36 protein-coding genes and 2 pseudogenes (1 of these 38 only partly in view) are annotated in these 43,063 nt (G+C 69.2%); 26 read left to right on the top strand and 12 right to left on the bottom strand.

What is annotated here, in order from left to right:
* A protein-coding gene (locus ACFYXH_RS38490; RefSeq protein ID WP_389573407.1) for an acyl-CoA dehydrogenase family protein crosses the window boundary here: on the top strand, window positions 1-415 show its final stretch. Its footprint begins 776 nt before the window's first position; the window shows 415 of its 1,191 coding nt (coding positions 777-1,191); the start codon falls outside the window, past its left edge; its stop codon occupies window positions 413-415.
* 58 nt (window positions 416-473) lie between these two features.
* Here the strand turns inward: ACFYXH_RS38490 and ACFYXH_RS38495 are convergent, their stop codons facing one another.
* Complete coding sequence (locus ACFYXH_RS38495) at window positions 474-914, bottom strand: cell division protein SepF (RefSeq protein ID WP_389573410.1); 441 nt, start codon at window positions 912-914, stop codon at window positions 474-476.
* 287 nt (window positions 915-1,201) lie between these two features.
* On the opposite strand from ACFYXH_RS38495, the gene ACFYXH_RS38500 reads away from it, so the two are divergent.
* On the top strand, window positions 1,202-2,428 hold the full coding sequence (locus tag ACFYXH_RS38500; protein ID WP_389573412.1) for a DUF5685 family protein: 1,227 nt from the start codon (window positions 1,202-1,204) through the stop codon (window positions 2,426-2,428).
* A gap of 34 nt (window positions 2,429-2,462) precedes the next feature.
* Here ACFYXH_RS38500 and ACFYXH_RS38505 read toward each other — a convergent pair whose 3' ends face one another.
* Both ACFYXH_RS38505 and ACFYXH_RS38510 read right to left on the bottom strand, forming a co-directional pair.
* Window positions 2,463-3,404 (bottom strand): ABC transporter substrate-binding protein, encoded by a 942-nt coding sequence (locus tag ACFYXH_RS38505; RefSeq protein ID WP_389573415.1) that lies wholly within the window; start codon window positions 3,402-3,404, stop codon window positions 2,463-2,465.
* Window positions 3,401-3,898 (bottom strand): GNAT family N-acetyltransferase, encoded by a 498-nt coding sequence (locus tag ACFYXH_RS38510; protein WP_362689614.1) that lies wholly within the window; start codon window positions 3,896-3,898, stop codon window positions 3,401-3,403. Before ACFYXH_RS38510 ends, ACFYXH_RS38505 begins: the two co-directional genes overlap by 4 nt.
* 424 nt (window positions 3,899-4,322) lie before the next feature.
* On the opposite strand from ACFYXH_RS38510, the gene ACFYXH_RS38515 reads away from it, so the two are divergent.
* The 10 genes from ACFYXH_RS38515 (at window position 4,323) to ACFYXH_RS38560 (ending at window position 14,635) form a co-directional block, all read left to right on the top strand.
* Window positions 4,323-5,186 carry an amino acid ABC transporter permease gene (locus ACFYXH_RS38515; RefSeq protein ID WP_389573418.1) on the top strand — a complete coding sequence of 288 codons (864 nt, stop codon included), beginning with the start codon at window positions 4,323-4,325 and terminating at the stop codon, window positions 5,184-5,186.
* Window positions 5,183-6,952 (top strand): FAD/NAD(P)-binding protein, encoded by a 1,770-nt coding sequence (locus tag ACFYXH_RS38520; RefSeq protein ID WP_389573420.1) that lies wholly within the window; start codon window positions 5,183-5,185, stop codon window positions 6,950-6,952. The genes ACFYXH_RS38515 and ACFYXH_RS38520 overlap by 4 nt, the downstream gene beginning before the upstream one ends.
* 81 nt (window positions 6,953-7,033) lie before the next feature.
* On the top strand, window positions 7,034-7,927 hold the full coding sequence (locus ACFYXH_RS38525; RefSeq protein WP_389573423.1) for an amino acid ABC transporter permease: 894 nt from the start codon (window positions 7,034-7,036) through the stop codon (window positions 7,925-7,927).
* Window positions 7,924-8,685 (top strand): amino acid ABC transporter ATP-binding protein, encoded by a 762-nt coding sequence (locus ACFYXH_RS38530; RefSeq protein WP_389573426.1) that lies wholly within the window; start codon window positions 7,924-7,926, stop codon window positions 8,683-8,685. The genes ACFYXH_RS38525 and ACFYXH_RS38530 overlap by 4 nt, the downstream gene beginning before the upstream one ends.
* A gap of 28 nt (window positions 8,686-8,713) precedes the next feature.
* On the top strand, window positions 8,714-9,691 hold the full coding sequence (locus tag ACFYXH_RS38535; protein WP_389573429.1) for an ABC transporter substrate-binding protein: 978 nt from the start codon (window positions 8,714-8,716) through the stop codon (window positions 9,689-9,691).
* Between the two features lie 32 nt (window positions 9,692-9,723).
* Window positions 9,724-10,776: an LLM class flavin-dependent oxidoreductase gene (locus ACFYXH_RS38540; RefSeq protein WP_389573431.1), complete on the top strand. Its 1,053-nt coding sequence runs from the start codon at window positions 9,724-9,726 to the stop codon at window positions 10,774-10,776.
* Complete coding sequence (locus ACFYXH_RS38545) at window positions 10,773-12,074, top strand: NtaA/DmoA family FMN-dependent monooxygenase (RefSeq protein WP_389573433.1); 1,302 nt, start codon at window positions 10,773-10,775, stop codon at window positions 12,072-12,074. Before ACFYXH_RS38540 ends, ACFYXH_RS38545 begins: the two co-directional genes overlap by 4 nt.
* 4 nt (window positions 12,075-12,078) lie before the next feature.
* Complete coding sequence (locus ACFYXH_RS38550) at window positions 12,079-12,882, top strand: DUF1684 domain-containing protein (protein ID WP_389573436.1); 804 nt, start codon at window positions 12,079-12,081, stop codon at window positions 12,880-12,882.
* Between the two features lie 244 nt (window positions 12,883-13,126).
* Window positions 13,127-14,026, top strand: coding sequence for a S1 family peptidase (locus ACFYXH_RS38555; RefSeq protein ID WP_389573439.1), 900 nt, complete (start codon window positions 13,127-13,129; stop codon window positions 14,024-14,026).
* Between the two features lie 129 nt (window positions 14,027-14,155).
* Window positions 14,156-14,635, top strand: coding sequence for a hypothetical protein (locus ACFYXH_RS38560; RefSeq protein WP_362689640.1), 480 nt, complete (start codon window positions 14,156-14,158; stop codon window positions 14,633-14,635).
* A gap of 7 nt (window positions 14,636-14,642) precedes the next feature.
* Here the strand turns inward: ACFYXH_RS38560 and ACFYXH_RS38565 are convergent, their stop codons facing one another.
* Complete coding sequence (locus tag ACFYXH_RS38565) at window positions 14,643-15,545, bottom strand: DUF4231 domain-containing protein (protein WP_389573507.1); 903 nt, start codon at window positions 15,543-15,545, stop codon at window positions 14,643-14,645.
* 244 nt (window positions 15,546-15,789) lie between these two features.
* On the opposite strand from ACFYXH_RS38565, the gene fxsA reads away from it, so the two are divergent.
* The 4 genes from fxsA to fxsT all read left to right on the top strand — a co-directional run bounded on the left by fxsA (window position 15,790) and on the right by fxsT (window position 23,942).
* Window positions 15,790-15,954, top strand: coding sequence for an FxSxx-COOH cyclophane-containing RiPP peptide (gene fxsA, locus ACFYXH_RS38570; protein WP_327322663.1), 165 nt, complete (start codon window positions 15,790-15,792; stop codon window positions 15,952-15,954).
* A gap of 9 nt (window positions 15,955-15,963) precedes the next feature.
* Window positions 15,964-18,171 carry a radical SAM/SPASM protein FxsBH, inactivated beta-hydroxylase extension form gene (gene fxsBH / locus ACFYXH_RS38575; RefSeq protein ID WP_389573443.1) on the top strand — a complete coding sequence of 736 codons (2,208 nt, stop codon included), beginning with the start codon at window positions 15,964-15,966 and terminating at the stop codon, window positions 18,169-18,171.
* A gap of 511 nt (window positions 18,172-18,682) precedes the next feature.
* Complete coding sequence (locus tag ACFYXH_RS38580; RefSeq protein WP_362689647.1) at window positions 18,683-20,017, top strand: TIR-like protein FxsC; 1,335 nt, start codon at window positions 18,683-18,685, stop codon at window positions 20,015-20,017.
* The gene (gene fxsT, locus ACFYXH_RS38585; RefSeq protein ID WP_389573445.1) at window positions 20,001-23,942 is read left to right on the top strand and encodes an FxSxx-COOH system tetratricopeptide repeat protein; all 3,942 of its coding nucleotides are present in this window, start codon (window positions 20,001-20,003) and stop codon (window positions 23,940-23,942) included. Before ACFYXH_RS38580 ends, fxsT begins: the two co-directional genes overlap by 17 nt.
* Before the next feature lie 78 nt (window positions 23,943-24,020).
* Here the strand turns inward: fxsT and ACFYXH_RS38590 are convergent, their stop codons facing one another.
* Window positions 24,021-24,875 carry an alpha/beta fold hydrolase gene (locus tag ACFYXH_RS38590; RefSeq protein WP_389573447.1) on the bottom strand — a complete coding sequence of 285 codons (855 nt, stop codon included), beginning with the start codon at window positions 24,873-24,875 and terminating at the stop codon, window positions 24,021-24,023.
* A 187-nt stretch (window positions 24,876-25,062) separates the two neighbouring features.
* Here ACFYXH_RS38590 and ACFYXH_RS38595 point away from each other — a divergent pair, with 187 nt between their 5' ends.
* Window positions 25,063-25,902 (top strand): slipin family protein, encoded by an 840-nt coding sequence (locus tag ACFYXH_RS38595; protein ID WP_389573450.1) that lies wholly within the window; start codon window positions 25,063-25,065, stop codon window positions 25,900-25,902.
* A gap of 222 nt (window positions 25,903-26,124) precedes the next feature.
* On the top strand, window positions 26,125-27,210 hold the full coding sequence (locus ACFYXH_RS38600; protein WP_389573510.1) for a S1 family peptidase: 1,086 nt from the start codon (window positions 26,125-26,127) through the stop codon (window positions 27,208-27,210).
* Window positions 27,211-27,342: 132 nt separating this feature from the next.
* Here the strand turns inward: ACFYXH_RS38600 and ACFYXH_RS38605 are convergent.
* Window positions 27,343-28,430 (bottom strand): annotated as a pseudogene (locus ACFYXH_RS38605) (DUF3533 domain-containing protein).
* Window positions 28,431-28,572: 142 nt separating this feature from the next.
* Here ACFYXH_RS38605 and ACFYXH_RS38610 point away from each other — a divergent pair.
* The 3 genes from ACFYXH_RS38610 (at window position 28,573) to ACFYXH_RS38620 (ending at window position 34,110) form a co-directional block, all read left to right on the top strand.
* Window positions 28,573-32,085, top strand: a complete 3,513-nt coding sequence (locus ACFYXH_RS38610) for a DNA polymerase III subunit alpha (RefSeq protein ID WP_389573453.1) — start codon at window positions 28,573-28,575, stop codon at window positions 32,083-32,085.
* On the top strand, window positions 32,082-33,089 hold the full coding sequence (locus tag ACFYXH_RS38615) for a hypothetical protein (RefSeq protein ID WP_389573455.1): 1,008 nt from the start codon (window positions 32,082-32,084) through the stop codon (window positions 33,087-33,089). Before ACFYXH_RS38610 ends, ACFYXH_RS38615 begins: the two co-directional genes overlap by 4 nt.
* A 130-nt stretch (window positions 33,090-33,219) precedes the next feature.
* Window positions 33,220-34,110, top strand: a complete 891-nt coding sequence (locus tag ACFYXH_RS38620) for a lipase family alpha/beta hydrolase (protein WP_389573458.1) — start codon at window positions 33,220-33,222, stop codon at window positions 34,108-34,110.
* Window positions 34,111-34,198: 88 nt separating this feature from the next.
* Here ACFYXH_RS38620 and ACFYXH_RS38625 read toward each other — a convergent pair whose 3' ends face one another.
* Entirely contained in the window at window positions 34,199-35,224 is a 1,026-nt protein-coding gene (locus ACFYXH_RS38625; RefSeq protein ID WP_389573461.1) for a lytic polysaccharide monooxygenase, read from the bottom strand.
* Window positions 35,225-35,510: 286 nt separating this feature from the next.
* On the opposite strand from ACFYXH_RS38625, the gene ACFYXH_RS38630 reads away from it, so the two are divergent.
* The 3 genes from ACFYXH_RS38630 to ACFYXH_RS38640 all read left to right on the top strand — a co-directional run bounded on the left by ACFYXH_RS38630 (window position 35,511) and on the right by ACFYXH_RS38640 (window position 37,673).
* Window positions 35,511-35,897 carry a phosphotransferase gene (locus tag ACFYXH_RS38630; protein ID WP_389573465.1) on the top strand — a complete coding sequence of 129 codons (387 nt, stop codon included), beginning with the start codon at window positions 35,511-35,513 and terminating at the stop codon, window positions 35,895-35,897.
* A 508-nt stretch (window positions 35,898-36,405) separates the two neighbouring features.
* Window positions 36,406-36,954 carry an SMI1/KNR4 family protein gene (locus tag ACFYXH_RS38635; protein ID WP_389573467.1) on the top strand — a complete coding sequence of 183 codons (549 nt, stop codon included), beginning with the start codon at window positions 36,406-36,408 and terminating at the stop codon, window positions 36,952-36,954.
* A 458-nt stretch (window positions 36,955-37,412) separates the two neighbouring features.
* Window positions 37,413-37,673 carry a hypothetical protein gene (locus ACFYXH_RS38640; protein ID WP_389573469.1) on the top strand — a complete coding sequence of 87 codons (261 nt, stop codon included), beginning with the start codon at window positions 37,413-37,415 and terminating at the stop codon, window positions 37,671-37,673.
* A gap of 54 nt (window positions 37,674-37,727) precedes the next feature.
* On the opposite strand, the pseudogene ACFYXH_RS38645 reads toward ACFYXH_RS38640, so the two are convergent.
* Together ACFYXH_RS38645 and ACFYXH_RS38650 are read right to left on the bottom strand one after the other, a co-directional pair.
* Window positions 37,728-37,913 (bottom strand): annotated as a pseudogene (locus ACFYXH_RS38645) (MBL fold metallo-hydrolase); the annotation flags it as partial.
* A gap of 58 nt (window positions 37,914-37,971) precedes the next feature.
* On the bottom strand, window positions 37,972-38,469 hold the full coding sequence (locus ACFYXH_RS38650) for a hypothetical protein (protein WP_389573472.1): 498 nt from the start codon (window positions 38,467-38,469) through the stop codon (window positions 37,972-37,974).
* A gap of 149 nt (window positions 38,470-38,618) precedes the next feature.
* On the opposite strand from ACFYXH_RS38650, the gene ACFYXH_RS38655 reads away from it, so the two are divergent.
* The gene (locus tag ACFYXH_RS38655) at window positions 38,619-38,897 is read left to right on the top strand and encodes a hypothetical protein (RefSeq protein WP_389573474.1); all 279 of its coding nucleotides are present in this window, start codon (window positions 38,619-38,621) and stop codon (window positions 38,895-38,897) included.
* Between the two features lie 304 nt (window positions 38,898-39,201).
* Here ACFYXH_RS38655 and ACFYXH_RS38660 read toward each other — a convergent pair whose 3' ends face one another.
* Window positions 39,202-40,473 carry a heparan-alpha-glucosaminide N-acetyltransferase domain-containing protein gene (locus ACFYXH_RS38660; RefSeq protein ID WP_389573476.1) on the bottom strand — a complete coding sequence of 424 codons (1,272 nt, stop codon included), beginning with the start codon at window positions 40,471-40,473 and terminating at the stop codon, window positions 39,202-39,204.
* Window positions 40,474-40,716: 243 nt separating this feature from the next.
* Here ACFYXH_RS38660 and ACFYXH_RS38665 point away from each other — a divergent pair, with 243 nt between their 5' ends.
* Window positions 40,717-41,616, top strand: coding sequence for an aminoglycoside phosphotransferase family protein (locus ACFYXH_RS38665; RefSeq protein WP_389573479.1), 900 nt, complete (start codon window positions 40,717-40,719; stop codon window positions 41,614-41,616).
* Window positions 41,617-41,697: 81 nt separating this feature from the next.
* Here the strand turns inward: ACFYXH_RS38665 and ACFYXH_RS38670 are convergent, their stop codons facing one another.
* On the bottom strand, window positions 41,698-42,168 hold the full coding sequence (locus tag ACFYXH_RS38670) for a hypothetical protein (RefSeq protein WP_389573481.1): 471 nt from the start codon (window positions 42,166-42,168) through the stop codon (window positions 41,698-41,700).
* 46 nt (window positions 42,169-42,214) lie between these two features.
* On the bottom strand, window positions 42,215-42,898 hold the full coding sequence (locus ACFYXH_RS38675) for a response regulator (protein ID WP_389573482.1): 684 nt from the start codon (window positions 42,896-42,898) through the stop codon (window positions 42,215-42,217).
* Between the last annotated feature and the right edge of the window lie 165 nt (window positions 42,899-43,063).

Below are 43,063 nucleotides of genomic sequence, written 5' to 3' on the forward strand. Positions count from 1 at the left end.
CTGGGGCTCGATGGGCGCCGCCCGGTCCAGCTTCGAGGCGGCTGTTGAGTACGCGAAGACACGCGAGCAGTTCGGCAGGCCGATCGGCGGCTTCCAGCTCACCCAGGCCAAGCTCGCCGACATGGCCGTCGAACTGCACAAGGGGATCCTGCTCGCGCACCATCTGGGCCGCCGCATGGACGCCGGGAAGCTCCGCCCCGAACAGGTCAGCTTCGGGAAACTCAACAATGTGCGGGAGGCGATCGAGATCTGCCGCACCTCGCGCACCATCCTCGGTGCGAACGGGATTTCGCTGGAGTACCCCGTGATGCGTCATGCGACAAACCTCGAGTCGGTGCTCACCTACGAGGGCACCGTCGAGATGCACCAGCTGGTGCTGGGCAAGGCACTCACCGGCCTGGACGCCTTCCGGTAGGCCGGCAGACTGTCGTCCTCGAACGCCGGACAGGCTCGCGAGCCGGCGAGCACCTTGCTCAGCTCTGGTTGAAGAAACCGTCCTGAGTGGAACGGCCGGCGGCCTCCCCGCTGACCACCTGAGTGTCGGCGGGGCTCAGCAGGAAGACCCGGGTGGCGACGCGCTCGATAGAGCCGCGCAGGCCGAAGGTCAGTCCCGCGGCGAAGTCCACCACCCGCTTTGCGTCGCTGGGCTCCATGGATGTCAGGTTCACGATGACCGGGACGCCGTCCCGGAACAGCTCACCGATGGCACGGGCGTCCCGGAAGCTGTCCGGGGAGACCGTCGCGATCCGGCGGCCCTGCTCCTGGGCGGACTCGGAAGCCACGCGCACCCGGGGGTCGGTGACCCACGCGTCGCCCGTCTCCGCGCCCTCGGCGTACTCGTCGTCGTCGTAGTAACGCTCGTCACTGTCCTCGACGAGTCCCAGCCAGGCGCTCGCCTTGCGCACCGAACCCATGACGCCTCCTTCCGCTCCAGTCCGCTCACTGCGGTCTTGTATCGTTCCGCATCCCTATGGTCGTCCATAGTGCGGATCGCGCGCCAAGTAGATAGTCGCCGCGCAGGTGATTCGTGACGGTACTGGTGCAGAAGATATGGCGATTCGTCAAGATTCGTCGTGCGTACGGGGCGTGGCGGACTCAAAATATGAAAGTCGGGCCGGACGGGTGATGGTGGAGCGTACGGGTGAACGGGTGGCTCGATACGATGCCTCCCGCACTGTTGAACGACTCTCGGGGGACCGTCGTGTTCGGAATCGTCAGGCCATGCACTCACCGGCTCACGGACGGCCTCAAGGCCGAGTGGATGGCCCATCTCTGCGGGCTCTGCCTGGCACTTCGCTCCGACCACGGCCAGTTCGCCAGGGTCGTCACCAACTACGACGGCCTGATCGTCTCGGTTCTGACGGAGGCTCAGACGGAACGCACCCCCGCCGCACGGCGCATCGCGGGCCCCTGCCCGCTGCGCGCCATGCGTACCGCACCCGTTGCCCGGGGCGAGGGCGCGCGCCTGGCGGCGGCCGTCTCGCTGGTGCTGGCGTCGGCGAAGGTACGGGACCACGTGGCCGACCGGGACGGGGTGTTGGCCCGCAAGCCGGTGGCCGCCGCGGCGCGCCGGGTCGCCGCGGGCTGGGACCGGGCCGGGGCGCGCACCGGCGCCGAGCTCGGCTTCGACACGGCGGTGCTGCTCGACGCCATCGACCGGCAGACCGGGATCGAGTCGCTGGCCGGTCCTGGCACCCCGTTGCTGACCGTCACCGAGCCGACCGAGACGGCGACCGCGGCAGCCTTCGCACACACCGCCGTACTCGCCGGAAGGCCGGAGAACGTGGCGCCGCTCGCCGAGGCCGGCAAGCTCTTCGGACGGCTGGCACATCTGCTGGATGCCGTGGAGGACAGGGAAGCTGACGCAGCGTCGGGTGCCTGGAACCCGCTGACCGCGACCGGCACCTCACTGGCCGAGGCACGCCGGCTCGCCGACGACGCGGTGCACGGGGTGCGCCTCGCACTGCGCGACGCACGCTTCACCGACGACAGGCTGGTGCATGTGCTGCTCGCCCACGAGCTGCGTACCTCGGTGAACCGTGCGTTCCGCACGACGACCTGCTCGCACCAGGGGTACGGCGCGCCACAGCCGCCCCAGCACGGAAATCCGCACCAGGGCGGCGGCTACGGCCCTTACGGCTCGAACAACCCCTACGGCGGTGGCAACCCGGGAGTGCCCGGTGGGCCCGGCGGCCCCGGTGGGCTGCCTCCGCAGTTCGGCGGTGAACCGCCGAAGCCCAAGAAGCGCGGCTTCCTGGCCGGCTGCGCCGTATTCACCGGGCTGTTCTGCACCTGCCAGATCTGCTGTGCCAAGGAGTACGAGGGCCCCTGGTCCCGCAAGAAGCGCGAGGGCTGCTGCCGCGACTGTGACTGCTCCAACTGTGATTGTCCCGGCTGCGACTGCTGTTGCCCCTGCGACGGCTGCTGACGGACCGTCGGATCATTTCGGTTCCGCCGTCGGATCACTTCAGCTCCGGCGGCGAGATCTGCGACTTCTCGATCGCCGACTCCGTGGTGCCCCACTTCTTCAGGATCCGGTCGTACGTCCCGTCCGTCTTGAGTTTGTTCACCGCGGCCCGGAAGGCGGGCGCCAGCGGTGTGCCTTTCTTGAAGGCGAAGCCGACGTCGAGCCGCTTGAACTCATTGAGGAACTTGGTGCCCTGCTGCTGGGTGACGGCGTAGCGCAGCCCGTTGATGGTGCTCATCACCACATCGCTGCGGCCCTGCTGCAGCGAGATCCAGATCGCGCCCGACTCGCTGTACGTCTGGACCTTGTACGGCTTCTTGCCCGCCTCGGAGCAGCGGCCCTTGTTCTTCTCCAGGGACGCCTCGAACGTGGTGCCCGCGCCGGTCGCGACATTCAGACCGCAGAGATCGGTGAAGTCCGAGATCTTCGTCAGTTTGCTGTTCTCGAGCGCGGCGAAGCCCTGGCCGTCATTGATGTACGTGACGAAGTCGATGGTCCTGCGTCGCTCGTCCGTCACCCCGAAATTGCCGGTGCCCAGGTCGTACTTGCCGCTGCTCAGCGCCGGCAGGATCGCCTCGAAGCTCGCCACCTCGCGCTTCAGCTTCAGTCCCAGCACCTTGGCGGCGGCCTCCGCGAAGTCGATGTCCTGGCCCGCGACGGTCTTGCCGTCCTCCAGGTAGACGGCGCCCGGCGGATTGCCGACGGAGGTGGCGATGGTGAGGGTGCCCCGGCTGCGTACGTCCGCGGGCAGCAGCTTCGCGATCGCCTCGTCCTTCGGCACCGACGACACCACATCGTCGGTCGGGATCCGGCCGGGTTTGCCACTTGGCTGGGCACCGACGCCGGCGGTCGCCGGGTCGCCCGAGCCGCAGGCGGTGACTGTGAGCGCGGCGGCGGTGATCAGCGCGAAGACGGCGGCGTGGCGTTTCCTGCTCATGATGCGGGGGTCTCCAGGTGCTTCTCGAACGGCAGCGGGCCGATCGACTCCGGATCTGCGGACAGATCGAAGAGCGGGCGGTATCCGGCGGCCAGATAGAGGCCCTTGGCCTCGGGCTGGCGCGGACCGGTGGTCAGATGGATCCGGGAGTAGCCGCGCTCGGCTGCCTCCCGTTCGAGTACGCGCAGCACGCGCCGGGCCAGGCCGCGGCGGCGGTGCGCGGAGTGCGTCCAGATCCTCTTGAGTTCGGCCGTGGTGGTGTCGTAGCGGCGGTACGCGCCACCGGCCACCGGCCGGCCCTGCTCCAGGAGCAGCAGAAACGCACCGCCCGGCGGAGCGAACTCCTCGGACGGGTAGCGCTCCAGATCGAAGGCGGAGCCGTACCGGCTGATGTACTCGTGCGCCAGTTCCTCGAGGAGTGGACGGGCGAGCGGGTCGTCGACCGTGGTCCGGCGTACGGACAGCGCGGAACCACGGCTCGGGGTGAAGGTCATGTGTGCCCTACTTCGAGCAGGCAGAAGGAACAAGAGTGGGCGAGGGGGAGTGATGCGCGGCGTTATGTGGGTGAAGGCGCGACATGCGAGAAATGCGAGAAATGCAAGAAGACGGCGCGAAGGCGCGAGCGCGGGCGCGAGAAAGGCAGCGGGGTCAGCTCAACAGGAAGAGGACCACACGCGACCGAAGTCGATGTGGGAGCGCGTGACCAGCCACTGCTGCGAATGCATGGCCCAAGTGGAACAGGCATCCGTTTCTGCGTCAACTGTCCTGAGACAGACGGCTCACAGTACGGACAGGCTTGACATCGGGCCGTGCGCACCCCCTAGTCTCAGCAACGGATCGTGCTGAGGGGCTCGGTCCGCGTTGTGTTTCTGGTGAAGGCATTCCCGTGTTCGATCTCTGCATCCACGGAGCCTTCGCATGGCTGTGCCTACAGACACCCTCCCCGAATCTCCCGCGGCTCCGCCCTCCAAGACCGACACCGTGCAGCCGCGCATCGTGCCCGTACGCCGAACCGGCCAGTGGGCGGCCGCAGTTGTCGTCCTGCTGCTGCTCGCGGGCGCCGTCAGTTCCGTCGTACGCAATGACGCCTTCCAGTGGGACGTGGTCGGCGACTACTTCACCTCGACGTCCGTACTGCGCGGCCTCGGCCTCACTCTCTGGCTGACCGGTGTCGTCATGGTGCTGGGCTTCGCGCTCGGCACGCTGCTCGCCGTGATGCGGCTGTCCGCCAATCCCGTGCTGCGCAACGTCAGTTGGGGATACATCTGGCTGCTGCGTTCGACGCCGATCCTGGTGCAGCTGCTGTTCTGGTTCAACATCGGTGCGCTCTACCCGCAGGTCCTCGGCGTCAGGACGGTCAATCTGCTCAGCCCGGTCACCATCGCGATCATCGGGCTCACCCTCCATGAGGCCGCGTACGCCGCCGAAGTGGTACGCGGCGGCATCCTGTCCGTCGAACGCGGACAGATCGAGGCCGCCGAATCGCTCGGCCTCGGACGGTGGCGCCGGCTGCGCCGGATCGTTCTGCCGCAGGCGATGCGCTCCATCGTGCCGCCGGCCGGGAACATGCTCATCGGCACCCTCAAAGGCACCTCGATCGTCAGCGTGATCGCCGTGCAGGACCTGCTCTACTCGGTGCAGCTCGTCTACCACCGCACCTACCAGGTCGTACCGCTGCTGCTCGTCGCCACCCTCTGGTACGTCGTGGTGACCTCACTCCTCAGCGTCGGTCAGCACTATGTCGAGAAGTACTACGCGCGCGGCACGGCAGGTGCGCGATGACGTCCATCGTCGTGATCGGAGCCGGTCCGCGGGGGACCGGTTTCCTGGAGCGGCTGGCCGCCAACGCCCCTGAGCTGTACGCCGGTCTTCCGCTGGACATCCATCTGGTGGACCCGCATCCGCCGGGCGGCGGCCGGATCTGGCGGCACGAGCAGTCCCCGCTCCTGTGGATGAACTCCATGGCCGAGGACGTCACCATGTTCACCGACGACACCGTGACGCTGGACGGGCCCGTACTGCCGGGCCCCACGCTCGCGGAGTGGGCAGGTCTCGACGGCCCGACCTTTCCCAGCAGGCAGCAGCAGGGCGCGTATCTGCGCTGGGTGTACGAGGAGGCGGTGGCCGCCCTGCCGCCGGCCGTCGCCGTGCACGAGCACCGGGCGCGGGCGCTGCGCGTCAGCGGTCCGCGTGAAGGGCGCCAGCGGGTCTGGCTCGAAGGGCGCAGAGAGCCGCTCATCGCCGATCTCGTGGTGCTTACCCTGGGCCACCTCGACGCCGAACTCGGCGACGAACAGAAGGAGTTGGCGGACTTCGCGCGCCGCCGCGGGCTGCTCCACCTGCCGCCGGACTTCACCGCCGACAGCGATCTCGAAGGCCTCCCGGCGGGCGAGCCGGTCATCGTCCGCGGCTTCGGGCTCGCCTTTGTCGATCTGATGGTGCTGCTCACCGAGGGCCGTGGCGGACGGTACGCGAACGGCGAGTACGTGCCGTCGGGCCAGGAGCCCGTCCTGTACGTCGGATCACGGCGCGGTGTGCCGTACCACTCCAAGATCGGCTACGGCTGGGAGGGTGAACCTCCGCCGCTGCCACGCTTCTTCGGCCCCGCCGAGGTGGACGCGCTGCTGAGCCGGCCCGGCCCCGTCGACTATCAGCGCGACCTGTGGCCGCTCATCGACAAAGAGCTGGGCTTCGCCCACTACCACCGTCTCTTCGCCGCCCACCCCGAGCGAACCTCGGTCAACTGGCCCGACTTCGAGGAGAAGTACGCCGCCGCCGCACCGGGCAGTCCCGAACTGCACACCCTGGTCGCCGCCTCCGTCCCCGACCCCGCCGACCGCCTCGACCTCGAGGCGCTCGACCATCCGCTGGACGGGCTGCGCTTCGGCTCGTACGACGCACTCCAGGACGGGCTGCGCAGCTACATCACCGCAGACCTCGACCGCCGCCACGACCGCGCCCACAGCGAAGACCTCGCGGTCTTCCTCGGACTGCTCTCCGTCTACGGGCAGCTGATCCGCCTCGGCGACATCGGCGGCCGATGGCACGGCTTCTTCAGCTATCTCGCCTCCGGCCCGCCCGGGCCCCGGCTGCGCCAGCTCCTCGCGCTCTCCCGCGCCGGTGTCGTCCGCTTCCTCGGCGCGGGCATCACCGTCGAGGCCGACGAGGAACGGGCGGTCTTCCGGGCAGGCGGCGCCGGCGTGCCCGGGGAGTGGATCGAGGCGCGGGCGCTGGTCGAGGCCCGGCTGCCCGAGCCCTCGCTGGAACGCACCCGTAGCCCGCTGCTGCGCTCCCTGTACGCGGACGGTGCCGACGCGACCCCCACCGGTCTTCTGTCGGTGGACCCCGAGGACGGCCGGGTGCTGGAGCGAGGCGGCCGGCCGCATCCGCGCCGCTTCGCGCTCGGCCCGCACACCACCGCGCGGGCGGGCGGGGCCTTCACCCGGCCGCGCACGGGCGGCGCGGCGTTCCGGCAGAACGACGCCACCGCGCGTACCGCGCTCGCCCTACTGCGTGATCTCGCCTGTCGCGAGCGCCTGAGCGCCTGAGCGCCTGAGCGCCTGAGGGCCTGAGGGCCTGAGGGCCTGAGCGCTACCCCCCTTTCTCGTACGTACGAACGTGAGGACCCCATGTCGCTGACCAGCGATCCACCTGTCGACAAAGCGCCACCACCCACCGTCGCGGAACCCGAGGACTACGGTGCGCTGAAGGTGGTGCCCGTGCGCCATCCCTGGCGCTGGGCGGCCGTCGCGGCCACCGCGATCCTGCTTGTGCAGTTTCTGCACGGGCTGGCCACCAACCCCGGCTGGGAGTGGGAGGTTTTCGCGGAGTTCTTCACGGCCGAAGTGATCCTCAAGGCCGTCTGGATCACCCTCCAGCTCACCTTCTACGGCACGGCGATCGGCTTCGCCCTCGGCATCGTCCTGGCCTTCATGCGACTGTCGGCGAGCCCCTTCCTCAAGTCGGTGGCCTTCACCTACATCTGGGCGTTCCGCTCCATCCCGCTCATCGTGCAGCTGCTGTTCTGGTTCAACCTCGCCTACCTCTACAAGGAGCTGCAGTTCGGCATCCCCTTCGGGCCCGGCTTCTTCTCCTTCGACACGATGGGCCTGGTCGGCGCGATGAGCGCGGCCGTGCTCGGGCTCGCCCTGCACCAGGCGGCGTACGCGGCGGAGATCGTCCGCGGCGGCGTACTGGCCGTGGACAGCGGTCAGCTGGAGGCGGCGGCCGCGCTCGGCATTCCCAGGCTGCGCCAGTTGCGCCGCATCGTGCTGCCCCAGGCGATGCGCTCGATCCTCCCCAACGCCGCCAACGAGATCGTCTCCCTCTTCAAGGGCACCTCGATCGTCTCCGTCATGGCGATCGGCGAGCTCTTCTACCAGGTCCAGGTCATCTACGGCCGCAACGGCCGGGTCGTGCCGCTGCTGATGGTCGCCACCGCCTGGTACATCCTCCTGACCACCGCGCTCTCCGTCCTCCAGCACTACGTGGAACGCCACTTCGCAAAGGGGGCCACGCGATGAGCGCGATGGTCGACGTACGGTCCGTGCACAAGAGTTTCGGCGCGCTGGAGGTGCTGCGCGGAGTCGATCTCGAGGTGCGCACGGGGGAGGTCGCCGTCGTACTCGGGCCCTCGGGCTCGGGCAAGTCCACGCTGCTGCGCACCATCAACCATCTGGAGAAGGTGGACAGCGGCTGGATCAGCGTCGACGGCTCGATCGTCGGCTACCGGCGCTCCGGCGACAAGCTGTACGAGCTGCGCGAGCGCGAGGTACTCAAGCAGCGCACCCAGATCGGCTTCGTCTTCCAGAACTTCAACCTTTTCCCGCACCTCACCGTGGTCGAGAACATCATCGAGGCGCCGGTCTCCGCGCTGAAGCGGCCCCGCAAGGAAGCCATCGCGACCGCGGAGAGGCTCCTCGCCAGGGTGGGACTCGAGGACAAGGCGTCCGCCTACCCCAAGCAGCTCTCCGGCGGGCAGCAGCAGCGCGTCGCCATCGCCCGCGCGCTGGCCCTGGAGCCGAAACTGCTGCTCTTCGACGAGCCGACGTCCGCCCTCGACCCCGAGCTGGTCGGCGAAGTCCTCGACGTCATCAAGGACTTGGCGCACCAGGGCACCACGATGATCGTCGTCACCCACGAGATCGGCTTCGCCCGTGAGGTCGCCGACACCGTGATCTTCATGGACGACGGCCGGATCGTCGAGCAGGGCGCCCCCGCCGACGTACTCGACAACCCCCAGCACGAGCGCACCCGCGCATTCCTTTCCAAGGTCCTGTGAACCACCCATGTCTGCAAGGAGTTTCCACGTGAACACCCGCCGCGCTTTCGCCACCGCCGTCGCCGCGATCGCCGCCTCCGGTCTGCTCGCCGCCTGCGGAGGCACCAGCGACGCAGCGACCGACGTGGTGAAGCCCCAGGGCCAGAAGGGCGCGGGCATCAATATCTCGCCCGACCAGCACCGCATCCGCGGCAAGAAGGTCGACGCCGTCGCCGCCAAGGTGCCCGATGCGATCCGCAAGCGCGGCACGCTACGCATCGGCGCCAGCGCCGACGCCTCGCCACCGCTCGGCTTCTACGCGACCGACGACAAGACGCGGATCGGCGCCGAGATCGACATCGCCACTCTGATCGTCGACACTCTCGGCCTGAAGCCGCAGTTCGAAGAGGTCTCCTGGGAGAACCTCTTCGTCGGCCTGGACAGCTCCAAGTTCGACGGCGTCCTCTCCAATGTCACCGTCACCGAGGAGCGCAAGGAGAAGTACGACTTCGCGACCTACCGGCTCGACAACCTGGCCTTCGAGGCGAAGAAGGGCACCGGCTGGCGGGTGAAGGGGCCGAAGGACGTGGCGGGGAAGACCATCTCCGTCTCCTCCGGCACCAACCAGGAGAAGATCCTCGTCGACTGGAGCGAGCAGAACGTCAAGGCAGGCCTCAAGCCCGTCGACATCAAGTACTTCCAGAAGGACACCGACTACTACCTCGCCCTCCAGTCGGGCCGCATCGACGCCTATCTCGGGCCGAACCCGTCGGCCGCGTACCACGTGGCCTCGGCCGGACAGACCCAGATCATCGGCACCCTGTCGGGAGGCGGCTCGCAGGTCCAGGGCAAGATCGCGGCCACCACGAAGAAGGACAGCGGTCTGGCCGCGGCGTACGCCGCGGCCATCGACCACATCATCGAGGACGGGTCGTACGCCAAGGTCCTGAAGCGCTGGGGGCTCTCGAGCGAGGCCGTCGCGAAGTCGGAGATCAATCCGCCGGGTCTGCCCAAGACCAAGAAGTGACCAGCGCCGGCTCCAGAGAGGCATTCATCGCCATGTCCCCCACCAGGCCCCTCCATCTGGCCGTCGCCCTCGACGGCCCGGCCCGGTACGACGCCGAGTACTACGTCGCGCTCGCCCGGCTCGCCGAGCAGGGCGCCCTCGACTTCGTCAGCCTCGGCGACTCCTTCGCCCGGCCGGGGCTCGACGCCCTCGCGGTGCTGTCGAGGGTCGCGCCCACCACCGAACGGATCGGTCTCGTACCGACCGTGACCACCACGCACACCGAGCCCTTCCATGTGTCCACGGCCGTGGCCACCCTCGACTGGGTGAGCCGCGGCCGCGCGGGCTGGCAGGTCGATGTGTCGACCACCGAGGCCGAGGCCCGGCTCTTCGGCCGTCGTCCGGCCGCGCCCGGCGACGCGCTGTGGCGGGAGGCCGGCGAGGTCGCCGATGTCGCCGCCCGGCTGTGGGACAGCTGGGAGGACGACGCGGAGATCCGCGACATATCGACAGGGCGCTTCATCGACCGCGACAAGCTCCACCGTGTCGACTTCCAAGGCGGCACGTTCAGTGTGCGCGGCCCCTCGATCGTGCCGAGGCCGCCGCAGGGCCGTCCCGTCACCGTCGCGGACGGCACGGGGGAGTCGGGCCGGGACGCGGCCGCCCGGCACGCCGATGTCGTTCTCGTACGGGCGGGCGCACCCGAACAGGCCGCCGCGCTCCGCGATGACATACGCCGACGCGCCGAGGCGCAGGGCCGTGACCCGGACACGCTGCGCGTCCTGGTCTCGCTCGTCGTCGACCTGGGCGAGAGCGAGCCCGGACTGGACAGTGACCCTCGGCTCGCGGGCGGTCCGCACTACAGCGGCGGCCCGGTCGACCTCGCCGAGCTGATCACCCAGTGGCACGCGGAGGTGGCGGTGGACGGCTTCCATCTGGCGCCCATCGCACCCCACCGGGACCTGGAGCGGATCGTCAACGGCACGGTCGCGCTGCTCCAGCACCGCAGTCTGTTCCGCACCTTCTATCCGGGCGGCACGCTCCGTGAGCATCTCGGTCTCGCCCGCCCGGCCAACCAGTACGCCCTCTCGGGGGGAACCTCATGACCGCCGAACGCAAACAGATGCATCTCGCCGCCCACTTCCCGGGCGTCAACAGCACCACCGTCTGGGCCGACCCGCGCTCGAAGAGCCAGATCGACTTCTCCTCCTTCGAGCATCTCGCCCGCACCGCCGAGCGCGGACTCTTCGATTTCTTCTTCCTCGCCGAGGGGCTGCGGCTGCGCGAGCACAAGGGCGAGATCCACGATCTGGACGTGGTCGGCCGACCCGAGTCCCTCACGGTGCTCAATGCCCTGGCGGCCGTCACCGAACGGCTCGGCCTCGCCGCCACCGTCAACGCCACCTTCAACGAGCCGTACGAACTGGCTCGCCGACTCGCCTCCCTGGACCATCTCAGCGGCGGCCGGGCCGCCTGGAACGTTGTCACCTCCTCCGACGCCTTCACCGGGGAGAACTTCCGCCGCGGCGGCTATCTCGACCGGGCCGACCGCTACCCCCGCGCCGCCGAGTTCGTCTCCGTCGCCCGTACGCTCTGGGACTCCTGGACGCCTGACGGGACGCCTCGTCCCTTCGCGCACTCAGGTCAACACTTCGTGATCGAGGGCGAGTTCACCGTTCCCCGGTCACCGCAGGGCCACCCCGTGGTCATCCAGGCGGGCGACTCCGACGAGGGCCGGGAGTTCGCCGCATCCACCGCGGACGTGATCTTCACCCGGCACGGCACGCTGGAGGCGGGCCGCGCCTTCTACGCCGACGTCAAGGCCCGGCTCGCCGCGTACGGACGGGAGCCCGGCGACCTCAAGATCATGCCCGGGGTCAGCTTCGTCCTCGGCGACACGGACGCCGAGGCGCAGGAGCGGGCCGCGGAGATCCGCCACCGGCAGGTCTCGCCGCAGAACGCGATCCTCGCCCTTGAGCTGGTCTGGGGCCGCGACCTCTCCTCGTACGACCCCGAAGGGCCGCTCCCCGACATCGATCCCGATCCGGACTCCGTCCTCGTCCAGGGCCGGGTCAAGGCCGGCGACCCGTTCGCGATCGCCGCCAAGTGGCGTGCGCTGTCGGAGGCCAAGGGCCTGTCCATACGGCAGACCGTCATCGAGACGACCAGCCGGCAGTCCTTCATCGGCACCGCGAGGAGCGTCGCCGCCGCGCTGGAGGAGTTCGTGTCGAAGGACGCGGCCGACGGCTTCATCCTCGTCCCCCATCTCACCCCCGACGGTCTCGACGACTTCGTCGGCCAGGTGGTACCGCTCCTCCAGGAGCGCGGGGTCTTCCGTGCGGAGTACACCGGCTCGACGCTGCGATCGCACCTCGGGCTCGCCGAGCCGGTGTGGAAAGGTTGATCGGATGAGCAAGGACGCACACGCAGCCAAGGACCAGCGGAACTGGCAGAACTGGCACGAACAGCGTGCCGCCACGGTCGCGGCCCCGTACGGACCGCTCTCGCTCACCGGTACCTACTGGCTCTCCGACTACCCGGAAGGTCGAATTCCGGCCGTCCCCGGGAGCTGGCTGGAGGACGGTGACGCGGTGGTGCTGACGGCCTCGGCCGAGGACGGTCTCACCGTGGACGACAAGCCCCTCACCGGCCCCGTCCGCCTCACCGCGGACCACGGACCGATCCCCGGATCCCGGGTCGCGCACGGCGAGCGGCGACTGGTCGTACTGCGCCGCGAAGGTCTGTGGGCGGTACGGGACTTCGACCCGGACTCACCGGCGCGGCACGCCTTCCAGGGCATCGAGGCGACGGCGTACGACGCCCGCTGGGCGCTGCCGGGACGCTTCCATCCGTACAAGGAACACCGCAGCGTACGGGTCGAGAACGCCGACGGGCGTGAGCGCGGCCTCGGCCTCGGCGGCGAGATCGCCTTCGAGCTCGACGGCGAGGAGCGCACGCTGCAGGTCGCGGTCGAGCCGGACGGCTCGCTCTGGGCGGTCTTCGCCGATGCGACCAGCGGAAACAGCAGTTACCGTTTCCGCTTTCTGCGGCCCTCCGCGCCGGCCACCGACGGCACGGTGACCGTCGACTTCAACCGGTCCCTGCTGCCGCCGTGCGCCTTCGCGGACCACTTCATCTGCCCCTTCCCGCCCCCCGGGAACACCCTCGATACCGCCGTCCCGGCGGGCGAACGGAACCTTCGGAGTCACTGACCCGTCCTACGGGTCGGACAAGTACGGCACAGCCCCGGTGGCCAACGAGCCACCGGGGCCGTCCGGCATGGGGGCGCGGAGAGGCCGAAAGGCGCCCTTGCGCGGGAAGTTGACGCACCGAATACTCCCGAACAGCGCTTGTCAGGAGCACAGTCTGTCCGAAAACCGAACATGCTCCCTGGCTGCGCCTCACGGGCCCGGAACCCCACAAAGGGCCCCCGATTCCCCTCGGGAGGAACGACAAGTGAGGATCAAGCGCACCATCCCCCGCAGTGGCACGGCGAGACGCATGCGTCTGCTCGCCGTCACCACTGGCCTGATCGCCGCCGCAGCGCTGGCCGTCCCCGCCGCCAGCGCCAACCCTGCACAGACCTTCAGCGCCAACCAACTCACCGCCGCGAGCGACGCCGTACTCGACGCGGATGTGGCAGGCACCGCCTGGCTCATCGACAAGGCGACCAACACCCTGGTCGTCACGGCCGACAGCACCGTCTCGAAGGCCGAAATAACAAAGATCAAGCAGGAAGCCGGGGCCAACGCAGGCGCGATACGCATCGAGCGCACCGCCGGCACGTTCTCCAAGCTCATCTCCGGCGGCGACGCCATCTATGCCACCAGCTGGCGCTGCTCGCTCGGCTTCAACGTCCGCAGCGGCAGCACCTACTACTTCCTGACCGCAGGCCACTGCACCGACGGCAACCCGCCCTGGTACACCAACTCCTCGCACTCCACGAGCATCGGTCCCACGGCCGGATCCAGCTTCCCGGGCAACGACTACGGCATCGTGAGGTACTCCAACACCTCGATCGCCCACCCGGGCACCGTCGGCAGCCAGGACATCACCAGCGCGGCCAACGCCACCGTCGGCATGTCCGTCTGTCGCCGCGGTTCCACCACGGGCACCCACTGCGGCAGCGTCACCGGCCTCAACGCCACGGTCAACTACGGCGGCGGTGACATCGTCTACGGCATGATCCGCACCAACGTCTGCGCCGAACCCGGAGACAGCGGCGGCTCGCTCTACTCCGGCAGCCGGGCCATCGGCCTGACCTCCGGCGGCAGCGGCAACTGCACCTCCGGCGGTACGACATTCTTCCAGCCGGTCACCGAGGCGCTGAGCGCCTACGGAGTCAGTGTCTACTGACGCACCACCACCGCAACCGACAGCAGTCGAGCCCCCGTCCAATATCAGCGGACGGGGGCTCGACGTCGCTCTCCCTTTTGAGAGGATGTCAGAGCGGTCGGGCACCGGAACAACGGGGGTTGCGGATCAGTGAAACGCATTGGAGTGACCGGCCACAGAGGCATCCCGCCCGAGGCGCACGCCCATATCCGCGCCGGGATGCGCGCCGAGTTCTGCGGTCACGAGGGCTCGATGGAAGCACTCTCCAGTCTCGCGGCGGGCGCTGACCAGCTCTTCGCGGACATCGCTCTGGAGTACGGCGCGGAACTGACCGTGGTGATCCCCAGTGGCGACTACGAAGCCGGTTTCACGGCCCCGGACGAGCTCGCCAGGTACCAGGACCTCAGGGGCAGGGCGAGCCGGGAGGTCCAGCTGTCCTTCCCGCACTCCACGGACGAGGCCTACTACGCGGCCGGCGCCTATATCGCCGACAACTGCGACCGTTTGCTGGCGGTCTGGGACGGCCGCCCGGCCCGCGGTCTCGGCGGCACGGGCGACATCGTCCGCTACGCCCGACACCTCGGCAAGCCCGTGACGGTCATCTGGCGCGAGGGCGTCGAGCGCTACTGACCATCCCTCAACTACGGTGCCTCACAAGCCAGTCGGTGTGCTGGGGCGAGACGATGCGCTCGGTCTCGTAGACCGCCGACGGCCACTCCACATCGCTGACCGAGGTCTCCATCGCCGTATGCATCGCCGCCAGGTCCTCCTCGACCAACGAGTGGGCAGCGATGAGGGGTTGATGGCGCCGGATCTCGCTCCAGGCCAGACAGGCGGCGGCTGCCGCCGACAACAGGCCCATCACATCGACGGATTCGGCGATCGAGAAGGTCTTCAGCAGCGCGAAGAAGAGTGCGAGCAGGGTGAGCAGCCCGATTGACGCGGACCAGAGCGCGGTGGCGCGGCGGGAGTTCTCCGTGCTCCGGTGGTACCAGTTGCGCTGCTCGATCAGCCGGTCCCTGACATAGGTCTCCTTGCGGATGCTGAACGTCTTCGCGTGCAGCCGCCGCATGGGTGTGGTGATCAGGTCCGCGGCGGCCACCTCGGCATCGCCGTGGCGCGGGTCCTGCCAGCCGACTTTGGCCAGCTCCCGCAGCCCTTCCTCCAGGCGCACGGCGAACAGCTCGTCCGCATCGGTGGAGTGGGAGTCGAAGGGCGCTCCATGGACGGCGTACCGCCAGCACATCGACTTGATGAACTCCGCTGCGGAGCGGTTGAGTTGCCAGTGCGACTTTGCTCTGCGCCGGGAGGTGCGATAGCCCAGCGCGAGCACCCCTGTATAGGCCAACGTGCTGAGTGCGCCCGCGAGTTGGAAAGTGTCACCGAGCTTCAGTGAGGACGGCAGCGTGGCCAGGGCGGCGCCCAGGACCAGGAGCAGCAGCTGGGAGCGGGTGGAGCCGACGGCCTCGCGCTGGTGCGAGATCGCGACGCTGTCCGTGCGATGGAAGAGAACCGGCAGATCAGTGTTACGAAAGACCATGCTGTGCAGTGGGCCGGAAAATTCGGTCATGCGCACTCCCGTCTGCAGTTTTGTCTTCACTCTTTAGGCGGAATGGCTTGTTCCGTACTGTCCTGCGAGAATGCGCCACAACTCTTTTGTTCCGTCTCCATGTGCTGAGTTGCTGCGAGTGGCCATGAGAGTAAAGTCGTGCCGCCGGCATCGCAACGGTGCGTGGTATCTGTGCTGGACACAACGCTGGACACAACATCAAGGACGGCCCCTCATGAAGTTTCAGACCTCAGCGTCCTTCGCCGCTGCGAAGAAGAATCGCGTCCCGTTGGCTCAGATCGATCTCCGTGGCGCCGTTGCCGCCAGGAAGCTCGCCCGGGTGCTCCCCGTCTCGGTCGACGTCACTCGGCGTGCGTCCACGTTCAACTCGGCGCTCTAGACTGGCGGAATGACTGGACCCCTGGTCCCATTCCGCGAGATCGTATTGAAGGTCCACAGCAGATGTGATCTTGCATGTGACCACTGTTATATCTACGAACACGCTGATCAGAGCTGGCGCACTCGCCCGAAGGCAATCTCTGACGAAGCGATTTCCTGGACAGCTCTGCGACTGGCCGAGCATGCCAAGAGTCATGCCCTGCCCTCCGTGTCAGTGATCCTGCACGGAGGGGAGCCTCTTCTGGCAGGGCCCGCACGGCTGCGACACATCTGCGAGGAGCTCACCAAGGCCCTCGACGGAATCGCCGAACTCGATCTTCGTATCCATACGAACGGCCTCCAGCTCAGCCCCCGCTACCTCGACCTCTTCAGCGAGTACGACGTCAAGGTCGGGATCTCCCTCGACGGCGACCGGAGTGCGAACGACCGCCATCGCCGCTTCGCGGACGGCCGCACCAGCCACCCCCTGGTCCTCAAAGCCGTCGACCTGCTCCGCCAGGAGCGCTACCGCCACCTCTATCTCGGTCTCCTCTGCACCATTGACGTGGCCAACGATCCGATCGCGGTGTACAACGCGCTCACCGAGCTGGAACCGCCGCGTATCGACTTTCTGCTGCCGCACGCCACCTGGGACGCCCCGCCGGCCCGCCCGGACGGTTCGGCCACCGCCTACGCCGACTGGCTCCTGGCCGTCTTCGACCGCTGGGACGAGCAGGGCCGCAGTATTCCGGTACGGCTCTTCGAATCGGTGCTCTCCACCCTCGACGGCGGCCCCAGCCTCACCGAATCCCTCGGCCTCGCGCCCACCGACCTCGTCGTCGTCGAGACCGACGGCACCCTGGAGCAGGTCGACTCCCTCAAGAGCGCCTACGAGGGCGCCGCAGCCACCGGATTCGATGTGTATGCCCACCCTTTCGACGAGGTCGCGGCCCACCCCGGAATCAGAGCACGCCAGCAGGGACTCGCCGGAGTGAGCGAGACCTGCCACCAGTGCCCGGTCGTACGGTCATGCGGCGGCGGGCTCTACACCCACCGCTACAGCTCCCGGAACGACTTCGACAACACCTCCGTGTACTGCGGCGATCTCGAGGCGCTGATCCGCGGTGTCGAACAGCGCACCGCCGCCGCGACCGTGTCCGCCGCGGTCACGGACCCCGGCGTACTCATGGCCGAGCACCAGGACGTGACCCGCACCCTGCTCGCCGACGTCCACCTGGAGCTCGACGGACAGGGCGGCGAGGCCTGGGACGAGGCCTGGGAGTTGGCGTCCGCCCTGGAGGGGCGCTCCGACGCGCTCGACGTGGTGCTCGGCCATCCCTACACCTACACCTGGCTGCAGGATTGTCTGGCCGCCCTGCGCGAGGAGCGGCCGGAGGCGGCCGGGCTCGCGCTCCGGCTGCCGTCCTACCTCGCCGCCGCGGTCGTACGAGCCGGGCTCGAGGTACCCGTCCGGGCGCCGTACCGGAACGGCAGGCTCTGGCTCCCCACGCTCGGCGAGCTGCGGCTGACGGGCCTCGGGGAGCACGGCGAGGCCGAGGTGCGCGCGGCCGAGAAGGGGTTCCTGGTACACGTGGACGGCCGCGAGCCGTGGCACGTACGCGCCGACGAGGACAGCGGCGACTGGCGGCCCGTGCGCAGGCTCGGCGGCGACGGGGTGCCCGCGCTGCGCCTCGACGACATCGACCCGTACCGGGACTGCTTCGGCTTACCCGTGCGGGAGCGGCTCGGCTCCCGTGAGGCGGACGGCTGGAGCGGGCGGCTGGCCGAGGCCTGGCAGCTGCTGCGGCAGACCGTACCCGCACAGGCCGCGGAGGCCGCCGACTGTCTGACGACCCTGACACCGCTGGTCTCGGGTGAGGCGTCGGTGCGCCGGCACGGCTATGGAGCGCTCGGGATCGCGGTGCCCGGCACGCCCGAGGAGCTGGCAACCGCGCTGCTGCGCGGTTTCAGGCGGGCCAAACTGCAGGCACTGGTCGAGGTCACCGATCTCTACGCGCAGGACGGCTGGTGGACCCATCGGGCGCCCTGGCGGGAGACGCCGATGCCCCTCTCCGAGCTGCTGGCCGGAGCGTACGAACGTGTGGGCCTCGCGGCCTTCGAACCGGCCGGAGCCGAGCAGGCCAGGCCCGCGCTGGAAACCCTGGCGCGCGCGGCCGAACTGACCGTCAGCGGCCGGCGCCTGCTGGACGAGTTGTGGAAAGAGTCGGACTGTGGCTGAGCCCGGGCGGACACGCCGGCCGGCCGTCACCCCGATGCCGTGATGACACCCGAGCAGGCGGCGGCCTTCCGGGCGGACCTGCCGGCCATCGACGTCGCCGGATCCGCAGCCGTCGGATGGGCCGGTTGGCCGAGTCCGTGCGGAGCGCCGAAGGGCCGGGTGGATTTCGCCGCCGCACTGCATTCCATCTCGCCGAATACCGGACCGGAGCACGTCCGCGCACCTACCGTTGTGTGGTGCAGCGACCGGGTGGGGACAATCAATGGGCCGAGCGCAAGGCCGTCTTCTTCTGGAAAAGGGGGCAGAAGGGACAACTGGGAGGAAGGCCCGCAAGGTTGTTCCCGATCAGGGAACGGGTCGGGCCGTGCGGAGAGCTGGATGACCGAAAAGCGGTGTTGATTGACCGAACATCGGGGGGATGGAGAGTGACCGGCTCCGGAATGATTAATTCGCTCGCAGCCTTAGGCGCTTGTGGGTCTGGGTGTGGGCGTTCACACAGGACGGGGGTCGTGTGTCAGATTCAGCGCAACGAGCGGCGGATCACCGGCCGTACTTCTTCTTGAGCTATGCACACACACCGCGGTACGGGGCCGGCGGCCCGGACCCCGATATGTGGGTCGAACGGCTTTTCCGTGATCTGTGCGGCCATGTGATGGCCATGACCGATCTGCCGGCCGGTGCGCCCGCCGGGTTCATGGACCGGGAAATCCGCTCGGGGGAGGGCTGGTCGGAGCGGCTGGGCGAAGTGCTGGCCACCTGCCGGGTGTTCGTCCCGCTCTTCTCACCGCGGTACTTCGCCAGCGAGATGTGCGGCAAGGAGTGGTACGCCTTCGCCCAGCGGGCCATCTACCACCATGCGAAGAGCAACCGGCCGGCGGAGGCGATCGTGCCCGCGCTGTGGGTGCCGATGCCGCCGGAGCAACTCCCGGGTCCCGCGGAGCGGTTGCAGTTCAACCACCGCGCCTTCGGCGACCGGTATGTCACCGACGGGCTCTACGGGCTGATCAAGTTACGGATATTCGCCGAGGAGTACGAGGCCGCCGTCTATGAACTCGCCAAACGCATCGTCAGCGTGGCGGACACTACGCGCGTCGGTTCCGGCAGCCCGGTCGACTACCGGCAGGCGCCCAGCGCCTTCGGCAAGCCCACCGGCGGCCCCCGCCCGATGCATGTGACCGTTGCCGCGCCCACCCGCCACGATCTGCCCGAGGGACGCGCCCCCGACTACTACGGCAAGCAGTCCCAGGAGTGGAATCCCTACCACCCGGACTCCGCACGCCCGTTGGCGTACATCGCCCAGGACCTGGTCCGCTCCCTCAACTACCAGGCGACCGTCTCCTCCTTCGACCACGAGACGCCGCCCGACATCAGCCAGCCACCCACCCGGCCCGAGATACTTCTGGTCGACCGCTGGGCCCTGGAGGACGACGAGCGGCGCGAACGGCTCGCCGCCTTCGACGCGGAGCCGCGCCCCTGGGTGAGCGTCGTCGTTCCCTGGAACCGCGACGACCCGCAGAGCCGGACATCGGAGGCCGAACTGGTCGAGAAGCTGGAACGGACCATGCCGCACCAGATGCGCCAGGGCCGGACCGCCTGCCGGGCGGCCGCCAAGGGCGTGCTCAGCATGGAGGCCTTCGGCCAGCTCCTGCCCCAGGTGGTGGAGGCGGCAGCCCAGGAGTATCTGCGGCACGCCGAGGTCTTCCCGCCGGTGCCACCGGCCGGCGCCGGTGCGCGTGAACGGCCCCGGCTGCGCGGCCCGATGGCCGAGTACGGCACCACCCACTACGTCCCGCACACGCATGACATCGCCCCTGATGCGGAGGACACGGATGACAGGCAGTCGTGACGGACGCATCGTCACCTTCTATTCGTACAAGGGAGGTACGGGCCGAACGATGGCCCTGGCCAACACCGCCTGGATTCTCGCCGCGAACGGCAAGCGGGTCCTGGCGGTCGACTGGGACCTGGAAGCGCCCGGCCTGCACCGCTTCTTCCACCCCTTCCTCGACCCCTCCACGCTCGGTGCCACCACCGGAGTCATCGATCTGATCACCGAGTACGCCTGGGCCGCGACCAGCCCCGAGCCGCGCCGCGACGACTGGCATCTCGACTACGCGCGCATACAGCCGCACGCCGTCTCCCTCACTCCCGAGAGCCTGGGCTGGGAGTTCCCGGACGGCGGCACGCTCGACTTCGTCTCCGCCGGCAAGCAGAACCGCGAGTACTCCGCGACCGTCTCCACCTTCGACTGGGACAACTTCTACGACCGGCTCGGCGGCGGCCACTTCTTCGACGCGCTGCGCGAGGACATGAAGGCCAACTACGACTACGTCCTCATCGACAGCCGTACCGGCCTCAGCGATATCGCCGACATCTGCACCGTCCATCTGCCCGATGTCCTGGTCGACTGCTTCACCCTCAGCGACCAGTCCATCGACGGTGCCGCCTCGGTGGCCCGGCAGATCGACGAGCGGTACGGCGGCCGCGGCATCAAGATCTTCCCGGTGCCGATGCGGATCGACGAGGGCGAGAAGGAGAAGGCGGACGCCGGACGCGCGCTGGCCAGGCTGAAGTTCGACCGCTTCCCCTCCGGGCTCAGCGGCGACGAACTGACGGCCTACTGGGGCGCGGTGGAGATTCCGTACCGGCCCTACTACGCGTACGAGGAGACGCTCGCCACCTTCGGCGACGAAGCCGGTCTGACCAACTCCCTGCTCTCCGCCTTCGAACGGCTGACCTCCGTCATCACCGAGCAGCGGATCACCTCCATGCCGCAGGTCGGCGAGGAGATCAGGCTCCGGATCAGGGACGCCTTCACCCGCCGCCGTCCCGCCCTGCCCGCCGACCTCTTCCTCAGCTATGTGGCCGAGAACCGCATGTGGGCCGACTGGGTCGAGTACATGCTCACCCGGGCCGGCTTCCGGGTCGTGCCACGCGATGTCTCCGTCGAACAGGAACCGGCCGGCGCGGACGCGCTCGCCGCCGAGAACGCCGCCCGCACGGTCGTGCTGCTGTCCAGCGCGTATCTCAAGTCCGCCCGGGCGGTGGAGGTCTGGTCGCGGGCCGCGGCCGAGGACCCGAGCGGCGGCCGACGGCATCTGCTGCCGATCAGAGTCGGCGACGTCCGGCTCACCACTCCGTACATCGACCGCAACCCGGTGGACCTCTTCCGCCTCGACGAGGTGGCCGCCACCACCGCGCTGCTGCGCGCACTGGACCGGCCGGTGCAGCTTCCCGACAGCGCGTCGCCCGGACCGCGCTTCCCCGGCACTGTGCCGAAGATCTGGAACGCGCCGCCCCGCAACCCCGGCTTCACCGGACGCTCGGTGGTGCTGGAGCGGATGCGCGACCAGCTCGGCGGCGGCATGGCCGTGGCCGCGGTGCTGCCCCAGCCGCAGACCCTCTACGGGCTCGGCGGCGTCGGCAAGACCCAGGTGGCGCTGGAGTACGTCCATCGCTTCATGGCCGACTACGACCTGGTGTGGTGGATCTCCTCCGAGCAGCCCGACGACGTGGTCGCCGGACTCGCCGAACTCGCCGTCCGGCTCGGCGCCCAGGGCGGCGAGGACATGGCGGCCGCCTCGGAGGAGGCCATCGAACTGCTGCGGAACGGAGTGCCGTCCTCGCGCTGGCTGCTGGTCTTCGACAACGCCGACGACCCCGAGCAGCTCAAGCGGTTCTTCCCGCCGCAGGGGCCCGGGCACATCCTGGTCACCTCGAGGAATCAGGCCTGGTCGCAGTACGGGGACGCGCTGCCCGTCGATGTGTTCCTGCGCGAGGAGTCCATCGAGCACCTCAGGCGGCGTGCCCGCGGACTGACCATCGATGACGCCGACCAGGTCGCCACCGCCGTCGGCGACCTGCCGCTCGCCGTCGAACAGGCCGCGGCGTGGATTGCGGAGACTGCCACACCCGTCGCCTCATATCTCGAGCAGCTGAAGGAACAGGCCGCGAGCGTCCTCGCGCTCAACCAGCCCGCCGGATATCCCGAGCCGGTCGCCGCGACCTGGAACGTCTCCATCGAGCGGCTCAAGGAGCGCTCGCCCGCCGCGGTGCGTCTCCTCCAGCTCTGTGCGTTCTTCGCACCCGAGCCGATCTCCGCGAACCTCCTCTACAGCAAGGAGATGATCGACGCGCTCAAGCCGTACGACGCCTCGCTCCAGGAGAAGCTGGTGCTCGGCCGGGTCATCCGGGAGATCGGCCGGTTCGCCCTGGCCAAGGTCGACCAGGTCTCCAACAGCATCCAGGTGCACCGGCTGGTGCAGGCGGTCATCAGGGCCCAGCTGACCGAACAGGAGCAGCAGGACGCGCGGCACGCGGTCCACCGGATCCTCGCGGGCGCGCGGCCCGACGACGACGAGCCGATCGACAACCCCGAGACCTGGCCGAGGTTCGCCACCATCTGGCCGCACCTCGGCACCTCGGAGGCACGGTTCTGCAAGGAACCTGAGACCCGTCGGCTGATGATCGACCGTGTGCGCTATCTGTGGAAGCGTGGCGACTGGAACGCCGCCTACACGCTTGCCGGCGAACTGCGCGACACCTGGAAGGAGATGCTGGGCAACGACGATCTGCAGTATCTCTACCTGCGCTTCCATCTCTCCAACATCCTTCGCTCGCAAGGCCGTTATGTGGAGGCCAAGGAGCTGGACGAGGTGACCCTGGAGCGTCAGCAGGAGGTGCTGGGCCTGTCCCATCCGCATACGTACATGACCACCAGCGGGCTGGCGATGGACCTGGGCACCCTCGGCCAGTACGGCAGGGCGATGGAGCTGGCGACCGAGGCGCACGAGGGATTCAGCCAGATCTTCCACGAGTCCCATCCGCGTACGCTCGCGGCCGCCAACAACCTTGCGCTGAATCTGCGCATGGTCGGCCAGTACGCCAGGGCGCGCGAGATCGACCAGGAGGTCTTCGACCGGCGTACGGAGGTGCTCGGCCCGGAGCATCCGTACACCCTCTCCTCCGCCGTCAGCCTCGCCAGGGATCTGCGGGAGGTCGGACGGTACGAGGACTCGGTCGCGGTGCTCGTGCGTACGTACGACATCTACAAGGAGCAGCTCGGCCGGACCTTCCCGGGCACGCTGGCGGCGGGCAAGAGCCTCGCCGTGTCGCTGCGCAGGGCCGGCCGACTCGAGGACGCGCGGCGGCTGACCACGGCCACCCGCAACCGCTACCGCGCCAAGTACACCTCGGCCAATCCGGACTCGCTCGCCTGCGATCTGAATCTGGCGGCCGACCTGTTCGCGGCCGGGGAGCCGGTGGCGGCGCGGGATCTGGCGCAGGAGGTCGTCGACCAGTACATGAAGGTGCCGGGGGAGCGGCATCCGTACACTCTCGCCGCCCTCAACAACCTCGGCATCTTCCACTGGGGCTGCGGCGCTCCGGAAGCCGCGGAACAGCTGCTGCTGAAGGTGTCCAGGACGATGCGGGAGGTCCTCGGGGAATCCCATCCGCACGCGCTGTACAGCATCATCAACCTCGCCAACGCCCTAGCCGACCTGGGCGGTCTGGAGGAGGCGCTGGAGATCGAGCAGCGGACCGTGACCAGGCTGCGCGAGGTCCTGGGCGCGCACCATCCCGAGGTGCTCGGTATCGCCTCCAACATGTCCGTCACGCTCGGCCTGCTGGGCCGCAAGGCCGAGGCGGCGCATCTGCGGGCGGAGACCGTGGAGGAGTTGCAGCGGCTGCTCGGCGAGGAGCATGCGCTGACCCGGATCGCACGGGACGAGCGCAGGGTGCACCGCGATCTGGAGCCGCTGGCGGTCTGAACCCGGGGCTCCGTCCGGGGCCCCGCTCCTCGAACTCCCCCCGGACCTTGTCCGGGGGGACCCGACGGTGGCTGGAATTCAGTGGTCCAGCAGCCAGGTCAGGATCCGGGGCAGTGCGTGCAGGGCGTCGAAGTGCGCGGCGGTCGGTTCGAGGACGGCCGTCGCGCCCGGGATGCGCTCCGCGAGCCAGCGGGAGTGGCCCACGGGTGAGAAGACGTCCTTCTCTCCGTGCCAGAGCATCACCGGGCCCTTGATGTCGGCGGGGTCGAAGCCCCAGGGGCTGCAGAAGGCGAGCGCGTCGTCGACCCAGCCGTACGCGGAAGTGCGCAGCGCCTCCTGGTAGTTGCGGAGCAGCATGGACCTGACGCCTGCGTCCGACACCACCATCCGGTCGGAGTCGGTCAGCTCCCTGCGCAGATCGTCGAGCAGCCGGATCGGGTCCTGCCTGATCTCGGCGGAGCGCAGGATGAACCGCTCGGTCATCCCTGCCGGGTCGTCCGACGCGCTGGTGTACTCCAGGACATTGGACGCGGCCATGCCCTCGAACCAGTCGAGTCCGTCGGCGTCCCTGGGCGCGAGCGTCACCAGAGCAGCGGTGCGGGTGACCCGCTCCGGCATCAGGGCCGCGCAGGCCAGCGCGTGTGGTGCGCCGCCCGAGCGGCCCACCACGGCGAACCGCTCCAGGCCGAGATCGTCGGCGATCGCCCGTACGTCCTGGGCGACATCGGCGACGCTGCGGCCCGCCAGCCGGTCGGAACCGCCGTAGCCGGGGCGGTCGTACGCGATCAGCTGCGTACCGCGCTGGTACAGCACCATGCCGCGTGGTGCCGGGCCCAGCCGGCTGCCGGGTGTGCCGTGCAGCAGGAAGACCGGTCTGCCGCGCGGATCCCCCAGCCGTTCCACCATCAGATGCCGCCCGTCCGTCACGCGCATCCGACGTCGCACTCCCGCGCCCCCTTCGTCGTAAGTGCTCTGTGCAGGCATGGTGAGCCTGGCATTCCCCACCGATTCGATGATTACCCATCAGCGGGTCATACGGGGACTCCCTTTGACGTCATTTGGGGTCTACCGTCGAAGAGGTACGTGCACGCGCGTCCACATCGCACCCCAGGGGGCCGTGATGGTAGAGGCACTGGTGACGGCCGGCGCGACGGCAGTGTCCGTCGGAGTCGTCTACGTGATGGCGGCAGCCCGGGTCGTCAAGCAGTACGAGCGGGGCGTGGTCTTCCGGCTCGGAAGGCTCAAGTCTTCGGTGCGCGGGCCCGGTTTCACGCTTGTTGTCCCGTTTGTCGACCGGCTGTGTAAGGTCAATATGCAGATCGTGACGATGCCGGTGCCCGCGCAGGACGGCATCACGCGTGACAACGTGACGGTGCGCGTGGACGCTGTGATCTATTTCAAGGTCGTGGACGCCGCCGAGGCCATCGTGCAGGTGGAGGACTATCGCTTCGCGGTCTCGCAGATGGCGCAGACGTCTCTGCGGTCGATCATCGGAAAGAGTGATCTGGACGATCTGCTCTCCAACCGTGAAAAGCTCAACCAGGGGCTGGAGTTGATGATCGACAGTCCGGCGATGGGCTGGGGTGTGCAGATCGACCGGGTCGAGATCAAGGATGTGTCGCTGCCGGAGACGATGAAGCGGTCGATGGCGCGCCAGGCCGAGGCGGACCGTGAGCGCCGGGCCCGGGTCATCAACGCCGACGCCGAGCTCCAGGCCTCCAAGAAGCTCGCCGAGGCCGCCAAGGAGATGTCGGACCAGCCCGCCGCCCTTCAGTTGAGGCTGCTGCAGACGGTGGTGGCCGTCGCGGCCGAGAAGAACTCCACCCTGGTGCTGCCGTTCCCGGTGGAGCTGCTGCGCTTCCTGGAGCGGGCCGCTCCGCCGCCGGCGGCACCGCCTCCCGCAGTGGCGCAACCGCCCTCGGAAACCGGTCCCGCAGAGTCGGAAACAAGACAGGACTAGTCCTTACGCGCTGCCCATGGCGTCGTTGCACGCGGTGTTCGCAAACGAAACCGACCAGTGTGGACGCTTTCCGTGAAGGTGCTGTGAACGCCTACGCGTTGTCGTGTGCCCGTCCTGAAGTCGACCTTGTGTGCTACCGAGCGGTATCGGAATAGTGGGCGCTCCATCCTCCGTGTCCGGGCACCCCACTTGTCCGGGCGCGGCCCCCACAGGAGGTTGATGTTGAAGCACCGACGCATGCCCAAAAGGAAAGTGGCGATGGCAGGCGGCGCTGTTGTCGCCCTGGTAGCCGCGGGCGTCACCTTCCAGAGTGCGAACGCCAGTGACAACACTGAGCAGTTCGCCGTCAAGCCGCTGTCGGCGGTGGCGGCCGGAAACCTTGCTTCCACCCTCAGCAAGGACCTGGGCGCCGACTCGGCCGGCACGTACTACGACGCCGACGCGAAGTCCCTCGTCGTGAACGTCGTCGACGAGGCGGCGGCCCAGATCGTCCGCAAGGCGGGCGGCAAGGCCAGAATCGTGGAGAACACCCTCGCCGAGCTGAAGACCGCCCGGCAGACGCTCACCACCAAGGCGACCATTCCCGGCACCTCCTGGTCCGTGAACCCGGTCACCAACACGGTGGTCGTCACCGCCGACCGTACGGTCAAGGGCGCTCAGTGGACCAAGCTCAGCCAGGTTGTCAAGGCTCTGGGCGGCAAGGCGGAACTGAAGAAGTCCGCCGGGGAGTTCAAGCCGCTCATAGCGGGCGGCGACGCCATCCATTCGGGCGGCGGACGCTGTTCGCTCGGCTTCAACGTGGTCAAGGACGGCGAGCCGCACTTCATCACCGCCGGTCACTGCGGGAAGGCCGGCAGCGAGTGGTCCGATTCCGCGGGCGGCGCGCCGATCGGCACCATGGTCGACTCGCAGTTCCCCGGCAACGACTTCTCGATCGTCAAGTACAGCGACAGCACCGAGCACCCGAGCGAGGTCAACCTCTACAACGGCAGCTCGCAGCCGATCACCAAGGCGGGTGAGGCGACCGTCGGTATGAAGGTGCAGCGCAGCGGTTCGACCACCCAGGTGCACGACGGTGAGGTCACCGGACTCGACGCCACGGTCAACTACGGCAACGGTGACATCGTCGAGGGCCTCATCCAGACCACGGTCTGCGCCGAGCCCGGCGACAGCGGCGGCTCGCTCTTCGCGGGCGACACCGCGATCGGTCTGACCTCCGGCGGCAGCGGCGACTGCTCCGCGGGTGGCGAGACCTTCTTCCAGCCGGTCCCGGAGGCGCTCGCGGCCTTCGGCGCCGAGATCGGCTGACGCGCGCCCGGCAAGAACCGAGGCTCCGCCCCGGACCCCGCGCCTCAAACGCCGGCGGGGCTGAATTTTCAGCCGTCCGGCGTTTGAGGACTGGGGGGCCGGGGGCGGAGCCCCCAGTTTGCCGCCCGGCCCTCACACGAGGGGCCCGGCCGCGGTTCCGCCCCCGACTGTCATGTCGGCCCCGATCGTCCTCGGCGCCCGGTCGCTCCGGAACAGCGCGCACGCCATCGTGACCAGCGCCCCGCCCACCGCCCACGCGGCGAGCACCAGCATCGGGCCACCCGCGCCGTTGCCCTTGAAGTACGCGATCGAGCGTGCCGTGAAGGTGCCGGCGCCCGGCGGCAGCGCGGGCCCGATGGCCCGACAGAACGGCGGCAGCAGCGGATACGGATACGCGCCGCCCGCGCTCGGATTGCCGAGGACGACCACGAGCAGGATCGCCAGACCGATACCGACGATGCCCGCCAGCCCCTGGAACGCGAGGGTGATCGCCCCGACCGCGAAGACCACCAGGGCTCCGAGGCCCCACAGCGCCATGATGCTGCCGGGCAGCGCGCCGAGGATCGGGCCCGCGATCACCGTGCCGAGCAGGCCCGCGGTGATCGCGTACAGCAGCAGCGCGCCCAGTCTGATCAGGGCGCGTGCCGTATTCGCGGGCCGCGCGCCCGCGCTGATCGCGAGGGCCGCCGCGCAGAGGTAGCCGCCCACGCACCATCCGATCACCAGATGGAACGAGGACAGCCCGCGGGCGTCACCCTTGGCGTCCGGGACCACGTCCACGACGGTCACGGTGCGCCGCTGCGCCTTCTCGGCCTGAATGATGACCTGGGCGAGGGCCTGCCGAGAGCGAGGTGCCCGCGCCGCCGGCGACCAGCAGCCTGTCGGTGGTGCCCCGCGGGTCGATGATGAGCGCCCCGTCGACATCGCGGTTCTTGATCTGCTCCAGCGCCGTCGCCCGGTCCCGGGCGGCGCGCGGGTCGAGCGGATCGCCGGGCTGCGGAGAGCCGCTGCACGGCCTGGTCGGTGGTCCGCGCCGCGGGCGCGACGGCGGCCAGTGGGATCTCGTGCGGCTTCGGCTGGTGGAAGGCGCCGATGTACGACGCGATGAAGGCGAGCTGGAGCGCCGGCACCCCGATGACCAGGACCGCCGCCCGCGTGCTCACCGCGTCCTTGACCTCGCTGAGGAAGCCCGTACGAGGGCCGTCCTGTGTCTGAGCCATGGCCCCCACGCTCCGTGGCGCACGGTATCCATGCAGGTGGGACGGGGCCGAATGGCCGATGGGGCCGGTGTCGCACGAATGTTCGAAACTTGGTCTATGGTGGAGACGGGGGAGGTGAGACGGTCTGATCCAGGAGGTGCGGGTGCCCGGGTTCACGCATCTGCACACCGTTTCCGGGTTCTCCCTGCGCTATGGAGCCTCGCACCCGGAGCGGCTTGCCGAGCGCGCCGCCGAGCGGGGCATGGACGCCCTCGCTCTGACCGACCGCGACACCTTCGCGGGCGCGGTCCGCTTTGCCAAGGCCTGCGACAAGGCCGGAGTGCGGCCGCTGTTCGGTGTGGACCTCGCGGTGGGCGAGCGGGCGCGCAAGGAGGGGCCCACCGAGCGGCGGCGCACCCCGGTGCGCGGCGGGGCGTTCGTGGACGAGTCCGCGCCCCGTACCGTCTTTCTCGCCCGGTCCCGCCGGGGCTGGGCCGAGCTGTGCCGCATGGTGACCGTCGCCCACGCGGCGGACGACGGCAGCCCGCTGCTGCCCTGGAGCGAGAACCACGGCGACGGACTGACCGTGCTGCTCGGCCCGGCATCCGAGATCGGCCGGGCACTGGCCGCAGGACGTCCCGACCGCGCGGCGAAGCTGCTCGTGCCCTGGCAGGAGCGCTACGGCGACCGGCTGCGCCTCGAGGTCGTGCACCACGGCCTCAAGGGCACCGGCCCCGGCTCGCTGCGACATGCCGCCCGCACCCTCGGCTTCGCCGCCGAACGGAGCGTACGGGCCGTGCTGACCAATGCCGTCCGGTACGCCGACCAGGGGCAGGGCCCGGTCGCCGACGTCCTCGACGCGGCCCGCCGCCTCGTCCCGATCGACCCGCGCAAGGGCCTCGACAGCGGGGAGCGCTGGCTCAAGGACCCGGCCGGGATGGCCCGTACCGCCGAGCGGGTCGCCGAAGCCGCCGGCTTCCGGCGCGACACCGCCCACCGGCTGCTCGCCATGACGGAGGAGACGGCGGCCGAGTGTCTGGTCGACCCCGAGGACGATCTGGGGATCGGCGCCGTCCACTTCCCGGAGCCGCATCTGGTCGGGGCGGGTCTGCGCACCCCGCAGCGGGTGCTGGCCTCCCGCGCCGCCGCCGGAATGGTGCTGCGCGGCTATGACGGCCGCCGTGAGTACTGGGAGCGGATGCACCACGAGCTGGACATCATCGCGCACTGGGGCTATGCCTCGTACTTCCTGACGGTCGCTCAAGTCGTCGACGACGTGCGGGAGATGGGCATCCGGGTCGCCGCGCGCGGCTCCGGGGCCGGCTCGCTCGTCAACCACCTCCTCGGCATCGCGCACGCCGACCCCGTGGAGCACGGGCTGCTGATGGAGCGCTTCCTCTCCAAGCGGCGCGCCGTGCTGCCCGATATCGACATCGACGTCGAGTCCGCCCGTCGGCTCGAGGTCTACCGTGCGATCATCGGCCGCTTCGGCGAGGAGCGGGTCGCGACCGTCGCCATGCCCGAGACCTACCGGGTGCGCCATGCGGTACGGGACGTGGGCGCCGCGCTCTCCATGGACCCGGCCGAGATCGACAGGATCGCCAAGTCCTTCCCGCACATCCGCGCCCGCGACGCCCGCGCCGCCATGGAGGAACTGCCCGAACTGCGCGAGGTGGCAAGGGAGTACCGACAGGAAGGGGCACGGCACGGCCGGCTGTGGGAGCTGGTCGAGGCGCTGGACGCGCTGCCCCGCGGGATCGCCATGCACCCGTGCGGGGTGCTGCTCTCGGACGCCACGCTCCTCGCCCGTACGCCGGTGGTGCCCACCAGCGGCGAAGGCTTCCCCATGTCGCAGTTCGACAAGGAGGACGTGGAGGACCTCGGGTTGCTCAAGCTCGACGTCCTGGGGGTGCGGATGCAGTCGGCGATGGCGCACGCGGTCGCCGAGCTGCGGCGGGCGACGGGGGAGGAGCTCGACCTCGACGACCCGGAGCAGGTGCCGCCGGGCGACCCGGCGACGTACCGACTCATCAAGTCCACCGAGACGTTGGGCTGCTTCCAGATCGAATCGCCGGGCCAGCGCGATCTGGTCGGCCGGCTGCAGCCCTCGACCTTCGACGACCTGGTCGTCGACATCTCGCTCTTCAGGCCGGGGCCGGTCGCGGCCGACATGGTGCGGCCGTTCATCGAGGCCCGGCACGGCCGGGCGCCCGTCCGCTATCCGCATCCGGATCTGGAAGGGCCGCTGAAGGAGACGTACGGAGTGGTCGTCTTCCATGAGCAGATCATCGAGATGGTGCACATCATGACCGGCTGCGGTCTGGACGAGGCCGACCGGGTGCGGCGCGGGCTCTCCCATTCCGAGTCGCAGGGGAAGATCAAGGTCTGGTTCGCGCAGCACGCGGAGGCGAGGGGGTACGGGGCAGAAGTGATCGCCCGTGCCTGGGAGATCATCGAGGCTTTCGGCTCGTACGGCTTCTGCAAGGCGCACGCGGTGGCCTTCGCCGTGCCGACGTACCAGTCGGCGTGGCTCAAGGCGCACCACCCGGCGGCCTTCTACGCCGGGCTGCTCACGCACGACCCCGGGATGTATCCGAAGCGGCTGCTGCTGGCGGACGCGCGGCGGCGCGGAGTGCCGGTGCTGCCGCTGGATGTGAACCGGTCCGCGGTCGCTCACCGAATCGAACTGGTGTCTGATGAGGGGGCTGGGCAGGGGGTGTGGGGGCTGCGGCTCGCGCTCTCGGACGTCCATGGCATCAGTGAGGCGGAGACGGCGCGGATCGAGGCGGGGCAGCCCTACTCCTCGCTGCTGGACTTCTGGCAGCGGGCCCGTCCCGGGCGGCCGGTCGCCGAACGGCTGGCCCAGGTCGGCGCGTTGGACGCCTTCGGCGCGAACCGGCGCGATCTGCTGCTGCATCTTGCCGAACTCCATCGGGGCCATCGGGGCCACCGGGGTTCCGGGGCGGGTTCAGGAGCGTACGGAAGTCAACTCCCTCCCCCACAGCTTTCAGCGTGGGAGGTACCCCCCGGCGACGGGCAGAAGACGGCCCCGGTCGGCCTCCCGGACCTCGACGACGCGGAACGCCTCAGCGCCGAGCTCGGCGTCCTCGGCATGGACGCCTCCCGCCATCTGATGGGCGATCACCACACCTTCCTGAAGGAGCTGGGAGTGCTTTCCGCACAGCGGCTGCGCTCGGCACAGCACGGGCAGACGGTGCTGGTCGCGGGCGCGAAGGCGGCCACCCAGACACCGCCGATCCGGTCCGGCAAGCGGGTCATCTTCACCACGCTCGACGACGGTACGGGCCTGGTCGACCTGGCCTTCTTCGACGACAGCCACGCCGCGTGCGCGCACACCGTCTTCCACTCCTGGCTGCTGCTGGTGCGCGGGGTGGTGCAGCGGCGCGGACCGCGCAGCCTCAGCGTGGTCGGTGCGGCGGCCTGGAACCTGGCGGAGCTGGTGGAGCTGCGGCGTACGGGCGGGCTCGACGCGGTCGCGGCGCGGCTGGCCGCACCCGTACCGGTGGAAGGGGAGGGGCCGGGCGACAACGGCCGCCGGATTCAGCTGTTGACGGGCTATGAGCTGAACCCCTGGGCCGACCTTCAGCCGCCGGGTGAGCAACAGGCCGCCACCGGGCGGAAGCTGTGGCACCAGAGCCCTGGGAGCGCGGGATGATCCTCTACGTACGCTTCCGGCGGCCGCCGCTGCGTGAGGCGGGGCGCGACGCGGGGCGCGAGGCGGGCGGCGGGGTCGAGGCGTCGCTGCCCGCGCTGCTCGGTCTGGCCGAGGACATCAGCCCCGTCGTACAGGCGCTCCCGCCGGACGCCGCGCTCATCGATGTACGGGGCGCCGAACGGTACTTCGGACGGGACGCGGCCCAGCTCGCCTCGCTGCTGCGGGTGCGTGCGCTCGCACACTGCGGGATGGACTGCGTGATCGGGGCGGGACCGAACCCGATGCTGGCCAGGACGGCGGCACGGGAGGCCACGCCGGGGACGACCCTGGTGGTGGCGGACGACGAGGCGGCGGGGTTCCTGGCCGACAAACCGGTCGCCGCGTTGGACGGGGTCGGGGCGGCGACGGCCCGCACCCTGTGCGCGTACGGTCTCGACTCCATCGGCAGAGTCGCCGGCGCGCCGCTCGCCGTACTCCAGCGGATCGTCGGCGCGCGCGCCGGGCGCGAGCTGTGGGAGCGGGCGCACGGCATCGACCGTACGAAGGTCGTCCCGAACGCCGCCGCGCGCTCGATCGCGGCCGAACGGTCCTTTGAGCGCGATGAGTTGGATCCGGTGCAGCACCGCAGGGCGCTGCTCTCGATCGCCGAGGAGCTGGGGCTGAGGATGCGCGGCGAGGGCCAGGTGTGCCGCTCGCTGAGCCTCACCGTGCGGTACGCCGACCGGTCGACGACCACGCGTGCGCGCGCCCTGCGCGAGCCGACCGCCCACTCCATGGCGCTCACCGGTGTCGCGTACCGGATCCATGAGTCGCTCGGCCTGCAGCGGGCCAGGGTGCGGAGCCTGTCGCTGCGTGCGGAGGATCTGACGCCTGTCGAACGGGCCGCGCGGCAGCTGACGTTCGACCCCGCGGACGAACGGGCGCGGCGGATCGAGGCGGTGGCGGACCGGGCGCGGGCCAGGTTCGGGCCGCAGGCGGTCGTGCCGGGCTCGCTCGCCGCGTAGCGCCCGCTATTGACACGCATTCAGTTTTTACCGGCGCGTAACTTCCATTCTTTCATTACTCGTGCGTAAGTTGGCGAGAGCACCAAAAACCAGCCATCGCTACTCCCTTGAGCCGCAAGGAGACTGCTCGATGCTGCCCTGGAAACGTGCCCTCAGACCGCTGGCCGCCCTGTTCCTGGCCGCGGCTGTCGCCCTCACCCCCACCGCCGCCGCGAACGCCGATTCGGCCAATGTCGCCTCTGCCAACGCGGAATCCGCACCCCACAGCGGATGGAACAACTACTCTTGTCGGCCCTCCACCGCCCATCCCCGCCCCGTCGTACTCGTCCACGGAACCTTCGGGAACGCCGTGGACAACTGGCTCGCCCTCGCTCCGTACCTGGTGAACCGCGGTTACTGCGTCTTCAGCCTCGACTACGGACAGCTCCCCGGCGTGCCCTTCTTCAACGGCCTCGGCCCGATCGACAAGTCGGCAGAGCAGCTCGACACGTACGTCGACAAGGTGCTCGCCGCGACCGGCGCGTCCAAAGCGGACCTCGTCGGCCACTCCCAGGGCGGCCTGATGCCGCGCTACTACCTCAAGTTCCTGGGCGGGGCCGACAAGGTGAACGCGCTGGTCGGCCTCGGGCCCGACAATCACGGCACCACGCTGAGCGGCCTTGCCAACCTGCTGCCGTACTTCCCGGGCGCCGAGGATCTGCTCAAGGCCGCCACCCCGGGGCTGGCCGACCAGACGGTCGGCTCCGCCTTCCTGACGAAACTCAACGCGGGCGGCGACACCGTGCCCGGCGTGCACTACACCGTCATCGCCACGCGCTACGACGAGGTCGTCACCCCGTATCGCTCGGCGTTCCTGGTCGGACCGGACGTGCGCAACGTCCTTCTCCAGGACCTGTGCGCGGTCGACCTGTCGGAGCATCTGGCGATCGGGCTGTTCGACCGGATCGCGTACCACGAGGTCGCGAACGCACTTGACCCGGCGCACGCGACGCGGACGACGTGCGCGTCGGTCTTCTCCTGAGATTCCCGGGAGATTCCTGAGAAACGAGCGACTGCGGTCCGTTTCCCCTCGGGGGAGCGGACCGCAGTCGTTTCTCCAGTGCTGACGATCAGCGGCCGTGACGCCCGCCGGTGGCCGTGGCCTTACGGCGGACGGTGCCGAACATCGCGGCGGCACCGATGGCGAGGGCGGCGGCGCCGCCGACGGCGATGTACGGGGTGTTGCTGTCGCCGCCGGTCTCGGCGAGGTTCTCGCTGCGGGCGTCGGGCGCGACGGCGGGCCTGGCGGCGCCGTTGGCCTCGGGAGCGTTGCCGGCCGACTGCTTGTCCGGCTGCTCGGCCGGCTGCTCGGCCGGGGTGGCCGGAGCCGCCGAGTGCTCCGAATGCTCGTCGCCGCCATGACCGTTGTGGTCGACCGTGGACTTGTCCGTGCCGTCCGCGATCTCCTTGTCGGAGGGGGCGGAGGCGACCGGGGCCGCACCGCCGCCCGCGCTGCCGTTGTCCTTGCCGAACACGACGTCGGAGCAGGTGTAGAAGGCCTCGGGGGAGTCCGAGCGCTGCCAGATGGAGTAGATCAGGTGACGGCCGGACTTGTTCGGGACGATGCCGTCGAAGACGTACTCACCGTTCACCAGCTTGGGGTTGGTGACCTTTGCGAACGGCTTCTCCTCCAGGTCCGACCACTTGAGGGCCTTCGACGGGTCGTAACCGTCCTTGGTGAGATACAGCTCGAAGGAACCCTTGTGCGGGGCGGTCGCCTTGTAGTGGAAGGTGTGATTGCCGGAGGCGAGCTTGGACGACGGCCAGTCGCCGCGGGGCAGATCGAGGCCCTTGTACTTGTCGCGACCCGCGCTGCACAGCTTGCCGTCCGGGATCAACTGCTTGTGGTTGCCAGCGGCGTTGGCGATGTTGACTTCGTTCCAGTCGTAGAAGGCCTGCGTCCCACTGGCCGCGACCGCCGCCTTGCAGGCTGCCGAGTCCGGGCTCTCCGGCCCCTCGGCAAAACAGGCGGACACCCGGCTGACCGGGTCCGTCATCGATCCGTGCGCAACGGCCGGAGCGGCAGCCAGCCCGGCCAACGCGAACGGTGCGAACCCGAGGGCGGCGACCGAGGCGGCCTTTCGGCGAGCGGTCATGGTGACGTTCTCCTTCAAGCGGCATATGGGGGGACCCGGGGCAGGCTCGAACAGGCGGCGCGGCCCCCCGTAGGACCTACTGCGCCGACTGTTCGAACCGGCCCCGGCGATCAGCAAGCTAGCCGCTCGGAACGTCGAAATCGCCTGCTGGGAGGGGGTGATGGCGATCCTTATGGTGGCTTTAAGGGGGCGCTAAGAGGGCGCTCAGGAAACGGCAGCGCCGAGGATGCAAGCCCCCTGATGAAGGTGGGGGCATCGTCCGTAGTCGTCCAGGGAGGGCTGCCTCGTGTTGGCTGCGCTGGCTCCCCGCGCGGCAGAGAGCATCCTGCGCAGGGCTTGCGCCCTCGCCGAAGTGGACCCGGACGGCATCGAGATGCTGCGATTTGGGGACCACGCAGTGTTTCGCATTGACGGCGGGATTGTCTCCCGCGTAGACCGCAGCCCCGACCGCCTGCCGTCCGTACGCAGAGAGGTAGCTGTCGCGGAATGGCTCGCGGCCGAGGGGTACCCGGCTGCGCGACTGGCGACTGAGGCTGAACAGCCCGTAGTTGTCGACGGCCACCCTGTGACCTCCTGGGAGCCGGCCGACGGCGACACCTACGCCAGTACGCGCGAGATGGGCGAATTGCTGCGGCGGCTCCATGAATTGCCGCCGGGCCTTTCCCTGCCCTAACTCCGCCCCTTCGACAAGGTCGAACAGCGCCTGGAAGGTGCCGTGATCTCGGCCGAGACCCGCAAGCCATGGCTACGTCTTCGGCATTGACAGCGGCGAACAGCGCAGCGCGTTCACCGTACGGCGCAGCTTCAGGGCATTGCTGAGGGAAGCGGGGTTCTCACATCCGGAGGAGTGGACTCCTCGGGACTGCGGCACAGCTTCGTCTCGCTGCACTCCGACCACGGCATCCCCTTGGAAGTGATTGCGCGGGTCGTCGGACACAGCGGGACTCGCACAACTGAAGCGGTCTACCGTAGGCAAATCCGTCCGGTGATCACGCAGGGGGCCGAGGCCATGGACGCGATCTTCGGAGAGCCAGGCGCAGCCGAGGCGTAACTGAAATCCAACTACATGCCATCCGGGGAGCCGCATACGGCTTCGGTAGCGGCGCAGTCAGTCTGATCACCCTGTGGTGGATGCAGAGAGAACGTCCCCAAACCCTGAACAATCCCCAGGAGCCACCCTGATGCATCCCGATGTGGAACAGCTCACCCGGATCGTCCCGCCGCCGGCGGAGCGCGGCCAGCGGGCCTGGCCCGAGGTCGAGGCACGCCTGGGCACCGCCCTGCCCGAGGACTTCAAGGACCTCGTCGACACCTACGGGGGCGGTGTCTTCGACGAGACGATCTGGGTGCTGGAGCCCGACTGCGCGGACCGCGACTACGACCTCGTGGCCATGAAGGAGGAACGCGCCGAGGTACTGGCCCGCCTGTGGGAGATCGGCCCGGAGCCCCGCCCCGTACAGCTCGAGGCCGCGGGAGCCGGCCTGCTCCCCTTCGCCTGCATCGAAGGAACCGGCGCCTATCTCTACTGGCTCACCAGCAAGGACGGGCGGCCAGAGGACTGGACCGTCCTGGCGAACGCCGGCCGCGGACCGGAATGGGAACACCACCCGGTACAGAGCACCCAATTCATCCTGTCCGTCATCACCGGCGAGATCCACTCCGAAATCCTGTACGACCTTCCGGTCGAGGACCACGCCTTCGACTCCAACGACGACATCCTGGAAGCCTGACCAGGACCTCCCCGAAGCACGGTCAACTCCCGGCAGGGCCGGGTGAACAGGAATCTCGGCGACGGTCTGCTCGCCGGCGTGGGCGAGCTGTGGCGCTCCCAGCGCCGCACAAATCGTCGGCGACAGCGCGCCACCCGTCCAGGGCTGCCGGCAGACCGGCACTCCCCCCACGCCGTATGGCGGGTGGGGAGGGGGATCGGATGTCGGTGACGCCGGCCGAACGGATCAGGCGGTGGGCTGCGAGCCCGGTGGTCCGCACCCCACGGGCGGGCGGCTCCCGGTGTCGTCAGCTGCCGATGCGTACCGCTCCGACCGCACCTGGTGTCAGCTGGGAAGACGAGCAGCCACTCGACCTCGTCGGGGGCCCCCGCACAGTGCAGCTGCGTCCTTCCCGCTGGAAGCGAATCCGGGAGCATCTCAACGCGGGGAATGCCGCCCGCGAGCTACGCACCGCGAGTGTGCCGGAGCGAGACCTTCCCGACCTCGAGGCCGGCTGCATCATTCCGGACAACCCGAAGGAGGCGAACGAGTTTTTCCTTCGCAAGGACGTCTACGCCGAGACGCTGCTACTGACCGGCGGAACCGCGGCCTTCCGGGAAGGAGCGAAGGAGATATTCGCCGTCACAAAGGACGGGCCGCCCGACGCCGCGACCGGACTTTACATTCCGGCGCCTGCAACTACCACGTTTGCCGATCCATCTACGACTGGGACGCACTGAATACGCGCAACTGGGAACAATTGCACGTGGAGTTCAGCCCACAATGGGCAAGATGACCCAGATCGCGTCCATTTCATCCAGCCGGACGTGTCGTTGCAGCTGTGCCAGCGTCCCGCTGCCCGCATCCACCCACACCCGAGTATCGCCGCTGGACACCAGGTAGCCAGAGCACGGATTGTCCACGCTCGGATAGGGCGTCGCGCAACCCGGAACGGTGAGACGGAGAAGATCGCTGGTCATCGAGGGTGCACGAGTCGGGGATGGTGGTCCGCGACATCAGCTGATCGGGCTGCCCGGCCTACGGCTTGACCGGCTCGATGGACGACCAGAACGGGGACTCGTCGCGCGGGGTCAGATCCGGCAGGCCGCTGGGGCCGCCGGGCTTGCCGGGAGTTCCCTCGGGGAAGGTCAGTTCGGACTTCGCCGCGCACGGCGAAGCAACACGCAGCCAGACGTTGCCGATGGCGCCGACCCCGAGGGAAACAGTGAAGCCGTCCGCGGTCTTGGCATTGACCGTGGGCATGGCCCGGTCGGAGTTCACGCTGGTGATGGTGAAGCCCTGCGCTTCCCAGTGGCGCTGCACCACACCCAGCAGGCTGCCGCGTCGCTGCTCCGAGATCTTGGTGGAGATGTAGCGGTTGCGGTGGACCGAGGTACTGCCGGTCGGCAGGTTCAGTCCGGTGCTACAGGCAACCTCGTTCGGCGTGTTGTAGCCCCACTTCACGGGTGGCTTGATCGCGTTCAGTGTGGCGTCAAGGATGTCCTCCGCCCGTTCCCCGGCGTGCTGCATGTCCATGCTTGATTCCTCTGCTGCAGGCGTCCGGTCCTTCGACGGTGAGTCCGGTCCGCACCCCGCCAGTGATACCGCCATCACGAGCGAGACGGTGAATCGGACGATGGTCGCTGATCGTTTCATCGCGGTTCCGTCACCTGGATGCTGTCCCCGTGTCCAGTGACGACGTTGCCGATGTTCTGCAAGGAAGTGGGTCCTTTCTCCGGGTCGAAGTAGTGGGAGTGCGCCGGGGTTTTGTCGGTGAGGAGACCGGTGAATCCCCTGTCCTCGCCCGGTTCCACGGCGAAGTGATGGCCGCCGAAGTGACGGCTGGACGGGTCCGTGCCGAACGCAAGCTTCCGATCACCGAACTCGCTGCCGGGGCCATGTACTCCAGTGGATTCCTGGGCGGCATTTTCGTCACCTGGTCATGTTCGGCGGCGCCGATGTAGACGTGGTCCGCACCCACGCCCAGTTCGCAGGCATCGACATGTGTCCCGTCCCCGTATCTCCGCAGTCGCTGTCACGCATGCGTAGCGCAGCAGTTTTACCGAGGTGGCGATTCGCGGACGCACCGCAGGTGCCCGGGAGGCGGGTTACGCCTGCCCGAGGTCGCGGCGAGGTCGCGGGTGATCCACGCCCCGGCGGCCGGGGTCGGGCTCGGGCGCCCTTTCGCCCGGAACCTTCAGGCCCGCCTGCTCTTCCAGCGTGTGGCCGGTGGCGAAGTCGACGACGGTCAGGGCGGCCCGTGCCGCGTCATCCGCGCGGGCTGGACGCCTCCAGGGCCGCTTCGCTCTCGGGCGTGGGCGCCTCCGGGGTCGCTCCGCTCTCGGGAGTCGGTGCCTTCCGGTTCGGCGTGATCACCTGAAGGGCCCATTCCAGCGGCCCGCGCCTGAGCGAAGTGGCGCGGAAGGCATACGCCCAGATGACACACCCCACCAGCGAGACGCCGCAGAACGCACCCAGGGCCGGCCAACCGTGCTGCGGTTGCAGCTCGGCCCGCGCGAGGACATGAGCGGCGTACACCGACAGGCCCATCGTCCCGACGACGGCCAGCGGGCGCAGGAGCAGTTCGAGCACGTGAAGGCGGCAGGCGGCCACGGCGAGGCCGATGAGCACCCAGCTGAACCCGATGTTGGCGACGGTCTCGAAGGGCGTCTGGCTGTAGGGATCGTCGACCAACAGCCAGGCCCAGGAGGTGCTGGGTATCGCGCCCGCCTGCTTGGCGAGCACGGCCTGCACCGGATCGGGGCCATTCACAGCGAACGCGTGGCTGTGGGCGATGGCCCGCAGCAGCACCTCGCGCCCGCCGCCGGGCCCCAGAGCCAGCGCGGACAGTCCGTGCCCGGCGAGCGTGGTCAGCGCTCCCCAACCGATGAGGCGGCCGGCGATGCCGGGTCGGCTCAGGTTTGCGACCCGGCCCAGTGCCATGCCGACGACCACGTAAGGGAAGTAGGTCAGCCAGGGGTATGCGCCGGACAGCAGCAGCGTATCCAGCGCCTCGCCGAATCCGGACCAGCTGGTGACGGCCTCGAAGCCGGGGTAGCGGCCGCGACCGATGGTGCGGTAACCGAAGTACGGCCCCAGGGCGTACGACAGGACGGGACCGAGGACCACGGAGACTGCGGCGACCGCGATCAGCGCGCGGGTGCGCAGGCGGGCGAGCGGCTCGGCGGCCAGGAAATACAGCGCGAAAAACGTGAGTATCACCGCTATCCCCGACCTCAGCTCCGTCAGCGCCAACCCGAGCGCCGCGAGCACGGCACACCGAATGAGGGTGCCGCGCAGCGCCCCGGCCGGCTGCGTGCGGGGCTTTGTGCCGCCGCGGGAGAGAGTGAGGGAGAGACCCGCGATCAGGGTGAAGATGGCGGGCGCGCGCCCGTCGAACGCGACCAGGAGATAACCCGCGCCCTCGGGCTTCACCGGGGGGCCGATGTGCGCGGCGAACATGGCGAACACGGCGATGGCGCGGGCAGAGTCCACGCTGAGCAGCCGCTTGTTGGCCGATGTTGCTGTACTTTCCTGCATTCTTGCTGCCCGCTCCCGCGTCTGTTCGTATCAACGGGCAGCGTTCAGGGACCGTCTGCGACCGATGCCGACAGAATGTCTGTGCGCCCATGCGGTCTTTAGGAGGACGAGTCGGCTCTCCAGGTTGCCTGGTCCTACAATCGGAAATCTTGGTTGGTGGGTGATGCGCGATCGGGCCGAGTCGCGGAGGTTGGCCTGCCACCCAACATCAGCCACCCGCCACTCCCGTTTCAGAAGGTGCTCATGTGCGCTGGCAAGATGCATGCCGACGAGGTGGACATCGATGCATCTCTTGTGCGCCGACTGCTCGCCGCGCAGTTTCCGCAGTGGGCTGACCTTCCCGTCGAGTTGGTCGACTCCGCCGGGACGTGCAACGCCATGTACCGGCTCGGCGAGGACATGGCCGTACGGCTGCCACGTGTCGAGTGGGCCGTCGCTGACGTGGAGAGGGAGTACGAGTGGCTGCCGCGGCTTGCCCCGCCGCTTCCGGTTGCCATTCCCGTCCCGCTCGAGAAGGGAATGCCCGCCGAGGGCTACCCCTGGCCGTGGTCCGTCTACCGCTGGCTCGACGGCGAGACCCCGGCCGTCGGCCGCATCGCCGAACCCGGCCTGCTCGCAAAGGATCTGGCGGAGTTCGTCGCCGCGTTGCACCGGATCGATCCCGTGGACGGGCCTCCTGCGGACCGCGGCGTACCCCTGGCGACGCGAGACGCTCCGACGCGCGCCGCGATCCGGGAACTGCACGGAATCATCGACACCGACGCGGCGAACGCCGCGTGGGATCTGGCCCTGCAGACCCCCGAGTGGCCCGGCCCTGCCGTATGGGTCCACGGAGATCTGCAACCCGGGAATGTGCTGACCGTCCGTGGACAGCTCAGCGCCGTCATCGACTTCGGATGCCTGGGCGTGGGTGATCCGGCCGTCGACCTGATCGTGGCGTGGAGCCTGCTGACCGCCGACACGAGGGAGGTCTTCCGGGCCGGCCTGCGGGTCGATGACGCGACCTGGGCGCGAGGTCGCGGCTGGGCGCTGTCGATCGCGCTCATCGAGCTTCCGTACTACCGGGACTCGAATCCCGTGATGGCGGCCACCGCGCGACACGTGATCCACGAAGTGCTCGCCGATCACGAGCACGCCCCATAAGGCGGACCGCGATCGGACCGCGATCGGACCGGAGCGGGACCAGCGGGCGGCGCTCCGGGCGCTCCGGGCGCGTGTTGCGGCTCAGGCGGCCATGCTCGTCCGCGCCGCAGTCATGAACGCGGTCTTGCTCGCCTCAAGGTGCTCGTTCACCTCGGTGTCGCCGATCTCTCGCCACACCGCCTGGTTGAGCGCCCGGCCGTAGACGTGAACGGGCGCCTGCAACGTCTCGTCGCAGAGCAGCACTACCGTCCGCTCCGCGGTCCACAGCGAGGTCATGACGCCCTGCGTGTGTGTCATCCAGCCTTCCTCGTCGTCACCCCACGGCTCGGGACGGCGATAGGCGGCCCGTTCGGCGTCCTGGGCGCATGCGATGAACTCCTTGATCGCCTGTAGCCGCTCCGCCCGGCGAACCTCCGCGGTGGCGGCGGACTGCCTCCGTTCCTCCGTTCGCTCGGCGGACCGTTGGGTGGCGCGCTGGGCGAAGGCCGTCAGTCCACCGCCGAGTACAACACCCGTGAGCGACAGGACCGATGCCCAGACTTCCCCAGCCACGCAATGCCCCCTCGAAGACTCTTCTGCCCATGAAACACCAGACAGGTCAGCCGATCCGCCGGTACCGCCGCTCCGGACGCCCCGTCCCCCCGTACCGCAGCGTCACCTCCACCCGACCCGTCTCCACGAAGTACTCCAGATACCGCCGCGCGCTGACCCGCGACAGTGAGCCCGCCTCCGCGCACTCCGTGGCCGAAAGACCGCCCGGGTGCTCCCGCAGGATGCGTTCCACCAGTTCCGCGGTGTGCGGCGCGAGGCCCTTGGGGAGTTCGCGGGAGCCCGGCGGACGCGTGCCGAAGATCTGGTCGACGTCCTCCTGGCGCGCCTCGCCCAGGCGGTCGAGGCGGGAGCGCAGCGAGGCCACGTGGCGCAGCTGTTCCTGCAGTGCCGCCTGGTTGAAGGGCTTGATCAGGTAGTGGAGGGCGCCCGCGCGCAGTGCCGCCCGCACAAGTCCCGCATCCCGCGCGGCCGTGATGAACAGGGCGTCCACGGAAGCACGTCCGTCACGCTCCTCGGCCGCGCGCAGCTCCCGCAGCACACTGATCCCGTCCATATCGGGCAGATAGATGTCGAGCAGTACGAGATCGGGCCGAAGCCTCTCGGCCGCGCGCAGCGCTTCGGTGCCGCAGTGCGCCACTCCGACGACCGTGAAGCCCTCCGTCGCCGACACATAGCGGCTGTGCAGCTTGGCGACCATGAAGTCGTCGTCCACCACCAGCACCGTCGTCACGCCGACACGCTAAGCCGCGACCACAAGGACCACAACGTCCGTTGATTCCGGAAGAGAGACAGCTTCTTAACTTGTTCTTTATCTTCCGGTCTCGAACAACGTCCCGAACGGGGTCACTCACCAGGGAGTTTGCCGGACGTGGGGGCGGCCTTCGTCTGATCCTGT

It is taken from the genome of Streptomyces sp. NPDC002730 (assembly GCF_042888805.1).
Lineage (GTDB): Bacteria > Actinomycetota > Actinomycetes > Streptomycetales > Streptomycetaceae > Streptomyces.

Excerpts from the sequence above, each read along its gene's own strand:
- ACFYXH_RS38495 (WP_389573410.1), bottom strand. The coding sequence starts at position 914 with ATGGGTTCGGTGCGCAAGGCGAGCGCCTGGCTGGGACTCGTCGAGGAC.
- ACFYXH_RS38505 (WP_389573415.1), bottom strand. The coding sequence starts at position 3,404 with ATGAGCAGGAAACGCCACGCCGCCGTCTTCGCGCTGATCACCGCCGCC.
- ACFYXH_RS38510 (WP_362689614.1), bottom strand. The coding sequence starts at position 3,898 with ATGACCTTCACCCCGAGCCGTGGTTCCGCGCTGTCCGTACGCCGGACC.
- ACFYXH_RS38515 (WP_389573418.1), top strand. The coding sequence starts at position 4,323 with ATGGCTGTGCCTACAGACACCCTCCCCGAATCTCCCGCGGCTCCGCCC.
- ACFYXH_RS38520 (WP_389573420.1), top strand. The coding sequence starts at position 5,183 with ATGACGTCCATCGTCGTGATCGGAGCCGGTCCGCGGGGGACCGGTTTC.
- ACFYXH_RS38525 (WP_389573423.1), top strand. The coding sequence starts at position 7,034 with ATGTCGCTGACCAGCGATCCACCTGTCGACAAAGCGCCACCACCCACC.
- ACFYXH_RS38530 (WP_389573426.1), top strand. The coding sequence starts at position 7,924 with ATGAGCGCGATGGTCGACGTACGGTCCGTGCACAAGAGTTTCGGCGCG.
- ACFYXH_RS38540 (WP_389573431.1), top strand. The coding sequence starts at position 9,724 with ATGTCCCCCACCAGGCCCCTCCATCTGGCCGTCGCCCTCGACGGCCCG.
- ACFYXH_RS38545 (WP_389573433.1), top strand. The coding sequence starts at position 10,773 with ATGACCGCCGAACGCAAACAGATGCATCTCGCCGCCCACTTCCCGGGC.
- ACFYXH_RS38550 (WP_389573436.1), top strand. The coding sequence starts at position 12,079 with ATGAGCAAGGACGCACACGCAGCCAAGGACCAGCGGAACTGGCAGAAC.
- ACFYXH_RS38565 (WP_389573507.1), bottom strand. The coding sequence starts at position 15,545 with ATGGTCTTTCGTAACACTGATCTGCCGGTTCTCTTCCATCGCACGGAC.
- fxsA (WP_327322663.1), top strand. The coding sequence starts at position 15,790 with ATGAAGTTTCAGACCTCAGCGTCCTTCGCCGCTGCGAAGAAGAATCGC.
- fxsBH (WP_389573443.1), top strand. The coding sequence starts at position 15,964 with ATGACTGGACCCCTGGTCCCATTCCGCGAGATCGTATTGAAGGTCCAC.
- fxsT (WP_389573445.1), top strand. The coding sequence starts at position 20,001 with ATGACAGGCAGTCGTGACGGACGCATCGTCACCTTCTATTCGTACAAG.
- ACFYXH_RS38590 (WP_389573447.1), bottom strand. The coding sequence starts at position 24,875 with ATGCGCGTGACGGACGGGCGGCATCTGATGGTGGAACGGCTGGGGGAT.
- ACFYXH_RS38595 (WP_389573450.1), top strand. The coding sequence starts at position 25,063 with ATGGTAGAGGCACTGGTGACGGCCGGCGCGACGGCAGTGTCCGTCGGA.
- ACFYXH_RS38615 (WP_389573455.1), top strand. The coding sequence starts at position 32,082 with ATGATCCTCTACGTACGCTTCCGGCGGCCGCCGCTGCGTGAGGCGGGG.
- ACFYXH_RS38620 (WP_389573458.1), top strand. The coding sequence starts at position 33,220 with ATGCTGCCCTGGAAACGTGCCCTCAGACCGCTGGCCGCCCTGTTCCTG.
- ACFYXH_RS38625 (WP_389573461.1), bottom strand. The coding sequence starts at position 35,224 with ATGACCGCTCGCCGAAAGGCCGCCTCGGTCGCCGCCCTCGGGTTCGCA.
- ACFYXH_RS38635 (WP_389573467.1), top strand. The coding sequence starts at position 36,406 with ATGCATCCCGATGTGGAACAGCTCACCCGGATCGTCCCGCCGCCGGCG.
- ACFYXH_RS38650 (WP_389573472.1), bottom strand. The coding sequence starts at position 38,469 with ATGGACATGCAGCACGCCGGGGAACGGGCGGAGGACATCCTTGACGCC.
- ACFYXH_RS38660 (WP_389573476.1), bottom strand. The coding sequence starts at position 40,473 with ATGCAGGAAAGTACAGCAACATCGGCCAACAAGCGGCTGCTCAGCGTG.
- ACFYXH_RS38665 (WP_389573479.1), top strand. The coding sequence starts at position 40,717 with ATGTGCGCTGGCAAGATGCATGCCGACGAGGTGGACATCGATGCATCT.